A 54,243-nucleotide genomic window follows, 5' to 3' on the forward strand; every position below is an offset into this window, starting at 1 on the left:
TACGGCGTGGCCAAGCACGGCACCCACTTCCTCGGCGTCTTCGTGCCGTCGGGCGTGCCCAAGCCGCTGCTCCTCATCATGGTGCCGATCGAGATCGTGTCGTTCCTGTCGCGTCCGATCAGCCTCTCGGTCCGTCTCTTCGCCAACATCCTGGCCGGCCACATCGCGCTGAAGATCTTCGCCTTCTTCGTGGTCCAGCTCCTGGTTGCCGGCGCCTGGGGCGTGCTCTCGCCCCTGCCGCTCGCGCTCACCATCGCGCTGACGGCCCTCGAGTTCCTCGTCGCGGCCCTCCAGGCTTACGTCTTCGCGACGCTGACGGCGGTCTATCTCGCCGACGCCCTCCACCCCGGCCACTGATCCTTCCCGGCCGGACCCTTCCGCCCTAACGAACCCCGTTCGAACTTCAGGAGTGTTTCATGGATCCCGTCGCTGCGAAGTACATCGGCGCCGGCCTCGCCTGCCTCGGCATGGCGGGCGCCAGCATCGGCCTCGGCAACCTGTTCGGCCAGTTCTACGCGGGCGCCCTGCGCAACCCGTCGGCCGCCGACAGCCAGCGCACCAACCTGCTGCTGGGCTTCGCGCTCACCGAGGCGCTGGGCATCTTCTCGCTGCTCGTCGCCCTGCTGCTCCTCTTCGCCGTCTGACGTTTCCGGGGGAGCGCGGGCCGGCCCAGGGTTTTTCGCCCACCGGGTCCGCCTCGCGCTCCCCCGCTCGTTGATCCGGCCGCTCCGCCCGCGGAGCCGGCCTTCCGACGTCACCGGACAGGGCCATGGCCGAGCAGAAGAATCCCCTCACGACTCCCTCTCCGAACGCGGACACGACGATCGTTCCGCCCGGAAGCCCCCATACCCATACCGAGCAGCCCTCCGGCGGCCACGGCGGTGCCTTCCCGCCCTTCGAGAGCCACACCTTCCTCTCGCAGCTGATCTGGCTCGCGCTGGCCTTCGGCCTGCTCTACTACCTCATGTCCAAGGTCGCGCTGCCGCGCATCGAGGCGATCCTCGGTGAGCGCTCCAACCGCCTCTCGTCCGATCTCGGCGAGGCGCAGCGCATGAAGACCGAGGCCGATGCCGCGGGCGCCGCCTACGAGCAATCGCTGCGCGAGGCCCAGGCCAAGGCGCAGGGCATCGCCCAGGACACCCGGAACGCGCTCTCCGCGGAAGCCGACGCCAAGCGCAAGGCCCTCGAGGCCGAGCTGAACCAGCGCCTGGCTGCTTCCGACGCGACGCTTCGTGCCCGCACGACCGAGGCCATGGGCAATGTCCGCTCGATCGCCGGCGAGACCGCCTCCGCGATCGTCGAGCGCCTGACCGGTCAGGCGCCCGATCAGGCGACCCTGAACCGCGCCCTCGACGCGATGCCCGCGACCCACTGATCCGGCGGGCCGGCCCCGCGCCGGCCCCGCTCTTCCGTTCCGACCCCGTCCCGGCATGCCGGGCGCAAGGCCGACCAAGGGTTTGAGACCGACATGTTGTTGACCGCCGAATTCTGGGTCGCCGTCGCCTTCGTGGCGTTCCTGGTCATCGTCTGGCGGGTCGGTGGCTTCTCGATGATGACCAACGGGCTCGACAACCGCGCCAAGCGCGTGCGCCACGAGCTCGACGAGGCGCGCCGCCTGCGTGAGGAGGCCGCCGCCGTCCTCGCCGACTACAAGCGCCGCCGCACCGAGGCCGAGCGCGAGGCCGAGGCCATCGTCGCGGGCGCCCGTCAGGACGCCGAGCGGGCCGCTGCCGAGGGCCAGACCCGCCTCAACGAGTTCGTGGCCCGTCGCACCAGGTCCGCCGAGGCCAAGATCGCCCAGGCCGAAGCGACCGCCACCGCGCAGGTGCGCGCCGCCGCCGCCGACGCTGCCGTCAAGGTTTCCGAGACGATCCTGCGGGAGCGCCTTCAGGGTGCCGCCGCCCAGGATCTCGTCCGCGCCAGCCTCGGCGACGTGAAGAGCCGCCTGCAGGCCTGACCGGCGGAAGCTCGAGCCGATCCTTGCCGCCTTTGCGCAAGGATCGGGCGCGAACGCACAAGCCTCGTCCGGCCTTCCGCCTAAGCTCGGTCGAGCGGGGCGCGGCCGACGATCCGCCGACTTGATCGGCACTGCGACACCCGGTCCCATACCGGGTGTTTTCGTTTGTTGAAGATCTTGCGGGCGTTCTTGACCTGCCTGCGCCGCAGCAGATCGGGTTCGTATCTTCAAAAATTTTGAAGGGCGGCAAAAAAATGCCTGTGCTTGGCCTGTCCTTCCGCGGCGTGTAGTAATCCTGCCTGAAAAACACCCCCGTGTACGTCAGCGGGAGAACGGGTGGGTTTGCCCGTAAACAACGAAAAGAGGCTACGCTCATGAGCGCCGGAACCGCGTCCGACACCACCGACCTCGACACCTTCTTCTCCGCTCACCTCGCCGAGACGGATCCCGAGATCGCCCGTGCCATCTCGCAGGAGCTGGGCCGCCAGCAGCACGAGATCGAGCTGATCGCCTCCGAGAACATCGTCTCGCGCGCGGTGCTCGAGGCTCAGGGCTCGGTGCTGACCAACAAGTACGCGGAAGGCTATCCGGGCCGGCGCTACTACGGCGGCTGCCAGTTCGTGGACATCGCCGAGGAACTCGCCATCGACCGGGCCAAGCGCCTGTTCGGCTGCGGCTTCGCCAACGTGCAGCCCAATTCCGGCTCCCAGGCGAACCAGGGCGTGTTCATGGCCCTGATGCAGCCGGGCGACACCTTCCTCGGCCTCGACCTCGCCGCGGGCGGCCACCTCACTCACGGCGCGCCTCCGAACGTCTCGGGCAAGTGGTTCAAGCCGGTCTCCTACACCGTGCGCCGCGAAGACCAGCGCATCGACATGGAGCAGGTCGAGCGCCTCGCCCAGGAGCATAAGCCGAAGGTGATCATCGCCGGCGGCTCGGGCTACCCGCGCCACTGGGACTTCGCCAAGTTCCGCGAGATCGCCGATTCCGTGGGCGCCTTCTTCTTCGTCGACATGGCCCACTTCGCCGGCCTCGTCGCCGCGGGTCTGCACCCCTCGCCGTTCCCGCACGCGCACGTGGCCACCACCACGACGCACAAGACCCTGCGCGGCCCGCGCGGCGGCATGATCCTGACGAACGACGAGGCCCTGGCCAAGAAGTTCAACTCGGCGATCTTCCCCGGCCTCCAGGGCGGCCCGCTGATGCACGTCATCGCCGCCAAGGCGGTGGCCTTCGGCGAGGCGCTCAAGCCCGAGTTCAAGATCTACGCCAAGCAGGTGATCGACAACGCCAAGGCGCTGGCCGACACCATCATCTCGGGCGGCTACGACATCACCTCGGGCGGCACCGACAACCACCTGATGCTGGTCGATCTCCAGCGGAAGGGCCTCACCGGCAAGGCGGCCGAGGCGGCGCTCTCGCGGGCCGACATCACCTGCAACAAGAACGGCGTGCCGTTCGACCCGCAGAAGCCCACCGTCACCTCCGGCATCCGCCTCGGCACCCCGGCCAGCACCACCCGCGGCTTCGGCGTCGCCGAGTTCAAGCAGGTCGGCTCGCTGATCGTGGAAGTGCTCGATGGCGTCGCCGAGAAGGGCGAGGGCGGCGATGCGGCCGTCGAGGCCGCGGTCAAGGAAAAGGTCCACGCCCTGACCGACCGCTTCCCGATCTACAGCTAAGCCTCACCACGACGTTCACCGGCCCGGATACGGGCCGGTGCGGCCGCGGATCCTCGGGATCCGCGGCCTTTTCTTTGTCAGCAATCGGCTCGCGGGTCGCCATCGGCGCCGCCTCCGGCCGAGCCCGGAGCGGTCGCCCGGTTGCGGCGGAGCCGGCCCGACCGTCCGGCGCCGCTCGCCCTCGCCGGACGGCTCGCCCGTTCTGGCATTTGATCGCCGGCTGGGGCAGAGGAGAGGCGAAGCGGCCCGGCCGGGCCTTCGGGACGAGGTGGTGAGCGCGCGATGCGGTGTCCGTTCTGCGGGGGGCCCGACACGCAGGTGAAGGATTCGCGGCCGAGCGAGGATTCCGCCGCGATCCGCCGCCGCCGCGTCTGCCCGGATTGCGGGGGACGCTTCACCACCTTCGAGCGGGTGCAGCTGCGCGAACTCGTCGTGCTCAAGCGCTCGGGCAAGCGCGTACCCTTCGACCGCGACAAGCTGCAGCGCTCCGTCGACGTGGCCCTGCGCAAGCGCCCGGTCGACCCCGAGCGGATCGACCGGCTGGTCAGCGGCGTCACCCGCCGGCTCGAGAGCGGCGGCGAGGGCGAGGTCACCAGCGAGGCCATCGGCGAGGCGGTGATGGAGGGCCTCAAAGGCCTCGACGACGTGGCCTATGTCCGCTTCGCCTCCGTCTACAAGAATTTCCGCGAGGCGCAGGACTTCCAGGATCTGCTCGGCACTCTCGGCGGCCGGCTCGACGGCGAGGTCGCATCGATCGGGGAACCGGAGGCCGCGCCCCCTCCCCCCGAGGAGGCCGTGAAGCCGCGCCGCAGGCCGGCCCGGCCCCGCACGTGACGGGCGCAGCCGTGGACGCCGCCGCGCAGGCCGCGCTCGACCGACGCGCCATGCGCCTCGCCCTGGCGCTGGGCCGGCGCAATCTCGGCCGGACTTGGCCGAACCCGAGCGTCGGCGCCGTGGTGGTGGCGCAAGGCCGCGTCGTCGGTCAGGCGGTGACCGCACCGGGCGGGCGCCCGCATGCGGAGCCGCTGGCGCTGGCCATGGCCGGTGCGGCGGCCCGCGGCGCGACCCTCTACGTCACCCTGGAACCCTGCTCGCATCACGGCCACACCCCGCCCTGCACCGATGCGACGGTCGCCGCCGGCGTCAGCCGCGTGGTCACTGCCATCGAGGATCTCGACCCGCGTGTGGCCGGGCGCGGCCATGCGCAGCTCCGTGCGGCCGGCATCACCGTGGAGACCGGCCTCCTGCGCGAGGAGGCGGCCCGCGACCATCGCGGCCATTTCACCCGCATGAAGCGGGGGCGCCCGAGCCTGCATCTCAAGCTCGCCCGGACCCGCGACGGCTTCGCCGCCCCCGCGACCGGCGAGCGCCTGAAGATCACGGGGGAGATCGCGGACGGGGCGGTGCATCTCTGGCGCGCGCATGCCGACGCCATCATGGTCGGCATCGGCACCGCCCGGGCGGACGACCCCTCGCTGACGGTGCGGCTGCCGGGGCTCGCCGAGCGCTCGCCGGTTCGGATCGTCCTCGACTCGACGCTGCGCCTCAACCCTGCCAGCCACCTCGTGCGAGGCGCCCGCGACCTGCCGACCCTGGTGCTAACCGGGCGCGGCGCGCCCGCCCATGCCCGGCGGATGCTCGCCTCCTTCGGCGTCGAGGTCGCCGCCGTTCCCACCGACGGGCAGGGCCGGATCGATCTGCCCGCCGCCCTCGCGGCGCTCGCCGAGCGCGGGCTGACCCGGATCTGCAGCGAGGGCGGCCCGGCGCTTGCCGATGCGCTCGCCGCGCACGATCTCATCGATGCCTGCACGCTCATCACCGGCCCGGCCGTCCTGGGCGAGGCGGGCGGGCTGCCCGCGGTCGGGCCGAACCTCGCCCGCCGCCTGGCCGACGGCACCCTGGCCGAGATCGAGGCGCGGCCGCTCGGCCCCGACACGATGCTTACCTACGAGAGGATCTGACATGTTCACCGGGCTCGTCACCGATGTCGGCCGGGTCGTCTCGATCGAGGGCGGCGAGCGCCTGCGCCGGATCGTCATCGAGAGCGCCTACGATCCCGCCGGGATCGCGCTCGGCGCCTCGATCGCCTGCTCCGGCCCCTGCCTCACCGCCGTCGCAGTCGAGCCGCACGGCACGGGCTGCCGCTTCGCCGTGGACGCCGCCGCCGAGACGCTGGCCCGTACCACGGTCGGCGACTGGCGCGAGGGCTCGCGGGTCAACCTCGAACGCTCGCTGAAGATCGGCGACGAACTCGGCGGCCACCTCGTCACCGGCCATGTCGACGGCGTCGCCGAGATCCTCGCCCGCGAGACGATGACGGGGGAGGACAATCCCTGGGGCGCGAGCGAGCGCTTCACCCTGCGGGCCCCGGCCGCTCTGGCCGGCTTCATCGCCGAGAAAGGCTCGGTCTGCCTCGACGGCACCTCGCTGACCGTCAATTCGGTCTCCGGGGCCGATTTCTCGGTGCTGCTGATCCCGCACAGCCTCTCGGCGACGACCTGGGAGGAGCGCCGCGCGGGCGACCGGATCAACCTCGAAGTCGATCTGCTGGCCCGCTACGCCGCGCGCCTCGCCGAGGCGCGCGGGTTGATGCAGGGCTGAAGTGCGAAACGCCTACCTGCCGTCGTAGGAAGCGGCGAGGCTGTTCAGAATCGCGTTCGTCTGCGCATCGTAGGTCTTGTCGCCCGCGGGCGAGGCCCAGTAGCTCACGAGCAGGGAGCGCAAGCCATCGGCCTTGGGCACGACCGAGAGGTAGCGTAGCACGGTCGGCTTGCCCTCGTAGGTCGCGGGATACTCGGTGACCTTGAGGACGTAGGTCGGGAAGTCGACCTCCTTCGACTGCCCTTCGCCCGTCACCTTCACGCCCTGTTCCTTGAAATAGGCGTTGTGCTCGCCGAGCAGGGCCGTGAACTGCGCGGGCTTGTAGCTCTCGAACCAAAGATAGACTTCGTCGTCGGCCGTCCGTGCCTGGATGCCGCGATCGATCGTGGTGACCTTCCACGAGGCCGGGATGTCGACCGCGATCGGCCGATCCCCGGGCACGACGGTGACCTTCTTGGCCAGGGCGGCACTGCCGGTCATCAGCAGGAGTGCGAGCGCTGCACCGGCCAGGATTCTGGGCGAACAGGTCGTCATGACGGTCTCCACATGCCCGCTCATCGAGACGGCCGCCGCCAGCTTTGCTGTCACGCCTGCGGTCCGGCAATGAGCGACCGTCCCAGATCAATCGAAAGGCGCGGGACGAGCCGATGAACAGCGCCGAAATCCGATTTTCGCGTCTTCCTGCGGGTCGCAGGGCGGCCCTCGATCGCCTCGGGAGACACCTGCGCGTCCGCCACGCGTGCGATGTGGGGGGCGTCCAATCATGACATCCGCCGCGATTCGTGGCCGGTTCGTCGATCAAGAGCGACCGGCAGGACGCCCGGCGACGGCGGGGCTGCGCGTGGTGCTTGTGGAGCCCGCGGCACTTGGGCTAACCCTCCGGCCCGCCCCAACATCCGCGCACTCGCTCCGGAACGGCACAGGCATGGTATCCCAGAACCGGAACGCGGACGCGCCGAAGAGCATCCTGGAGAGCCTCGCCGGCACGCGCGTGCTGGTGGTGGAGGCGCGCTACTACGACGACATCGCCGACGAATTGCTCGCGGGTGCCCGCGCGGCGATCGAAGCGGTCGGCGCCGAGGCGCGGGTCTTCACGGTGCCGGGCGCCCTGGAGATTCCCGCGGCCATCGCCATCCTGATGGAAGCCGGACGCAAGGCCGGCGGCCCCTACGACGCGGTGGTGGCGCTCGGCTGCGTCATCCGCGGCGAGACGGGGCATTACGACATCGTCGCGGGCGAGAGCGCCCGCGCGCTGATGGATCTCTCCGTCGCCGAGCACCTGCCGCTCGGCAACGGCATCCTCACCGTCGAGACCATGGAGCAGGCGCAGGCCCGCGCCCGGGTCTCCAAGATGAACAAGGGTGGCGGTGCGGCGGAGGCGGCGCTCAGCCTCCTCGCCATCAAGCGCGCCGCCAAGCTGGAACCCGCCCGATGAGCGAGCCCGCCGCCACACCGGCCAACACGCCGGCCCAATCGAAGCCGAACACCCGCACCGGGGCGCGTCTCGCCGTGGTGCAGGCGCTCTACGAGATGGAGATCTCGGACAAGGGCGTGATCGAGGCGCTGGCCGAGTTCGAGGCGCACTGGATCGGCCAGGAGATCGACGGCGTCGTCCACCCGCCGGCCGAGACCGCCTTCTTCCGCGACGTGCTGCGCGGCGCGGTCGAGGAGCAGCGCGCCATCGACCCGAAGCTCGACGCGGCGCTGGCCAAGGGCTGGCCGCTGCGCCGCCTGGAGGCCGTGCTGCGGGCGATCCTGCGCGCGGGCGCCTACGAGCTGATGTTCCGCCGCGACGTGCCGGCCCGCGCCGCGATCTCGCAATACGTCGATGTCGCCCACAGCTTCTACGGCGGCGACGAGCCCGGCATGGTCAACGCCGTGCTCGACCGGGTCGGCCGCGAGGTACGCTCCACCGAGTTCGGCATCCCGGCCGCGCCCCCGAAGAAGGGCTGAGGAGCATGGCGCGCGCGGGCGAGGAGGCGCTGATCGCGCGCTACTTCGCGCCGCTCGCCGGACCCGGCGCCGAGGGCCTGCGCGACGACGCCGCGAGCCTGACGCCGACGCCCGGCCATGACCTCGTGGTGACCGCCGACGCGATCGTGGCCGGCGTGCACTATTTCCCCGACGACCCGCCGGGCTCCATCGCCGTGAAGGCGCTCGGCGTGAACCTCTCGGATCTCGCCGCCAAGGGGGCGAGCCCGCGCGGCTTCCTGCTGACGCTGGCTCTTCCGGACGACTGGACCGAGGATTGGCTGGCCGCCTTCGCCGAAGGGCTCGGTGGGGCGAGCCGCGCCCATGGCTGCCCGCTCCTCGGCGGCGACACCGTGCGCTCCGGCGGCCCGGCGCTGATCGGCGTGACCGCCTTCGGCGAGGTGCCGGCGGGTGCGATGCTGCGACGGCAGGCGGCACGGGCCGGCGACCGGCTCTGCGTCAGCGGCAGCATCGGCGACGCCGCCCTCGGGCTCGCCCTGCATCTGACGCCCGACCCGGCGCTGGATCCCGTCCATGGCGGCGCCTTGCGCGAGCGCTACCTGCATCCGCGTCCGCGCCTGGCGCTCGTGCCCGCCCTGCGGCGGCACGCTCGCGCGGCCATGGACGTGTCGGACGGGCTCGCGGGCGACCTGGCAAAGATGTTCGCCGGCACCGGCCTGACCGCCCGGGTCGAGGCCGGCGCGGTGCCGCTCTCGCAGGCCGCGCGGGCGGCCGTCACCCTTGCGCCCGAACGCCTCGCCACGGCCCTGACCGGCGGGGACGATTACGAAATCCTCTGCGCGGTGGCGCCGGAACACCTCCCCGCCTTCATCGCCGAAGCGCGGGCGGCGGGCGTGCCGGCGGCGGAGATCGGCAGCGTCGAGGCGGGCGACGACCCGCCGCTCTTCCTCGACGGCGAGGGATGCGCCATGGATTTCGCACGGACCTCGTTCAGCCACTTCTGACGCCGGTTCCGGTTGATCGCTTCCGGATTTCGCCGCACTCCGTCATCGCGAGCGGATGGAAGCGATCCAGGACGCGGCCTCTCCGGAGGGTGCGGAGCCCTGGATTGCCACGGCTTCGCCTCGCAATGACGGCGAAGTCGGCCGCGTCATCATGCGCAGGCCGTACGGGACGCTTCGCGAGATCGCTCCCCAGGTGGAGCGGACGCGATCGGGCGCCGCCCTCCCGGCGATGGCGGCACGCCGACTAGACGCCCTCCGCCTCGATCCCGACCTGCCGCCGGCTCAGGGTCCAGACCCGCTCCTGCAGGGCCTCGTCCCGGCTGAGGGCGGAGGACGGCGTCTCGCGGCATTTCGCGAAGTAGCGCCCGCTCACGCCCTCCACTTCCGGCGCGGTGGCCACGTGGAGGGAGGTCTTGGCTCCGTCCTCCGGCGAGATCAGGAAGGGGCGGATCAGTCCCCAGGCGAAGCCGAGGACGCCGCTCGTGTTCTTGGCGAAGTCGCTCGCCACCACGCCCGGATGCACCGCGTTGACGGTGATGCCGCTGCCCGCGAGGCGCCGGGCCAGGGCGTAGGTGAAGAGGACGTTGCCGAGCTTGGCTTGGGCATAGGCCTTCATCGCGGCGTAGCGCCGCTCGCCCCCGAGATCGTCGAAGTCGATCCTGCCGCGCGTATGGGCGGCCGAGGCGAGGTTGACGATGCGGGCGCGGGGCGCGAGCCCCGCGTGCAATTCGTGCGTCAGCAGAACGTAGGCGAGGTGGTCGAGCGCCCAGGTCCGCTCGATCCCGTCCACCGTCGGGCTGCGCTCGCTGAAGATCGCGCCCGCATTGTTCACGAGGATGTCGAGCCTGGGGTAGCTTGCCCCTACCTCGCCCGCGAGGCGGCGGATCTCGGCCTGCGAGGAGAGGTCGGCGACGAAGACATCCGCCGCGCCGCCGGTTTCCCGGCGGATGCGCGCGGCGGAGGCCTCGGTCCGGCCAGGATCGCGCCCGACGAGGCCGACCCGCGCCCCGAGCCGCGCGAGCCCCAGGGCCGTCTCGGCGCCGATCCCGGAGGAGGCACCGGTGACGAGGGCGGTGCGGCCGTCGAGGCGCACCGGCTCAGAAGACCGCTTGGCCGACGGCGAGCGCGATCACCACGATGACGATGGCAAGCACGAGGAACAGGCCGAACAGGATGCGGGCGATGGAGCTCGCGCCGGAAGCGATGCCGGTGAAGCCGAGGGCACCCGCGACGAGCGAGATGACGAAGGCGATGGCGGCCCATTTGAGAAGCGTCATGACAGTTCACTCCGAAACGAAAGCGGAGCAATAACCACCCAGGGGCGGCGGCGTTCCGCCGCGGCCCATGGTTCAGGCGCCGGGCTCGGCCGCGCGGCGCACGAGCACCTCCGCCAAGGTGTGGTAGAGGCCGCCGCGGCAGACGGCCTTCGAGACCGCGTCCGCGATCAGCGCGGCCAGCATCAGCGGAATCATCATGGCGTGGTCCTGAGTCATCTCGGTGACGATGACGAAGGAGGTGAGCGGCGCCTGGAGCACCCCGGCGAGATAGGCCACCATGCCGATCAGCACGAGCGCGCCGACCGGAACGTGGGGCAGCAACAGGCTCGCCTCCGCCCCGAGGCCGGCGCCGACGGCGAGCGAGGGGGCGAACAGGCCGCCGGGGATGCCGCTGATCGAGGAGAGCACCGTGGCGAGGAATTTCAGCGGAGCGAAGTCCCAGCGCGGCGCCTCCGCGCCGTGGAGGATCGCCCGGGCCTCCTCGTAGCCGGTCCCGTAGACGGTGCCGCTGGAGGCGAGCCCGCACAGGGCGAGACCGAGGCCGCACAGCGCGGCGAAGAGGACGGCGTGACGGCCGACGAGGCGGCCCGCCCGGCCCGGCAGCCCCCGCGCGAAGACGATGACGATGCGGCTGAACAGCCCACCCGCGAGGCCTCCGGCGAGGCCGAGCACCGGCACCGCCAGCCAACCGGCGGTGAGGGTCAGCCGGGCATCGGTGGTGCCGAAATAGCTGTAGTCGCCGAGGATCGCGAGCGAGGTCAGGCCGGCCGCGACGATGGCGGCGACGATGAGCGCGCTTCCCCGGCTGTCATAGGCCCGCCCCAGCTCCTCGATGCCGAACACGATGCCGGCCAGCGGCGTGTTGAAGGCGGCGGCGACGCCGGCCGCGCCGCCCGCGAGCAGCAGGCCCCGCATCCGCTCGGGGCTGAGGCGGCCGAAGGCGGCCATGATCGCCGCGCCGACCTGCACGGTCGGGCCCTCGCGCCCGATCGAGGCCCCGCAGAGCAGGCCGAGGCACATCACGACGATCTTGCCCGCCGCGACCTTCAGGGAGATCAGGGCGTGCCGCGCCCCCGGATCGTCGAGGGCGCGGGCCGCGATGACCTGCGGGATGCCCGAGCCCTGCGCGTTCGGGAAGACGGTCCGGGCGAGCCATGCCGCCAGCGCGAACCCGGCCGGGCAGAGCAGCAGCGCCAGGGCCGGTGAGACGTGAAGCGCGTGGCGAAAGCCCTCCTGCGCCGCATCCGCCGCCTTGGCCATGAGGACCGCCGCCAAGCCGACGCAGACGCCGCCCGCCAGGAACAGGGTCCGTCGGCGCCAGGTGGTCCAGGCATCGGCGGAGGCGCCGCGCAGCCGGCGCAGGGCGGGTCTCGGGTCCGAGGGACGAAGCGGCATGGAGTCGGTGAGCTCGTGCGGACCGGGTGAGCGCATCCTGCCGGTCCGGCTCGGCAAGAGCCATGCCTGGGCGGGCGATGTCCCCGCGCCATTCGCCCTTCCCATGCCCGCTCCTGGCCGCACTGCAACAAATGGTCCCGGTTGCGAGACCATGGCGGATCTGCGCGTTTAGAAGGCTCCACGGCAACGCCGCCGGCCGGCCGCCTTCGGGCCTTCCGGAGGCGTTGCGACCGAGTGATGTCGATCCGGCGGATCGAGCGGGGAGACGGCATGGGGCGGCTGAGCACGGTTCCCGCGAGCGCGGTGGTTCTCGGCATCGCGGGGCTGATCCCGTTCGTGGGCTTCGCCGCCCTGTCGGTCAGCGGGTCCGATGGCGGGCTCGGCACGATCGGCCTGTCGCCCCGCACCATCCTCTCGGCCTACGGCGCGGTGATCGCCTCCTTCCTCGGCGGGATTCGCTGGGGGGCGGCGGCGGCACGGGAGGCGGGCTGGCGCGATTACGGGCTCGCGATCGTGCCCTCGCTGCTGGCCTGGGCGGCGCTCGCCGCCCCGCCGCCCTGGGATCTCTGGATCCTCGGCGCGCTCGTGCTGCTGTGGGGCATCGTCGATCAGGACCTTCCCCGCCGCGGCATGGTCCCGGTCTGGATGGGCCGGCTGCGGCTGGCCTTGTCGGGGATCGCCGGCCTCGCCCTGCTGGTCGCGGCGTAGCGGCGTCCCGCTCACGTCCGGCGGGCGATGACTTCCATGCAGGCGCGGTAGCGCTCGCTGACCCCGTACTCGCAAGGTTCGAAGCCGGTTTCCCGCAGGAGGTCGTAGAGGCGCCTGCGGCCGAAGTTGTGATAGTGCTCGATCTCTCCGTGATAGGGATTGGCCGCCATTCCGCGCCAGACGAAGGCGTCGGCGTTCGGCATCGAGACCAGCAGGGCGCCGCCCCGGCGCAGCAGACGCCGCGCCGCGGTCAGACCCGTGTTGGGGAACGGCATGTGCTCCAGCACGTCGGCGAGGCTGAGGACGTCGAACGGTTCGCTCGTCTCGAAATCTTCCATGAGCCTGCAATGGGCTTCGAAGCCGAGGCGTCTCAGCGTCGCCACCTCCTGCTCGCGCAGGTCGAGCCCCACGGCCTCGTAGCCGAACTCGTCGGCGGTAAGGACCAGGGCGGCGTTTCCGAACCCGACATCGAGCCAGCACCCCTCGCCGACATGGCGGGCGACCCGTTGAACCATCCGCGCGGCGATCCAGCGCGCCTGCTCGTAGCCCTCGCCGACTTGCTGGCCGGCATTCGATTCGCTGAAGATCAGCGCCAGGGCCGCGTCGTCGAAGTAGCCCTCGGCGAATTCGCGGCCGCAGACCGTGCATGCCATCCAGATCAGCTCGGCGGGCAACCCCGGCTTGTAGCGCGGATGCGCTGCGACGCTCGCGGCCCTGACCGGCTGAAACGCGGTGGACTCGCAGAGCGGACAGCCGGAATACTTCGTCCGCGAATGCTGAAGCATGTCCAACTGCCTCTCGACTGAAATGTCGTTCTGAAAAAAGTCACGTCGCCGAAGTCGGGCCGCCCGGAAGCGGGCGCCCGTCGTCCCACGCATCATACCGGAGATTGCACCCGGACGGATGCGTGGGGCGGCGTCGACGGCGATTTCTCGACGGTCCGGCTGTGCGTTCTGGGACGGTGCCGGTCGCAGCGCCCGCGGACGCGCCCGACGGGGTCAGTCCTTGCCCAGCATCGTCCGGCCGATGGCGAAGACGCGACCGTCGCCGAGCAGGTAGGCGGTGAAGCCCTTCGGAAAGAGCGGCTCGAAGGCGGCGTCCCGCACGTTAAGGCCGCCGGTATAGGCGCCGAAGGCCGGCATCACGAGGCGGCGGCCGTCACTCACGAAGCAGCGGCGGCGCACGGAGCGGCCGCGCATGCTGACCTTGCCGCACGGGTGCAGGTGGCCGGCGATCTCGCCTTCGCCGGCGCCCGCCAGGGGCTCGTGGCGCAGGGTGAGGCCGCCGAGGTCAAGCGTCTCGCAGTAGCGGCCGCCGACGCCCTCGCTCACCGCCGCGTCGTGGTTGCCGGCGATCCAGACCCAGTCGCGCCCCTCCTGCAACGCGGCGATCATGGCCCGGTCGCCGGGCTCCATGCGCTCGGGGCCGCGGGCATCGTGGAAGGAATCGCCCAGCGCGACCACGCGGGCCGGGTCGAGCCGCTGGATCACCTCGTGCAGAAGGCTCAGCGTCTCGCGGGTGTCGTAGGGCGGCAGGAACTGGCCGGAGCGGGCGGCAAAGGACGAACCCTTTTCCAAGTGGAGGTCCGACACCACCAGGGTGTGGTGCTCGGGCAGCCAGAGCGCGCCGCTGCGGTCGAGGCTCAGGGCCTCTCCGGCGAGCGCAAGGTCGGTGCCCTTCACGGTCTTCTCGAGTCTCTGGCCGAGTGCCAAGGTCGCATCCTCAAAACATCGCGGAGGAGGCGGCACGCCGCGTCAGCCGAGCGCCTCAAGCTAAGGCTTCTTGCAGCAGCTCGGCTTCGGCCTCGGCCAGGATCTCGTCGGCCCCCTCCCCGTAGACCCGCTCGCGCCCGATTTCGAGCATGACGGACACGGAGAGCGGCGAGACGCGGTCGAGCGCCCTGTGGGTGATTCGCCCCCGGATGCGCTTCAGCATCATGCCGAGGCGGGTCACGTCGAGGAGTCCGGTTGCCGCATCCTGGCGCGCGGCGCGCAGGAGCAGGTGGTCCGGCTGGTGGCGGCGCAGCACGTCGTAGATCAGGTCGGTCGAGATCGTGACCTGCCGGCCGGTCTTCTTATGGCCGGGAAAGCGCCGCTCGATCAGCCCGGCGATGACCGCGCATTGGCGGAAGGTGCGCTTCATCATCGCCGACTCGTCGAGCCACGCTTCGAGATCGTCGCCGAGCATGTCCTCGTCGAACAGCGCCTCCATGAAGCCGGGCGAGAGCGCGGCGCGCTCGCTGACATCCCGCGTGCACCAGATGGCGATGCCGTAATCGTTGGCGGCGAATCCCAGGGGGCGCATGCCGGCACGCTCCAGGCGCCGGGTCAGCAGCATCCCGAGCGTCTGGTGGGCAAGCCGCCCCTCGAAGGGGAATGCCGTCAGGTAATGGCGCCCCGCGCGCGGAAACGTCTCGACCAGGAGGTCGCGTTCGCCGGGCAGCGCCGAGTGCCGGCGCTGCTGGGCGAGGTAGTCCGAGAGCTGGCGCGGCAGCCGGTCCCACTCGAACGGGTCGGCGATGATCGCCCGCACCCGCGCGGCGAGGAAGGTCGAGAGCGGGAACTTCGAGCCGGCGTAGGAGGGAATGGCCGGATCGGTGCCGGGGCCGGCCCGCGTGACGAGGCATTCGTCCTCGGAGAGCCCTTCGAAGCGCAGCACCTCACCCGCGAACAGGAAGGTGTCGCCGGTCGTCAGCGTCTCGGCGAAATCCTCCTCGATCTCGCCGAGGGTGCGGCCGCCTTTGGGGAGCACGGTGCCGGGCTTGGCGCGCAGGCTGCGGGCCATGCGCACCTTGATATGCGTGGATTCGACGATGGTGCCGATGTTCATGCGGTATTGCTGCGCCACCCGGGCGTCGCGCACCCGCCACCTGCCGTCGGGCCCACGCAGGATCTTGGCGAAGCGCTCGTAGGCGCGGAGCGCATAGCCGCCGGTGGCGACGTAATCGACCACCGCCTCGAAATCTTCCCAGGACAGGCTCGCGTAGGGCGCGGCCGAGATGATCTCCTCGTAGAGTTCGAGCGGATCGAAGGCGTCGGCGCAGGCCATGCCGAGCACGTGCTGGGCGAGCACGTCGGGCGCGCCGAGGCGGGCGTCGGGCGTGTCCTGCGCGGCCTCCTCCACCGCGTCGAGGGCGGCGCGGCATTCCAGCATCTCGAAGCGGTTGCCGGGCACGAGATAGGCCTTGGACGGCTCGTCCATGCGGTGGTTGGCCCGGCCGATCCGCTGCATGATCCGGCTCGCGCCCTTCGGCGCGCCGAGATTGACGACGAGATCGACGTCGCCCCAGTCGATGCCGAGATCGAGCGTGGCGGTGCAGACGATGGCGCGGAGTTGCCCCGCCGCCATCGCCGCCTCGACTCGGCGGCGCTGCGTGGCGTCGAGCGAGCCGTGGTGCAGAGCGATGGGCAGGGTGTCGTCGTTGATGCGCCAAAGCTCCTGGAAGGTGTACTCCGCCTGGAGCCGGGTGTTGACGAAGACGAGCACCATGCGGTGCCCGCGGATCAGGTCGTAGATCGCCGGCATGGCGTGCCGGGCGGTGTGGCCGGAGAGCGGAAGCGTGCGCCCGATCTCGAGCATGTGCAGGTCGGGCTTGGCCCCGCCCCTCACCACGACGAGTTCGGCCATGGGCGCGACGTCGATCCCTTTGCCCTTCGCGGGAGCGAGCGGCTGAGGGGCCGGCTCCGCATCGTCCGGAAGCGGCTCTCCTCTCTCCGGACCCTTGCTCACGCGAGGGCTACCCTCCCCCGCAGAGGGGGGAGGGTTTTGTGACACGAGGTATTTTCGCAATTCGTCCGGCTCGCGCACCGTGGCCGAGAGACCGATGGCGCGGGCCTCCGGCGCCAGCCGCCGCAGCCGGGCGAGCGCGAGCGAGAGGAGATCGCCGCGCTTCGAGGTGACGAGCGCGTGCAGCTCATCCAGCACGATCGTCTTCAGCCCGGCGAAGAACGTCTCCGCCTCGCGGTGGGCGAGCAGCAGCGACAGCTGCTCGGGCGTGGTGAGCAGGATGTCCGGCGGGCGCTGGATCTGGCGGGCGCGCTTGTGCGCCGGGGTGTCGCCGGTGCGGGTCTCGACTGTCACCGGCAGAGCCATGCCGGCGACCGGCGCATCGAGATTGCGGGCGATGTCGACCGCGAGCGCCTTGAGCGGCGAGACGTAGAGGGTGTGAAGCCCCTTCGCCCTGCCTTTCCCACCGCCCGTCCGCTCGCTCAGCTCGACCAGGCTCGGCAGGAAGCCCGCCAACGTCTTGCCCGCCCCCGTGGGGGCGACGAGCAGCGCCGAGCGCCCGGCCCGTACGGTCGCGAGCAGTTCGAGCTGGTGCGGGCGGGGCGACCAGCCGCGCTCGGCGAACCACGCGGAGAAAGCCGGCGGGAGGTCTGGGGGCGGTGGCACCGGGATTAGCTAGGGCTTCGGCCGCCCGGCGTCACCGCGTCACGCCAGCGCCATCAGGAAGCGGTCGATCAGCTCCAGGGCCCGCTCGGTCAGTGCGCTGGGGTAGCGCACGAAGACGTGGCAGCCGCCCGCATAGACCGCGGTGTGGCCGCCGTTGTTGGCCGCCGCCCAGCGGGCCGACATGTAGAGCGTATCGTCGAGCAGCGGATCGGCGGTGCCGACGGTGAAGAGCGCGGGCGGCAGGCCCTTCAGGTCGGCGTAGAGCGGCGAGACGTCGGGGCGGCGCCGGTCGATGCCCTCGCGCACGTAGCCGTCGGCGAAGCGCTTGAGGTCGGTGGTGTTGATGACGAGGCGTTCCTCGCCCCACAGCCGCACGCTCGGCGTCAGGCCGAGATCGAAGAAACCGGCATTGAGGTTGGCGCCGCGGAAGGCGCGGGGAAGGCCGTGCCGGTCGCGCAGGCGCAGGAGCGTCATCACCGCGAGATGGGCGCCGACCGACTCGCCGCCGATGGTCAGCGCATGCACCCCGAGTTCCGCCTTGCCGGGGCCGGCGAGCCAGAGGGCGGCCGCCTCGCAATCCTCCAGCGCCGCCGGGTAGGGATGCTCCGGCGCCAGCCGGTACTCGACCGAGAGGCAGACGAAGTTGCAGGCGTCGGCGATGCGTTCCAGCCAGGGGTCCTGCTCGTCGGCCGCGCCCCAGACCCAGCCGCCGCGGTGGATGTGCAGGTAGGCGCCCCGCGGCTTGCCGTTGGGCCGGATCACGCGCAGCGCCAGCGGGCCGCCGGGACCCTCGATCACGAGCGTCTCGGCGCGGATGCTGCGCGGCATGGCCGGCGAGGCCTTCGTGCCCGCCCGGCGGCGCGCCCGCACCTCCTCGATCGGCAGCGTCCAGGGGTCGGCCTGCGCGGCGTGGGCGGCCACGATCTCCGCGTTGAGCGCTTTCGTCTCGGCATCGATCGTCGCCGGGTCGAACAGAGCGTGATCGATCATGGCCCTTCTCAGGTCGCGTGCGGTGAATGAAGGATGGTGAGGCGGAGCCCGTTGCAGCCCGCCATCTTGAGTGGAACGCCCGGGGATGCCATCTGGCTGCCATCCCGAACGGGTCGAATGCCGCCGATCGCGGGCGGTTTCGCACGAGTGTGGCCGGCAGGCAACGCCGTTGCGGTGCGGCCACGACGTCTTGAGCGCTCGGCCGGAATTGGCGAGGACACCGACGAAGATGATCGGCGATCACGACAGGCAACGCCGCGCCGCGCCCGACCACGGCGCCTATCCGGTCGAGCCGCGCTACGGCGAGCGCCGGCCCCGCTCCGGACTCAACCGCTTCCTCGGCGGCTCGCCGATGGCAGTGTTGGTGAAGCTCCTCTTCCTCTCCGTGCTCGTCGGGGCGGTGATGGCGATGTTCGGCCTCACGCCGGGCCTGCTGTTCTGGCAGTTCTACGATCTGACCCGCTCGCTGATTGACCTCGGGCTCGACACCTTCCACGATTTCGGCCGCTGGATCCTCGCCGGCGCGGCGGTGGTCGTGCCGATCTGGTTCATCGCCCGCCTGCTCACCGTCTCCCGCGACCGTTGAGGCGAAGCCGGGCCGGTGCCCGACGGAGGTGAGGCGCGACAAAGCGGCAGCTTAGAACCGTTCCCGATTGCCCCATCCTCGGGAACGGTTCTAAGACGATCCAAGAAAGAAGAAACCGCACCGAGGCGTGTCGTGCAGACCAACTTCGCTCCCGCGCAGCTCGCCGATCCCGCCATGGCGGCATCCGAGAAGATCCTGCGCACCTGCGTGCATTGCGGCTTCTGCACCGCGACCTGCCCGACCTACCTCCTGCTCGGCGACGAACTCGATTCACCGCGCGGCCGCATCTACCTGATCAAGGACATGCTGGAGGGCGGCAAGCCGGCCAGCCGCGAGGTGGTCAAGCACGTCGACCGCTGTCTCTCCTGCCTGTCCTGCATGACGACCTGCCCCTCGGGCGTGCACTACATGCACCTCGTCGATCACGCCCGCACCCATATCGAGAAGACCTACGAGCGGCCCCTCTCCGACCGGCTGCTGCGCGCGGTGCTGGCCCTCGTCCTGCCCTATCCGAACCGCTTCCGGCTGGCGCTGCTCGCGGCCAAGCTCGGCGCACCGTTCCGTCCGCTGGTCGCGCGGTTGCCGCGCGTCGGCAACCGACTCGCGGCGATGCTCGACCTCGCCCCCGCCCAGCTGCCGAACCGCAACCGCACCGACCGGCCCGGCACCTTCCCCGCCGACACCTCGGCGCAGGAAATTAGCGACCTGTTCCAGACCGGCGACGACGCCGCGCCGGCAAGAAAGCGCGGCCGGGTCGCGCTGCTGCGCGGCTGCGCCCAGAGCGTGCTGCGGCCGGATTTCAACGAGGCGGCGATCCGCCTGCTCAACCGTCACGGGGTCGAGGTGGTCCTGCCCAAGGGCGAGGGCTGCTGCGGCGCACTGACCCACCACATGGGCAAGGAAGAGAACGCCCACGGCCACGCCAAGCGCACGATCGACGCCTGGATCGCCGAGATGGACGGGCCGGGCCTCGACGCCATCGTCGTCACCGCCTCGGGCTGCGGCACGACGATCAAGGATTACGGTTTCATGTTCCGCGACGACCCGGCCTATGCCGAGAAGGCGGCGCGTGTCTCGGGCATCGCGCGGGACGTGACGGAGTACATGGCCGAGATCGGCCTGCTGCCGCCGGTGGAGGACACCGACCTCGTGGTCGCCTACCACTCCGCCTGCTCGATGCAGCACGGGCAGGCCATCCGCACCGAGCCCAAGAACCTCCTCAAGAAGGCCGGCTTCACGGTGAAGGATGTGCCCGAAGGTCACATCTGCTGCGGCTCGGCCGGAACCTACAACATCCTCCAGCCGGAGATCGCCGCCCGCCTGCGCGACCGCAAGGTGGCCAATATCGAGCGCGTGCGGCCCGACCTCATCGCCACCGGCAATATCGGCTGTGCCACCCAGATTGGGAAGGGAACCGACATCCCGATCGTGCATACGGTCGAGCTGCTGGATTGGGCGACCGGCGGCCCGCGGCCGGAGGCTTTGGCGAGCCTGCCGGCCAAAGCCGGCCCTGTCCCGGCACACGTTTAAGGTCAAGCTCGTTCTCGCCGCCATGCACAATTGTGTTGCGGCCCTTCCTTGACCTCGCTGCAGGTGCGAATTAGGCCCGCAACCAGCGTCGGCCCGAGATCGTTTGCAGCTTCATGACAGAGAACCCCGCAGATCAGCCCGTCGTCCTCTTGGTCGAAGATGACGGTCTGCTGCTGATGGAAGCGTCCGATACCCTGGCCGAGGCCGGGTTCAACGTCCTCGAAGCGCACCACGCCGACAAGGCGCTCACGGTGCTGGAAGGCCGCCCCGATGTCGGGGTGCTGATGACCGACGTCGACATGCCCATGGGCTCGATGGACGGCTTCGCCCTGGCCCGGCTCGTCGCCCATCGCTGGCCCGAAATCCCGGTGCTGATCGTCTCGGGCATGGGCACGCCCGGCCCCGGCGACATGCCGGAGGGCGCCCGCTTCATTCCCAAGCCCTACGCGCCGACCATGCTGGTGCGCACCCTGAAAGCCTGCCTCAAGCGCGCCGCCTGAGTTTCCTCTTCAGACCCTCAGCGCATGGCGGTCGTGCCTGCGAAAGGAACGGATCGCGGGTTTCGCCGCCGCCCGTTTCGCGGCAGAAGGCGGTGAAGGACGCGTCCCGCGACGCGCGAGCCCAGACCGATCAGTTCAGGTCCTGCCATGACCGCCGACCCCAAGCCCTATCGCCTCGCCACCCAGGCGGTCCATGCGGGCGCCGCGCCCGACCCCGCCACCGGCGCGCGGGCGCAGCCGATCTACTTCACCAACGGCTTCGTCTTCGATTCGACGGAGCAGGCGGCCGACATCTTCGCGATGCGCAAGACCGGCTTTTCCTACTCGCGCGGCTCGAACCCGACGGTCGCCGCGCTGGAGCGCCGGATCGCCGCGCTGGAGGGCGCCAAGGCGGCGGTGGCGGTCTCCTCCGGTCAGTCGGCGGTGCTGCTGGTGATGATGACGCTGATGCAGACGGGCGACGCCTACGTCGCCTCGCCGCGCCTGTTCGGCGGCTCGCTCGGCCTGATGCGCCGGCTCGAAGGCCGCTACGACCTCACCCCGCAATTCGCCGCCGACCTGACGCCGGAAGCCTTCGAGGCGGCCATCACGCCGCAGACCAAGGCGATCATCTGCGAGTCGATCGTCAACCCCTGCGCCACCGTGATGGACCTGGAGGGCATCTCCGCGGTCGCCAAGCGCCACGGCCTGCCGCTCGTCATCGACAACACGCTTGCCTCGCCCGCCCTGATCCGGCCGATCGAGTACGGCGCCGACATCGTCGTGCACTCGACCTCGAAGTTCCTGGGCGGCTCGGGCCAAGTGATCGGCGGCATGATCTGCGATGCCGGCACCTTCGACTGGAAGAGCCGCGGCTCGCGCTACAATCTCATCAACGATCCCTGGCCGGACTATGACGGCCTGATCGTCAGCGAGCGTTTTCCCGAGATCAGCTTCGCGGTGGCCTGCCGCCTGTTCGGCCTGCGCGACCTCGGCCCCGGCCTCTCGCCGATGAACGCCTTCCTCACCCTCACCGGCATCGAGACCCTGCCCCTGCGCATGGCGCGCCACTGTGCCAACGCCAAGGCGGTCGCCGCCTTCCTGAAGGACCACCCGGCGGTGGCGTGGGTGAGCTATCCGGCCCTGCCCGGCCAGAAGGGCGAGGCGCTGGCCCGTCGCTACGTGCCGCAGGGGCCGGGCTCGATCTTCACCTTCGCGCTCAAGGGCGGCGAGCCGGCCGCACTTCAGTTCATCACGAACCTGGAGCTGATCTCCCACCTCGTGAACATCGGCGAGATCAAGTCGCTGGCGATCCACCCGGCCACCACGACCCACCGCCAACTCCGCCCCGAGGACCGTGCGGCGGCCTGCGTCGGCCCCGAGACGGTGCGTCTCTCGATCGGCTTGGAGGATCCCGAGGATCTGATCGCCGACATCGAGCAGGCGCTGGCCAAGATCGGCTGAGGCCGATGCGGCGGCGGCACTGGGCTCTCTTCGTCGGCGCCGTCCTCCTCGTCGGCGTCGGCACGCTGGCCCTGGTCGATTTCCTCCAGATCGGCCGCACCGAGCCGCCGCTGCGTCCCGAGGCCGAGCGGGCCGACCGCATCCTCGTGGAGAAAGCGGCCCGCCGCCTCACCCTGCTGCGCGAGGGGCGCGTGCTCGCGACCTATCCGATCTCGCTCGGCTTCGCGCCCGAGGGCCACAAGGCCCGCGAAGGCGACGGGCGCACGCCCGAGGGCCGCTACGCCATCGCCTTCCGCAACTCGCGCAGCGTCGCGCATCTCTCGCTCAAGGTGTCCTACCCCTCCCCCGCCGACGAGGCGGCGGCGCGGGCCGGCGGTTACCCGCCCGGCGGCGACATCATGATCCACGGCCTGATGAACGGCTTCTCGTGGTTCGGCCGCCTGCACCGGCTGATGGACTGGACGCAGGGCTGCGTCGGCGTCACCAACGCCGAGATGCGGGAGATCTACGCCCGCGTGGATCTCGGCACGCCCATCGAGATCACACCCTGAAGGCTTCGTCGCGGCCGCTCGGTGGACGGAATGCCGCGGCGGTTTCCGCTCCCTTCGAGGTCTCTCGAGAGGAAGGTGGACGGCACATCCGCATCGGCCTGACGAGGCTCGAAAAAATCGCATTCGAGACGACGCGATGTCGCATCGAAGCACAGTCGAAGACGAGAAAAACACGCCGGAACGCAGAGACAGGTACAGGGTTGTTGGGTCAGCGATCACGATCGATCGTCGGACAAGTCAAAGGATCTTCTAATGACTCAGCCGAACCAGCACACGAAGAGCAACAACTCGCGCAATGCTGATCAAGATGGATCGAAGAACTCTGGGCAGGCGCATAAGGGCTCGGTCCAGCACTCGGACGACGGCCGCTTGAAGGAGAACCGCGATCAGGGCGTCCACCGCGGCGACAAGGAGTGATCCGGCCGCAATCGGTCCTGAACCGGTTTCCGGGATCGTGAGGAAGAGGTCGCCTTCGGGCGACCTCTTTCCATATCCGCTCCCATACGCACCCGACCTCACCGCGACGGGAGACTGCCATGCGCGCCTACGAGATGTCCGCAGCCGATGGCCTCGACAGCTGGAGAAGCGCCGAGCGGCCGACGCCCGAGCTGGGTCGCGGGCAGGTGCTGGTGCGGCTGCGCGCCGCCTCCCTGAACTACCGCGACCTGCTGATCTGCGAGGGACGCTATCCCTTCGCGATCAATCTCGATCGGATGATCCCGGTCTCCGACGGGGCGGGCGAAGTCGTGGCGCTCGGCGAGGGCGTCCGCCGCTTCCGGGGCGGCGAGCGCGTCGCCGGAATCTTCTCGCAGAGCTGGCTCGGCGGCGCTCAGGTCGCCGACATGTGGCAGACGGCGCTCGGCGGCGCCGTCGACGGCGTGCTGGCCGAGTACCGGGTCTTCGACGAGGACGGGCTCGTGACGCTGCCCGGGAGCCTGAGCTTCGAGGAGGGGGCGACCTTGCCCTGCGCGGCGGTGACGGCCTGGAACGCGCTCTACGGCCTCAAGCCCCTGCGGGCCGGCGAGACGGTGCTGACGCTGGGCACCGGCGGCGTCTCGATCTTCGCGATCCAACTCGCCCGGGCGGCGGGCGCGCGAGTCATCGCCACGTCGTCGAGCGACGCCAAGCTGGAGCGGGCGAAGGCGCTCGGGGCGCACGACACGATCAATTACCGCAACCATCCCGACTGGCAGCACGAGGTGCGCCGTCTGACGGACGATGCGGGCGTCGATCACGTGGTCGAGGTCGGCGGCACGGGCACCCTGCCCCGCTCCATCGCCTCGACTCGTCCCGGCGGCCATATCGGCCTGATCGGACTGCTCGCACAGGGCGAAGCGATCGACCCGCTGGCGATCCTCGGCGCGAGTTGCATCGTGCGCGGCGTCGCCGTGGGCTCGCGGGAGATGTTCGAGGATATGAACCGCTCGATCGCCCTGCACCGGATCGAGCCGGTGATCGACCGGGTCTACGCCTTCGACGAGGCGCCCGCCGCCCTCGCCGACTTGGCCAAGGCGACGCATGTCGGCAAGATCGTGATCCGGATCGATTGACGGGCCGGACGGTCGAAGGGGCAGAGGATGCGCTGGGTCGCGGGGTGGACACTTCTTCCGGCGCTGCTCCTGCCGGCGGCGGCGATCGCTCAGGACGTCACGACGGTGCGAACCGAGTCCTTCCCCCGGCCGCCCTATTCCGGTGCGACCTACTATGTCTACGAGCGGGCGGGCCGGACGATCTGCACCAAGCTTTCGGTCTGCAACAAGTTCGACCAGTGCGAGACGCGCTACGTCGAAGGCGCCTTCCGCGCGCCCGAGGACACCGCGACCGGCGAGCCCTACGGCACGACGCCGGCGGTGCCGATCGCGCCGGGCTCGCTCGCCAAGCATGTCTGCCTCACGCGCTTCGGGCTCGTGCGGCGGTAGCGCGCCCTTCGCCTCGACCCTGACGGAAGACGCTCGGCCCGATGCCGGGTGCGGTCCTACGCCTCGTCCGCCTTCCCGCGGCGGTTCAGCGCCCGCAAGGCTCCGCGGAAGGTGCGCACGTCCTGCTCCGTCATCGCCATGCGATGGAGCATGTCGCGCATGTTGCGGGCGATGATCTCGCGCTTCTCCGGCGGATAGAAGCCGGCTCCGGCCAGGGTCGCCTCCAGGCTCGCGAACAGAGAGAGCAGCGCCTCGCGGGTCGCGGGCGGTGAGAGCATCTCGCCCGCGAAACGCAGCGTCGCGAGGCCGGCGGCGCGGCGCCAGGCGTAGCCCATCAGCAGCACGGCCTGGGCGAGGTTGAGCGAGGGAAACTCGTCCGTGACCGGGAAGGTGACGATGGCGTCGGCCAGCGACACCTCGTCGTTGCTCAAGCCCACCCGCTCGCGCCCGAACATCAGCCCGACCCGCTCGCCCCGCCCGATCCGCTCGGCGCTGCCCGCCATCGCGGCCTCGGGGTCCATCACCCGCTTCATCTGTCCGCGCTCGCGGGCCGTGGTGGCGAGCAGATACTGCAGGTCGGCGATCGCTTCCGGCACCGTGGCGTAGACCTTCGCCCCATCGAGTACGTGCGTGGCACCGGAGGCGGCCTCCCGCACGCCCTTCTTCGGCCAGCCGTTCTTCGGGGCCACGAGGCGCAGCTCGGAGAGCCCGAAATTCGCCATGGCGCGGGCGGTCATGCCGATGTTCTCGGCCAGCTGCGGCTCGACCAGGATGACGACGGGGGTGCTCATTTCTTCCGACACGCGACGCAAGGGAGCCGCGCCGCCAGCAAAGCCGGCGGCGCGGGTTTAGAAGTTCTCAGATCTTACCGTCGAGGCCCATCTGGTAGTATTTGTGGACGATCTTGTCCTGGTTCTCGAGGAGCCAATCGATCGAGGGCTCGTTGGTCATGGCCTTGCGGATCGCCTCGGTCATGCCCTTGCGCTGGATCTCGAACAGCGCCTTGTGATCGACGCTCTCGGCCTGGATCACGCCGGGGCTGAGCCAGACTGAGCAGATGATGCCCAGATCGTTGGCCTTTTCCTTGGGGATGTAGCCGGCGCGTACCGCGTCGAGCACGCCGTTGGCGATGGCGTACTGCACCGTGCCCATCAGGATCGACGTGTACTTGTTCTCGGTCACGCTGACCTTGGAGACGCAGAGCGTCACCGGGCGGACCATGATGTCGGTGTTGAGCAGCGCGAAGACGCGGCTGTGGCCGACGACCTGATCGCCGGTGAGGGTGGCCAGCGCGGTGCCGACCGGGCCGTCCAGCTCACCGATGATCACTTCCGGCTCGGAGGCGGTGTTGGGCGGGCCGCCCGCGACGAGGGCCTCGCCGGCACGCAGGATGATGCGGTCGCTCATGGTGTCTCCGTCCTCTTGCTCTTCGTTGATGCGCGGGTGGTCGCAGTGCCGCCCGCGTTTGTCCAGGCCGCTTAGCGCCGGGCCGGCGTGCACTCTTTCGCTGGAGCGACATTCGCTTTGGCCGAGCCTCTCAGAATGGGACCGGCTTCGCCCGCGCTTCCGTCCGTTTGGTCAGGCTCGGTAACAGAATCGCTTGTCCGAAACGGGCGGTCCGGCCCCGGCTTTGTCGCGTTGCTGCGCTGCGTTATAGGGGCGGCGACAAGGTTCCGGGAAGACGCGCGAAGGGCAATCGGCCGGCCGCGCGGCACCGGGCATGCGAGGGACCGACATGGCGAAGATCAAGGTGGCCAATCCGGTCGTCGAGCTCGACGGCGACGAGATGACCCGGATCATCTGGGCGGACATTAAGAACAAGCTCATCCACCCCTACCTCGATCTCGACCTGGACTATTACGACCTCGGCGTCGAGCACCGCGACGCGACCAACGACCAGGTGACGGTCGATGCGGCGGAGGCGATCAAGCGCCACGGCGTCGGCGTGAAATGCGCCACCATCACGCCGGATGAGGCCCGCGTCGAAGAGTTCAAGCTCAAGGAGATGTGGCGCTCGCCCAACGGCACGATCCGCAACATCCTCGGCGGCGTCATCTTCCGCGAGCCGATCATCTGCTCGAACGTCCCGCGCCTCGTGCCGGGCTGGACCCAGCCGTTCGTGATCGGCCGCCACGCCTACGGCGACCAGTACCGCGCCACCGATTTCAAGGTGCCGGGCAAGGGCCGTCTGACCATCAAGTTCGAGGGCGACGACGGCACCGTCATCGAGCGGGAGGTGTTCAAGTTCCCGGACGCCGGCGTCGCGATGTCGATGTACAATCTCGACCAGTCGATCATCGACTTTGCCCGGGCCTCGTTCAACTACGGTCTCGCTCGCAAGTACCCGGTCTATCTCTCGACCAAGAACACCATCCTCAAGGTCTATGACGGGCGCTTCAAGGACCTGTTCCAGAAGGTCTTCGACGAGGAGTTCAAGTCGAAGTTCCAGTCCCTCGGTCTCGTCTACGAGCACCGCCTGATCGACGACATGGTCGCCTCGTGCCTCAAGTGGTCGGGCGGCTATGTCTGGGCCTGCAAGAACTACGACGGCGACGTGCAGTCCGACACGGCGGCGCAGGGATTCGGCTCGCTCGGCCTGATGACCTCGGTGCTGATGACGCCGGACGGCCAGACCGTGGAGGCCGAGGCCGCCCACGGCACCGTGACGCGCCACTACCGCGAGCACCAGAAGGGCAAGGCGACCTCGACCAACTCGATCGCCTCGATCTTCGCCTGGACCCGCGGCCTCGCCCACCGGGCCAAGCTCGACGGCAACGCCGATCTCGCGAAGTTCGCCTCGACCCTGGAGAAGGTCTGCGTCGACACGGTCGAGTCCGGCCACATGACCAAGGACCTCGCCCTCCTCGTCGGCCCGGACCAGAAGTGGCTCACCACCGACGGCTTCCTCGACAAGGTCGACGAGAACCTGAAGGCGGCGATGGCCGGGTAAGGAGCAGGTCAGCCCCTGCGCGAATTGCCCGTCGCGGCGCTTCGCGCAGGGGCCGCACAATCTCGTCCGACCGGGCGCGAAACGGTCGGCTTCGATTCATCGCTGCGGGTTTCGTCCCCTCCCGTGATCGCGAGCGTCCGCGAAGCGACCCAAGGCACCGCGTTGCTCGGAACCGTCGCGCGCCGGATTCTCCTTCGGCCTCGCTCCCTTCGAAGGGTGAAACCGAAGCGATCGACCGGGGTCACTTGTTCGGAAACCGGCCGCCTGCGGTTGCCGCGCTGAGCGGGGTCGGGCCGGGCATCACATCGTTTCTCAACAGGATCAGCGCGACAATCGGGTCAAGTTGATCGTCGGGCAGGGTACCGGGCGCGTTCGGCGGCATATTCGCTCTGATCCAGTCCCGAAGTTCGGCGACCGGCTTGCCGGCCCAGGTCCGCCGGAACGCGGTGCCGACGAGGGCGGGACCGAGTGCGCCGGTCAGATCCGGACGGTGGCACTCCGCGCAGTGATCGTTGTAGACCGCCTGCCCGCTCTCCGCCTGCCGCTGAGTGAACGGACCGGCTGTCGATGGCACTGACGTCACCAGAAATGCCGACAGCATGACGATCGGGACGAGCGCGCCACGGCACGTAGTTCCGGTCGACGCGATCGCGCAGCACATGCCCGTCCCTCCGGCACGATGGGGAAAGGTTCGGGAACGACACCTGCGATCGCGAGCCCTGTCGGTGCGATTTGGACGGTTCCGGGACGAAAAAAGCAACGGAGATCAGTTCCGTGCGGGCGATGCCGATCAGCGCGTTCGACTTCGCGTCTATCCCACCTTCTTCGCCGCATTCCGCTTGCGCGTTTCGGCCGCCTTCTTCGCGGATGCGGAACGCTGCTCCTTCGTGCGGGAGGCCGACGCCGTGCCGCCACTACGGCCGCCCTTGTGCGCCGCTGGATGATCCGTCGCCTTTCCGCGGCCCGAGCCGCCGGGATGTTTGCCGCCGCCATCGTCCTTGTTGACGGTCGCCCAGGCGCGGGACTCCGCTTCCTTTTCCGGCACGCCGCGGGATTCGTAGGATTCCGCGATGTGCTCCGCCTTGCGGATCTGCTTGTCTGTGTATTTCGATTTGTCGCCGCGGGCCATGGGACCTCCGAGGGGAACCGGCGGCGCGTCGCGCTAGCCGCCTGCGCTGTCGAGCGCCGCCCGCACCCGCCGGATCAGCTCGGCGCGGCGGTACGGCTTGTTCAGGATATCGAACTCCGGACGCTCCAGTCCGGTTCGCTCCAGGCTCGCCTCGGCGTAGCCGGTGGTGAGCAGAACCTTGAGATCGGGATGGCGCCGCCGCGCCTCGCGGGCGAGCGACAGGCCGTCCATGCCGCCGGGCATGATCAGGTCGGAGAAGAGCAGATCGATCTCCGGGTGGTCGCCCAAGATCTCCAGGGCCTCGCGGCCGTGGCGGGCCATGAGGGTGACGTAGCCGTAATCGCGCAGGATCGCCCGGGCGAGTTCGGCCACGTCGGGGCGGTCGTCCACGATCAGGATCGTCTCGGTACCCGCCCGCTCCTCGGCGACGGCGGCCGGCGGGCTCTCCTCGCTCGCGGCCTCGTCGGTCGCCGGGAAGCACAGGCTGACCGTTGTGCCCTCCCCCACCACCGACTCGATCTGGACGGAGCCGCCCGACTGCTTGGCGAAACCGTAGACCATGGAGAGGCCGAGGCCGGTGCCCTTGCCCTCCTCCTTGGTGGTGAAGAACGGGTCCATCACCCGCGCCAGCACCTCGGACGGCATGCCGGCGCCCGTATCGGTGACGCGGACGCAGACGGAGCGGCCCGAGCGGCCGGCCTCCTCGTTGCGCGTGGCGATGGTGACGCGCCCGCCCTCGGGCATCGCGTCCCGGGCGTTGATGAGCACGTTGAGCAGCGCGACTTCGGCCTGGGTCGGATCGATCCGGCAGGTCTTGAGATCGGGGGCGAGATCGGTCTCGATCGTCACGGCCTCGCCCAGCGTGCGCCCGGCCAGCTCCTGCATCCCCGCGACGAGATCGTTGAGGTTGATGGTGCGGTCGTCGAGGCGCTGCTTGCGGGCGAAGGCGAGCAGTTGCTGCGTCAGCGTCGAGGCGCGCTCGGCCGCGTCGCGGATATTGCCGACGGCCCGGCTCATCCGCCCCTTGTCGGCGTCCGGCCGGTCCAGGTTGCTCGCGAGCGAGTCGGCGTAGCCGAGGATGACCTGGAGCAGGTTGTTGAAGTCGTGGGCGATGCCGCCCGTGAGCTGGCCGAGCGCCTCCATCTTCTGGGCCTGATGCAGCGCATCCTCCGCGATGCGGCGGCGGGTGATGTCGAGCTGCGAGCCGAAGAAATAGAGCAGCTTGCCGGCCGGGTCGAAGACCGGGCTCACGAAGAGCGCGTTCCAGAAGCTGGACCCGTCCTTGCGGTAATTCAGGATCTCGACGGCCACGTCCCGCCGCTGCCGAACGGCTTCCGCCACCTCGGCCCGGGTCGCGGGGTCGGTCTCGGGACCTTGCAGGAAGCGGCAGTTGCGGCCGACCACTTCCTCCCGCGCGTAGCCCGTCATGGTCAGGAAGGCCGGGTTCACGAAGACGATCGGATCGTCGTCCTGATGCGGATCGACCACGACCATCGGCATACGCGTCATCTCGACGGCGGCAAAGAAGATGCCGCTGCCGGCCTCGAATTCCCGGCCGGCGGCCGCCGCCTCGACGCTGCGATGGGTGCCGTGTGGGCGTTTCTCGGGGATGTCGTCGGTCATGCGAACCCGCGGCGTGGCGTTACGTCCGAACCGTCGGCACCCGCGCCGCGGCATCCTCGACACGAGGGACGAGCCACCCGTCGCGGAACGTCGATTCCGAAACGCGTGGCTCGGTCCTCGCTTTCGCATCGCCGTTTCCCTCCCGAAAGCCCTAAAAGCGGCTTTCGGGACGATGCGGTCGCTGTGCCTGAGGCGGGTGCGGTCAGCCTTCCTCGTCGATGCCGAAGCTGACGCTCTCGACATTCGCCCGCTCGAAGGCCTGCATCACGTACTGGTAGGAACGCTCCATGTCTGTGTGCTCCTCGCCCTCGTTCTCGACCGGCTTGAGCACGAACATCAGCATCGAGCGGCCGGTGACCGAGTAGCTCTCGCCGACCGCGAAGCTCTCCACCTCCTGGCTGTCGGGCAGGTTGGTATCGAGCAGCCGCGTCCAGGCGGTGCCGCCGGGCGCCTCGGGGAAGGTGAAGTCCACCACGTCGTGATAGGCGTTGTAGAACAGGAGCAGGGTGGCATCGCCCCCGCGCCGATGGATGCCGCTCGCCTGGGCGCGCCCGTCGAGCAGGACGGCCAGCGTGCGCGAGTTGCCGTCGTTCCAGTTCTCCGGGCTCATCTCGATGCCGGTCGGGGTGAGCCAGGTCACGTCCTTGACGCCGAACTCCTCGTCGTAGGCCCCCGTCACGAAGCGGCCCCGCGACAGCATGGGAAGCGAATTGCGCAGCAGGATCAGGCGCTGCGTGAACTCGGCGAGATCCCGCTCCTCCTCGCCGATGGCGCCCCAATCGACCCAGGACACCTCGTTGTCCTGGCAATAGGCATTGTTGTTGCCCTGCTGCGTGCGGGCGAACTCGTCGCCGGCCAAGAGCATCGGCGTGCCCTTCGACAGGAAGAGGGTGGCGAGCAGGTTGCGCATCTGGCGCAACCGCACCGAACGGATCTCGGGATCGTCGGTCGGGCCCTCGACGCCGTAATTGTAGGAGAGATTGTGGCCGTGCCCGTCGCGGTTGCCCTCGCCGTTCGCCTCGTTGTGCTTCTCGTTGTACGAGACCGTGTCGTTGAGCGTGAAGCCGTCATGGGCGGTGATGAAATTCACCGAAGCCCAGGGGCGGCGCCCGCGCTTGTTGAATTTGTCGGCCGAGGCCGTGATGCGCGAGGCGAGTCCCGGCAGCAGCCCGGAATCGCCCTTCCAGTAGCCGCGCACGTCGTCGCGGAACCGGTCGTTCCACTCGGCCCAGCCCGGCGGGAAGCCGCCGACCTGATAGCCGCCGGGACCGCAATCCCACGGCTCGGCGATGAGCTTCACGTCGTTGAGCACGGGGTCCTGGCGGCAGGTATCGAGGAAGCCGCCGCCCTCGTCGAAGCCGTAGGGCTCGCGGCCGAGGATGGTGGCCAGATCGAAGCGGAAGCCGTCGACCCGCATCTCCGTCGCCCAGTAGCGCAAGCTGTCGGTGACGAGCTGCAGCACCCGCGGATGCGAGAGGTTGAAGGTGTTACCCGTGCCGGTATCGTTGATGTAGTAGCGCGGCTGGTTCGGCAGCAGCCGGTAGTAGGAGGCGTTGTCGACGCCCTTGAAGGACAGCGTCGGACCCTTCTCGTTGCCCTCGGCCGTGTGGTTGTAGACCACGTCGAGGATCACCTCGAGGCCGGCGCCGTGCATGCGGGCCACCATCTCCTTGAACTCGGAGAAGGCGAAGTCCGGTACCGCCGCGTAGCGCCGGGCGGGGGTGAAGAACGAGATCGTGTTGTAGCCCCAGTAATTGATCAGGCCCTTCTGCTGCAGGTAGTCGTCCTGCACGAAGGAATGCACCGGCAAGAGCTCGACCGAGGTGATGCCCAGGCTCTTGATGTAGTCGAGCACGGCGGGGTGGCCCATGCCGGCATAGGTGCCGCGCAGCTTCTCCGGCACCGCCGGGTGCAGCTTGGTGAAGCCCTTGACGTGGGTCTCGTAGACGATGGTGCGCTCCCACGGCACGCGGGGCTTGGCGTCGCGGCCCCAGGTGAAGGCCGGGTCGATCACCCGCGAGCGGCGGGTGTAGGGGGCCGAGTCGCGCTCGTCGAAGGTGAGGTCGTCGCCGGTCTCCATCTTGTAGCCGAACAGAGCCGGGTTCCACTCGATCGTGCCTACCAGTCCCTTGGCGTAGGGGTCGATCAGGAGCTTGTTCGGGTTGAAGCGGTGACCGGCCTCCGGCTCGTAGGGGCCGTGGACGCGGTAGCCGTAGATCGTGCCGGGCCGCGCGTCCGGCAGATAGCCGTGCCAGACCTCGTCGGTGTATTCCGGCAGCTCGATCCGCTCGATCTCGTTCTTGCCCTCGTCGTCGAACAGGCACAGCTCGACCTTGGTGGCGTGGGCCGAGAACAGCGCGAAGTTGACGCCCCGCCCGTCCCACGTCGCGCCGCGCGGATGGGGCGAGCCCTCGCGGATACGCGTGCGCGAGGTGCGCGGCTTCGGCATCGCGGTCCTGTCGGTATCGGCCATCGTCGTCCCATTCTCGTTTTGGTGGTGCCCCGCCTCGGGCCCGGCCGGACTCAGAACGTGCGCGGAACGGCGAAGCTCCGTGCCGACTGACGCGATGCAGCAAATTTTTCTGATCGCCGGAGCGCGCCGACGCGGATGTGCTAGGCCAAGGACGAAACTCGCGGTGCGGGCTCGCGTTTCAATGCGGCCACGGTCAGCCGCGCCGCGTTCGAGCAGGGAAGCGCCCATGATCGAAGAACCCGAGCATCGGCCCGGTGGCCTCCAGGCCCTGGCCGACCGTCACGGCGTGAGCCTGGAGGCGGTGCGCCACCTGCTGCGAGCCCTTCAATCGGGACAGGGCAACATGGCCCAGTTCGATCATCCCGATCTGGGCGGATTCGGCCAATGGTCGCGGGGCGGCATGGTCATGGTCGGGCGCATGAACGATCACGCCCTGAAGGCTCGGGTCGATGCCCTGTGCACCGAACTCGCCGCCGCCCTCCCCCTCTCCGGCTTTCGCGAGGAGGCCGCCTCGGGCAATTGGTGGCCGGCGGAGCTGGGTCAGCCGTCGAGCGCGGGCGCGCAGAACGGGACGCGCTACGCGTTCTTCCCCGCCGCGCAGCGGTTGGCCGTCGAGACGGAGGGTCGGCTCGCCCTCTACGACACCGGCGACCGGGTCGTCACCGGCACCTCGCAGCAGCAGGGCGGGACCGCCTCGTTCCGCTTCAGCGGACCGCAGGGGAGCTTTTCCCTGGAGGATCTGACGCCGGTCGAGCGGGACGCGGCGGCCCACCCGTCGGCGCCGACGAGCGGCGCAACGTCCGTGTCGTCAGCAGTCGCGGCTCGCCCGACCTCGCCCGAGGCCGCCGCCTCTCCGCAGCGTCCCGCTGCATCGGGTGCGGGTTCCGCCGACATCCTCTCGGTTCTCGAACGGCTGGCCGAACTGCACCGGAAGGGCGTGCTGACCGACGCCGAATTCTCGGCCAAGAAAGCGGAGCTGCTCGCGCGGCTCTAAACGTCCTCGGTGCCACGGCGAAGCGAGGCGAAAGCCATCCGGGGCGGTGTCCGCCGGCCCATGAGGGGACGGCCTGTCGCCGCAGGACCCGCCGGAGAGCCGGGACCGCCCTAGATCCCGGCCATGGCCCGGCGCGACCTCATCGACATCGACCGCATCTTCCACGAGGCCGCGGTCGCCGATTATCCGCGCGGTCGCGAGGTTTTTTCGAGGTTTCCCAACGCCGAGCGGATCGAGGTGCCCTCGCACTGGAACATCCCGGCACTCCACGGCAACGAGGGTTCGGTCGAGGACTGGCTGCACATCAAGCGCTCGACGCTGGTGCTCGGCGTGAAGAAGGGGCTCTCGATGCGCCCCAACGGTCGATCCGCCCACTTCATCGCGCCGTCCACCTCCAACGGCTGCGCCATGGCCTGCGCCTATTGCTACGTGCCGCGCCGAAAGGGTTTCTCCAACCCGATCTCGCTGTTCGTGAACGTCGACGCGGTCGGCGCGGCGATCACCCGCCACGCGGCCAAGCAGGGTTCGCTGCCCGAGCCCGACCAGATCGACGAGGCGGCCTGGGTCTACGATCTCGGCGAGAACGGCGACCTCTCGGTCGATGCGATGATCTGCGACAACGTCCGCGATCTCGTGGCGCTGTTCCGCGGGTTGCCCAACGCCAAGGGCTCCTTCGCCACCAAGGCGGTCAACCGCGACCTGCTCGCCTACGATCCGCAGGGACGCACCCGCATCCGCTTCTCGCTGATGCCCGCGCGGATCGCCCGGGTGGTCGACGTGCGCACCGCGCCGATGCCTGAACGGATCGCGGCGATCGACGACTTCCTGGCGGCGGGCTACGAGGTCCACGTCAATTTCTCCCCCGTGATCCTCTACGAGGGCTGGGAGGCGGATTGGGCGGCCCTGTTCGACGAGATCGACGGGACGATCTCGCAGGCGGCCAAAGCCCAGCTCAAATGCGAGATCATCATGCTGACCCACAATGCCGGGCTGCACGACGTGAATCTCGGCTGGCACCCCAAAGCCGAGGACCTGCTCTGGCGGCCGGACATCCAAGAGGCCAAGCGCTCCGAGGGCGGCGGCGACAACCTGCGCTACCGCACGGGCTGGAAGGGGAAATGGCTCACCCGCTTCAAGGCGCTGCTCGCCGAGCGGATGCCCTATTGCCGGGTGCGCTACGCGTTCTGACGAAAGGAGACGAGATGCCGGATCACGAGAGCTACCTGCGCGAGGCGACCGAACTCGCGCTGGCCAACGTCGCCGAAGGTGGCAGCCCCTACGGCGCGGTCATCGTGGCCGAGGGCCGGGTCGTCGCACGGGCGGCCAACCGCATCCACGCCACCAACGACCCCACCGACCATGCCGAGATGGTGGCCTTGCGCGCGGCAAGCCAAAGCCTCGGCCGGCCCAAGCTCGCGGATTGCATCGTCTACGCCAGCGGGCGGCCTTGCCCGATGTGCCACGCGGCGATGCGGTTCGCCGGGATCGAGCAGGGCTACTTCGCCTTCACGGCCGAGGAGGCGGAGGCCGAAGGGCTCGTCAGCGCCGGCATCTACGCCGAACTCTGCCGGCCGCTGGACGAGCAGCCGATGCAGGTGCGCCATTACCCGCTGACGGGCGAGCCCAGCCCCTACCGCGCTTGGGCGGAGCGGAAGGGGCGCTGAGCCGGTCTCGCGTCGAGGCGAGGCTTCAATGCGTCCAGGGCGCGGTGCGGTTGAACTTGAAATTGTCGGAGTAGGACAGGCCCCGGCGCGGCAGCGGGGGCTTGGTCTCCTCGACCTGGAAGGCGATGCCGGCCGCTTTGGCGTAGGCCACCGCTTCCTCGGACGTATCGAATTCCAGCCGCACCTGCTGGAGCATGTCGGACGAGCTGGTCCAGCCCATCAGCGGATCGATCTCGCGCGGGCTGGTCCGGTCGAATTCCAGCACCCACTGCTTGGTGCGGGCGAGCCCCGACTGCGTGGGATCCTTGGTGGGACGATAGATGCGGGCGCTCGACATCGGACGTCTGCCGTCTCCGGGCTTGAAGCATGGTCGGGGCGATAGGATTCGAACCTACGACCCTCTGCTCCCAAAGCAGATGCGCTACCAGACTGCGCTACACCCCGACACCCCCTCTCAAGGGCCTGACGGAGATACCGCCTCGGCCCCGCCGCGGCAAGGCGGACGGATGCACGCATGGGTGTTCGCGCGGCCCAAAATCTCCCTCAGACGAGAATATCGAGGACGCGCTTCTCGGATTCGATCGAGGATTTCAGCACCGCCGTGTTCACCGCCACGCCGAGAGAGGCCGAGACGACGTCGGTGACCGCCGCGGTGGGCTCGGCCGCCGCCTGGGGCGAGGCGACGCGAGTCGCCGCCCCGTCGAAGCGCTGGAGGGCGGCGGCGAGACCCGCCGAACTTGTCGAGACCGCCGAGACCATCGTCCACTCCCTTCACCGACGCACCATCGCAGCACGGAAGCAGTGAAGGCTTCGTTGAAAGAATGCGCTCAAGGCGCGGGACACATGGCGATCACGCGGAGCGAAGGTTCGAGCCCGCCGACGAGGGCGCCGACGACCGAGGCCGGCAAAAAACCAGGATGATCGCTCTCAAGCGATCACCCTGGGATCGAAAATAAATCAGCTCGACCTTGCGAGAGTCGGGATGTCCGACAATTCGACGTTGCTTGCAGCAAGAAAACTTCAAAAATGGCTACGCTTGGCAATTGCTCGCCCGACTGCCCAAAGCAGGTTTTCAACGGCTTGCTGCAACGCTGGTCGCTCATGCTCGGCTGTTTCATCAATCACGCGCCGTGCTTGAAGCGCATAGGTCGCGAGACGATCAAGCGGAGGCTCATCCCTTCTCGGCAGAACAAAGAGGGCGCAATCTTCCGCTTGCCCATTTTTCTTGATCTCGGAAATGTCAACGACAATGCCTCGCCCGATAACTTCTCCGGTGTTATTATCGCGTTTGTAGTGACCTCGCGCCAACAGCCAACGCACCCCGCTCGCTGCCGAGCGCACGCGATACTCGGCGACCAACAATCCTCCATGCTCACACACGCGATTGATGTTGGTGGAAAACTCTTCCCGGTCAGCTGGAAAGATAGCTTGCACATAAGCAGCCAGCGGCAATCCCCTCGCGGCTTGCGCGGGGTCGAGGCCGAACAAGGCGGCGGTGGTGGCATCCGCAACGGTGCGGTCGTTTTCGAAATCCGTCTCCCAAATGCCGACTTGGGAGGCGGTCAATGCATCGGGCAAAAATTCCAGCCAGTATCGACTTGCAACATACGGCATGCCCAAACACCCAACCCGATGCTAAAATAGGCAGTCGCCTAAAGGAGTTGCTTCCATCAGGTTCGCTGCCAAAGGTCTTGGGCGTGTAGGGAAGTCGAACGACATGAGCTCTATCCTGCCTTCGGACTGGAAGAGGCCGAATTCCACATCAGAAACAAATCGTCTGCGTGAACTCGCGGAATCGCTTGGCGTTCCGATCGATGCATTCCGAGAGTCGAAAGAGACCCAGCATCTGAGTGTAGATGAAGATGGCACGCAATGGTTCTTGACGCTCGACGTCCAAGGCAGGCCTGTCGTGCGGCGGGTTGGTGAGGGTGCAAGTCAGAACACAACAGAAGAGACCATTGCCTCGTTTTTGCGGCGCGGCGAAGGAAGCCGGCAGCGTGAGGCACTCATCGCTCTCATCGATCGGCTTTTCGTGATGCATCTTACGGATTGATGCCGTCCTCCTACGACCACAAGATACTTCTCATGATGGCGCATTGATTGGGTTCGGACCCCAGCGCGGAAGCACGCCCAGCTTGATCGCAGGGTGGGGCGATGCCACCTCGCCGCAGAACCGGCGCCGCCGCCCGCGCGCCCCGGAATCGAGGCACACGATGATCGACCTCCACTACTGGCCGACCCCGAACGGTCACAAGGTGACGATGTTCCTGGAGGAGGCCGGGCTCCCCTACACGATCCACCCGGTGGACATCGGCAAGGGCGCCCAGTTCGACCCGGCCTTCCTCAAGATTGCGCCCAACAACCGCATGCCTGCCATCGTCGACCGGGCGCCCGCCGATGGCGGCGCGCCGGTCTCGCTGTTCGAGTCGGGGGCGATCCTGCTCTACCTTGCGGAGAAGACCGGGCGCTTCCTGCTCGCCGACCTGCGCGGCCGGGCCGAGACCCTGCAATGGCTGTTCTGGCAGATGGGCGGCCTCGGACCGATGCTCGGTCAGAACCACCATTTCTCGCAATACGCCCCGGAGAAGGTCCCCTACGCCATCGACCGCTACGTGAACGAGACGAACCGCCTCTACGGCGTGCTCGACCGGCGGCTCTCAGACCGCGCCTTCGTCGCGGGGGCGGACTACACCATCGCCGACATGGCGGCCTATCCCTGGATCGTGCCGTGGGAGAAGCAGGGTCAGCGCCTCGACGACCACCCGCATCTCAAGCGCTGGTTCGAGGCGATTGCCGCGCGCCCCGCGACCCAGGCCGCCTATGCCCGCGCCGCCGAGGTCAACCCGAACTATGGTCAGCCCATGAACGAGGACGCCAAGAAGGTAATGTTCGGTCAGACCGCGGTCAACACCAAGCGGTAGGGGCGCGAGCCGGACGGCCGCCGCTCGCCCGGCGGCCGTCTCCCTCCGGCGCGGTATCAGACCCGAACGAAGGCCGGAGCCGTCCCCGGAAACCCGGCGGGAAGGATCTCGGACCTCATCCTGCCGCCGAGCAGGCCTGCCAGGACGGCCGTCATAGGGCTGTCGAACCTGTCGTGGTCCGGCCCGCGCGACGCGTAGAGGAGGACGGGCCACCGATCGGGCGGCGACGAGGTTACCCAGTAGAACGTGTCGCCGTTGTCGGTGACGGCGAACGGCATGAGCCCGCCTGTCTTCGGGAAGCGGTCGAGCGGGTAGTGATCGGGGTGGCTCGCCTTCAGGAGCGCCATCCCCTCCGGGTCGTGCAGGGCGTGATCGATCAGGTCGATACGCGGGTTCGCCGTGAACGGGTTGAGCGCGACGAGGAAGTCGCCGATCCGGCCGCTGCCGTAGGTCTCGATGAAGCGCTCGTAGTCCGGCGGCAGGGCGGACCCGATCCGATGCTCGACCTCCGGCCACGGCGCGCCGCCGGTCTCCCGCGGATGGGACGGCGGCGCGAGGACGGCCCGCAGGTCGCTCAGGGACATCGAGCGGTTCAGCGCCCGCTGCGCCGGGCGGCCACCGTCGCGAGGCCGGCGAAATCCTTGTCGCCGTCGCCGTGGGCGATGGCGTCGAGGAGGTTGTCGCGCAGCACGCTGGCGAACGGCATCGGCACGTTGACCGCCTCGCCCGCGGCCAGTGCGAGCCGCACGTCCTTGAGACCGAGCCGGATGGTGAAGCCCGGCGGCTCGTAGCGACCTTCCATGATCATGGCGCCGTAATTCTTGTAGACCGGAGAGGCGAAGAGCGTGCTGGTGAGCATCTCCAGCACGTCGGCGCCGGCGATGCCGTGCCCCTCCGCGAAGGCCGCCGCCTCGCCCATCGCCTCGATGGCCGAAACCAGCATGAAATTGCCCGCGAGCTTGACGGCGTTGGCCCGCTCCGGCTCCGCGCCGAAGCGCCAGGTCTTCTGGCCCATGGCGTCGAAGAGCGGCTGCACCCGGGCGATGGCGGCGTCGTCGCCCGCGGCGATGATGTGGAGGGCGCCGCTCGAAGCCGCGTCCGGCCGGCCGAAGACGGGGGCGGAGACGTAGGCCACGCCCGCCCGTTCGTGGATCGCCGCCAACTCCTGGGCGAGCGCCACCGAGATCGTGGACATGCCGACATGTACGCCCGGCCGCTGCCCGGAATCGAGCAGCCCACCCTCGACCGTGACGGCGCGCAGGGCCGCGTCGTCGGCGAGCATGGTGAACGCGGCATCACCGGCAAAGGCTTCGGCGGCGCTCGCCACGGGTTCGGCGCCCTCGACCGCGCGGGCCGCCTCGGGCGAGCGGTTCCAGACCCGCACCCGGTGGCCCGCTGCGACGAGCCGCGCCGCCATGGCCCGGCCCATCCGTCCGAGCCCGATGAAGCCGACATCCATCGTCCGTCTCCCGATCTTCCGTTGCGAAGGGCCGGCACGATGCGCCCGGCTCAGTGCGTGTTGAGGAACTCGAGCGTCAGCGCGTTGAACATCTCGGTCGCCTCCATGTGGACGAGGTGGCCGACATTGTTGATGACCTCCGCCTTTCCGTTGGGCATCCGGTTGGCGAGCGCCCGGGCGTGGCCGGTATTGTCGCCCATCCCGGAGCGCAGTTCCGTCGGCGCGAAGCCCTTGCCCGGCGCGTTGCGGTCGTTGGCGCCCATCACGAACAGGGTCGGCGCCTTGACGAGCGGGATCTCGTGGACGACCGGCTGGCCCCAGATCATCTGGTAGGAGTTCACGAAGGATTTGAGCCAGCGCGGAAACTCGCCCGAGCCCTTCACCCGCTCGCGGATCGACACGAACGGCTCGATCGCCGAGGCCGGGATCGAGAGCGCGTAGCTTGTCATCAGCTGCTTGCGGTAGGCCTCCGCGCTCAGGTCGCCCTCGCGGGCCATCAGCGTCTCGTCGGAGACGGGCGGCACGCTGTAGCGGTAATCCTCGAGACCGATCGGCGCCTCCAGCACCAGGGAATTGACCCGCTGCGGGTAGCTGCGGGCGATGCGCACCGCGAGCATGCCGCCCATGGAATGGGCCACGATGTCGAAGCGCGGGATCTTGAGGCTGTCGGCGAGCGCCACCGTGTCGGCGGCCATGCGGTCGAAGGTGAAGGCGCCGATCGGCTTCGAGGACTTGCCGAAGCCGAGCTGGTCGGGGACCACGACGCGGAAGCCCGCATTCGTGAGGGCGCGGATCACCGGCTCCCAGTAGCTCGAAGGGAAGTTGCGTCCGTGCAGCAGAAGCACCGTGCGGCCGTTGGCGTTGTCGGTGGGGGCCACGTCCATGTAGGCGAGGCGCTGGGCCTCGCCGTCGCGGGTCAGCGGCAGGAAGCGCACCGGGAAGGGATAGGCGAAGCCTTCGAGCCCGATGCCGAGCGGCACGGGGGGCGGCGTCTCCTCGGCAGGCGCCGGGGCGGATGTCAGCGCCAGAAGCGGCGCGAGGCACAGCGCGAGGATCGGGAGGGCACGCATGGAAGCTCCGTCTCGGCCTGTCGGCCAGCTGTTGGCTCGGTGTCGTCCGGTGACGGACAGATAGGGCGGATGGGCCGCCTGCAAGCTCCGGAAGGTGACAGAGTGAGCGCGCAGACGATCACGGGGGGAAGCGGCACGGACGGGCTGCCGCCGCTCGAGCGCTGGCTGGCGCTCGGCGCGATCGCGCTCGCCATGACCATGGCGGTGCTCGACGGGGCGATCGTCAACGTCGCCCTGCCCGTGATCGCTCGCGATCTCGCCGTGCCCCCCTCCGAAGCCATCTTCGTCGTCAGCGCCTACCAGATCGCGGTCACCGCCGCGTTGCTGCCGCTCGCGAGCCTGGGCGAAATCCTGGGCTATCGCCGGATCTATCTCGGCGGGCTCGCCGTCTTCACCCTCGCCTCGCTCGCCTGCGCGCTCGCGCCGGACCTGACCAGCCTCACCGCCGCGCGGGTGGCGCAGGGCCTGGGCGCGGCCGGGATCATGAGCGTCAACATCGCGCTCGTTCGCTTCATCTATCCCCACCGCCTGATCGGGCGCGGGGTCGGAAACGTGGCGCTCATCGTGGCGGTCGCCTCCGCCGCGGGGCCGACGATCGCCGCCGCGATCCTCTCGGTGGCGACATGGCCCTGGCTGTTCCTCGTCAACCTGCCGGTCGGGGCCGTGGCTCTGGCGGTGGGCTCGCGCACCCTGCCGCTCACGCCCCGCTCCGCCCGCCGCTTCGACATCGGCAGCGCATGCCTCAACGCGCTGACCATCGGCCTCCTGATCGTCGGTGTCGACGGACTCGCCGATCCGAACACGCGTCCGCTCGCCTATGCGGAGATCGTCGCCGCCGTCGTCGTCGGCTTCGTCTTCGTGCGCGTGCAGCTGCGACGGGCCGTGCCGCTCCTGCCCCTCGACCTGCTGCGAATCCCGGCCTTCGCCCTCTCGATGGTGGCCTCGATCTGCTCGTTCTCGGCGCAGATGACCGCCTACGTCGCCCTGCCCTTCTACTTCCAGGAGGGCCTGGGCTTCTCGGAGGCGCGCACCGGCCTGCTGATGACGCCCTGGCCGCTCGCCATCGCCGCGGTGGCGCCGCTCTCGGGCCGGCTCGCCGACCGCTACCCGCCGGGCCTCCTGGGCAGCCTCGGCCTCGTCCTGCTGGCGGTGGGCCTCATCGGGCTCGCGCTGCTGCCCCCGGCACCGACGACCTTCGATGTGGTCTGGCGCCTCACCCTCTGCGGACTCGGCTTCGGACTGTTCCAGTCGCCCAACAACAAGATCATCATCACCAGCGCCCCGCGGGAGCGCAGCGGCGGGGCGAGCGGGATGCAGTCGAGCGCCCGCCTCGTCGGCCAATCCCTTGGGGCGGCGCTGGTGGCGGTGCTGTTCGGCATTGCCGCCGACGGGCCGGCAGGCGCCTTCGCCCTCACGCTATGGTTCGCCGTGGCCCTGTCGCTGGCCGGGGCGGTGGCGAGCGGCCTGCGCCGGACGGGACCCTGATCGCCGCTCCCGCGACGCACCAATTTCGGGCTCGCGCGTTGTGGCCATGAAAGCGTCCGCTGGGCGCGGGCGCCTAGGGCGGGATGGGCGATGGACATCGATCTGAAGGGGCGCAGCGCCCTCGTGACGGGCTCGACCGGCGGCATCGGCTACGCCGTCGCCCGCGCTCTCGGACAACTCGGCGCCTACGTCGCCGTCAACGGCCGCACCGCCGAGCGGGTCGATGCGGCGATCGAGCGGCTGCGTGGCGAGGTGCCCGAGGGCGAGTTCATCGCCGGCATCGGCGATGTCGGCACCGAGGAGGGCACGGCCGAACTCGTCGCAGCGCTGCCGCGGGTCGACATCCTCGTCAACAATGCCGGGATCTTCGAGCCGCAGCCCTTCTTCGAGATCCCGGATGCCGAGTGGCGCCGCTTCTTCGAGGTGAACGTGATGAGCGGCATCCGCCTGTCACGGGCCTACGGCCCCGGCATGGTGGAGCGCGGCTGGGGACGGATCGTCTTCATCGCCAGCGAGTCGGGGATCAACATCCCCGTCGAGATGGTCCATTACGGTGTGACGAAGACGGCGCAGCTCGCCGTCTCCCGCGGTCTCGCCGAAACGGTGGGAGGCAGCGGCGTCACCGTCAACAGCGTCCTGCCCGGCCCGACGCTCACCGAAGGCGTCGCCGATTTCCTCGAATCGATGGGCGGGGGCGAGGGCGACCTCGAAGCCAAGGGTCGCGCCTTCATCGCCGAGAACCGCCCGACCTCGCTCCTGAAGCGCCTCGCGCAGCCGGAGGAGGTGGCCAGCATGGTGGCCTATCTCTGCACGCCCGCCGCGAGCGCCACCACGGGGGCGGCCCTGCGGGTCGATGGCGGGGTGCTGCGCGGGATCGCCTGAGGCGTCACGAGGGTCTGCCATCCGGGAAGACGGGCCGGCCTGGGACAGGCCGGCACCGCTCCGGAGGGACGGTCCGCGAACGTCTCAGGTCGCGATCAGGACTTCAGGTGCGCGGCGAGGTGCTTGTTCATCTCGAACATCGAGCACTTATCCTTGCCGAAGATCTTCTTCAGCTTGTCGTCGGCGACGATCTCGCGCTTGTTCTCCGGGTTCTGGAGATTGTGCTTCTTGATGTGCTCCCACACCTTGCTGACGACTTCGCCGCGCGGCAGGGGCTTGTCGCCGACGATGGCGGCGAGTTCGGGAGACGGCTTCAGGGGCTGCTGAAGGGCGTTGGGCTTCGTGCCGGAGGCGGCCTTGGTGGCGGTCTCCTTCTTCGGGGCGCTCTTGGGCGCAGCCGCCTTCTTCTCCGTCGTCTTGGTAGCCATGGTTTCCCTCCGTCCTGCGGTCCGGCAGATAGGTGACACGAGCCCGGGGGTCTCGGGGCACTAAGGTCCAACAACTAAGCGGTGCCGCGCCCGTTCCAAGGGGAGAACGGTGTCGGACCCTCGTCCATCCACAGATCAGCGGAGCTTATCCGCAGCGAGGCGGGCCGTTCACGCGGGCGGAGCGGATATCCGGCCCCGCGAATCGCGCACCGTGATCGGTCGCGGAACCGTGACGGGTGCGCCGCATTCAAGCAAGACCCCGCACGGGGACAGCGTGGAGATGCCGATGCCGACGGACCTGCCCGAGGAGCGAAGCTACCGGAAGCCGGGAAGCCTGGAGCTGGACCCGAGCTCCGGCGAGGGCGTGGCGACCTCCGAGACGCCCCGGCTGATCGCCTCCGACAAGGTCGAGGGTACGCCGGTCTATGACGGGACCGGCCGCCATCTCGGCAGCGTTCACAATTTCATGGTCGACAAGGTCTCGGGACAGGTCGCCTACGCCGTCCTGTCCTTCGGCGGCTTCCTCGGCTTCGGCGAGGCCTACCATCCGCTGCCGTGGAAAGCCCTGACCTACTCGGTCGAACTCGGCGGCTACGTGGTCGATATCGATCCCGCCGAGCTGGAGGGCGCGCCGACTCACGGGCCCGGCGAGGATCCCTTCTCCGATCCGGGCTATGGCGGCCGCCTCGACGATCACTACGGAGGCCGCAAGGCGCCGACCGCGTAGCGCGGCCGGCCCTTCTCAGAACTTGCCGCCGAGGCCGACGCTGCCGCCCGCCCCCATCTGGGGTGCGAGGCCGCCGGAGCTGCTCCGCGCCGTCGGCTCGCCGTCGATCTCCTCGCGCCGGATGCGGCGCGGGCCGGTATCGGCGGTGCGGGTCTCGCCGCGGACGTTCTTGGGCAGTTCGAGCGAGCGCGTCGGCCGGGTCGCGATCGGGGCGCCGTCGTCGTCGACCTGGGCGCTGCGGGTCGCGCGGTTCGGCAGGCTCCCGCGCATGGAGGGGGGCGGCCCGAGTTCGGTTTCCGGCATCACGCCGCCACCGCCGCCCAGGGCTTGGCAGCCGCCGAGGCTCGCCGCGAGGAGCGCCGCAGCGCAAAGTCTGGACGGGTGGGGCATTGGCAGTCCTGTCCTCGTGCCGGACACCCCGAACCTCAGGGTGTCCTGTCGTGTCTTCTCGAACACCGCTCTAGGACAGGGATTTGGCGAAAACCAGACGGCGGGCGACGGTGTCCACGCCACCTGCCCCTTCCCCGGCGGCCCGGAAGCCGGCGAGCCTCACGGCTGCGGCGTGGCCGACCCATCCACAACTTCGCCCTTGTTGCCGGGCATGGACGATGCGTCCGCCTGCACCATACCGTCCGGGTGCGACCGATCCGTCGGACCCGGCGCGCGAATAACCAGACTGTCGAGAGGTACTGGGGTGGTCAGACTGCTACGGACGATCGTGACACCGGCGATCGCCCTCCTCGCCACGGCGGCCGTGGCCGCAGAGGGAACATCTGGGGGCGTATCGGGCGCATCCGGCGAGGCTTCGCCCCCCGCGTCCACCATGACGCCTCCCCCCGCGGCCTCGCCGCCTCAGCCGACGCCTGCTCCGCCGGTGCCGCCCGTGCCTCAGCCGCCGCCCGCCCAGAACGGCGCCGCGGTGCCATCCCAAGGCGGGGGCACGCCCGCCGTGGTGCTCGACACCCAGGATTACGAGAGCCTGCTCGGCAAGAGCGTGCGCGCCATGAACGGCGACGACCTCGGCCGGATCATCGACGTCATCGTCGACCGCGACGGGCGCCCCCGCGCCGCGGTGATCGATTTCGGCGGCTTCCTCGGGGTCGGCTCCCGCAAGATCGCCGTGGACTGGCGCGTCCTGAAGTTCACGACCGAGGGCAAGGTCGGCCGCCTCACGCTCCAGCTCAACCGGAATCAGGTCCGCGTCTCGCCCGAGTACAAGTCCGGGGAGCCCATCGTGGTGCTCGGCGCCACCAGCCCGAACCCGCCGCCTGAGAGCGACGCCTCCGCCGCGCCCGCCGCCGAGAAGGCCGCCGCGCCCTCCGACAAGGCCGCCGACCGGCCGCAGGAGAAGACGCCGGACAGATGACGGCCAGCCCGGTGACGGAGAGGCGCGCGGTTCCCTCGCGCGAACGCGACATTCCCCGCAGCGATCCCCGCGACCGCGCCGGCGCGCGGCCGGGCCGCCGCCCGGGTCGTCCGAGCGAGCCCGCGCACGGCCCCACCGGGCCGTCGCGCCGGGCCACCTACGGCCTGGACGCGTTCACCTTCTTCATCGCCAACCTTCAGACCAGCTTCGGGCCCTTCGTCGCCGTCTACTTCACCCAGCAGAAATGGACGCAGGCCGATATCGGGCTCGCCCTGACCGTCGGCAGCCTCGTGAGCCTGCTCGGGCAGATGCCCGGCGGCGCCTTCGTCGACGCCTCCCGCTCGAAGCGCTTCGCGGCCGCCTTCTCCGCCTTCTGGGTCGGGGCGAGCGCCGTGATGCTCGCGGCCTTCCCCACCTATCTCTCCGTCATGCTCGCCATGGCGCTGCATTCGGCGGCGAGCTGCGTGCTGACGCCGTCCATCGCCGCGATCTCCATCGGCCTCGTCGGCCATGCCCGTGCCGGCGAGCGGCTGGGACGCAACGCCAGCTTCTCGGCGATCGGCAACGCGCTCGGCGCCGCCGGCATGGGGGCGATCGGCTACTACTTCTCGAACGACGCGGTGTTCTACCTCGCCGGCCTTCTCGTGATCCCGGCCCTGGTCTCGCTCTCCTTCATTCCGTCGGGCCGCAATCCCGAGCCGGGCAAGGGTCGGAGCGCGCCACCCCGCGAGCCCGAGACGAGGGAGGCCGGCGGCCTCGGCGCGCTCCTGAAGAATCGGGCGCTGCTGTGCTTTGCCGCCTGCATGGTGCTGTTCTTCCTTGCCAACGCCGCGATGCTGCCGCTGGTCGGCAGCGTCATGACCCTGCGGGCCAGCGAGACCGCCACGGCCCTGGTAGCCGCCTGCATCATGGTCCCGCAGGCGGTGCTGGCGCTGACCGCCCCCTTCGTCGGCCGGCTCGCCCAGCGCTGGGGCCGCAAGCCCCTTCTGCTGATCGGCTTCGCCGCCCTGCCGATCCGCGGGCTGCTCTTCGCCCTCGTGAGCGACCCCTACTGGATGGTGGCGATCCAGGTCTTCGACGGCATCTCCGCCTCGGTGCTCGGGGTGATGGTGCCGCTGATCGTCTCCGACGTGACCCGGGGGACGGGCCGCTTCAACACCGCGCTCGGCGCGGTCGGGACCGGCATGGGCATCGGCGCGGCCCTCTCCACGGCGCTCGCCGGCTTCATGGCGGACGAACTCGGCAGCCAAGCGGCCTTCCTCGGCCTCGCCGTGGTCGGGGCGGCTGGCCTCGCCCTGGTGCTTCTCATCATGCCGGAGACCCGCCGTACGGATGGGGACGAGGCGGCGTGAGGGGTGGGAGCTTCCGTGGGGAGCCTTGACCTGCGCGGCGCGACGCGCTTGGAATCGTTGTGCGCCGCATCCACGCTCAAAGTCGGTTCAGCTTCGCCGCCTTATCGGGTGGAAAGCTGCATGCGCGCGAAACATAAGGCGACGCTTCGCGTTGCGGTTAACGGGTGCTCTGCGCGCCCTTCGGCCACAATCGGCGCCCAGCGGGTCTGATCGAATCGGGACTGACGATCGCGATGGAAGATCTCTGCCAATACGCCAACAGGCCGGGGGCCTTCGTCGGGCGCTATCTCAAGCGCCGGATCATCCCCCACCTGGTGATTCTGTTCGCCGTTCTCGGCGCCGTGACCTTCTCGGTCTCGACGGACTACGCCCTGAAGGGCGTGGTGGACGCCCTCGGCAAGGGGCCGAGCACCGGGCAGGTCTGGTCGGCGTTGGCCTTGCTGATCGCCTTCATCGCCGCCGACAACCTGCTCTGGCGCGTCGCGGCGCTGGTCGGCGCCTTCACCTTCGTGGGCGTGACCGGCGACATCCGCCGCGATCTCTTCCGCCACATGACGGGCCACGCCCCGTCCTTCTTCGCGGACCGCCAGCCGGGCACGCTCGCCTCGCGCATCACCGCGACCTCGAACGCGATCTTCACCGTCGAGAACATGTTCACGTTCAACGTGATGCCGCCCTGCGTCGCGGCCACGCTGTCGATCATCTACATCGGCACCGTGAACCTCACGATGGCGCTCGTTCTCGCCGGCATCTTCGCCGCGGTCGTGCTCCTGATGTTCAAGATGGCCTCCGCCGGCAAGCCGCTGCACCATGACTTCGCGGCGAAAGCCGCCAGCGTCGACGGCGAGATGGTCGATCTCGTCGGCAACATGCCGCTCGTTCGCGCCTTCTCGGCCTTCAACCGTGAGATCGTTCGCTTCGACGGCACCATCGGCTCGGAGATGCGGGCGCGCCGCTCGTCGCTGCTCTATCTCGAGAAGCTGCGCATCACCCACGCCATCCTCACCGTCATCTCGATCCTCGGCCTGCTCTACTGGTCGATCAAGATGTGGGAGGCGGGCCAAGCCACCACCGGTCAGGTCGTGCTGGTCTGCACGCTGGGCATCCGCATCCTGGCCGCGACCCGCGACCTCGCCGTGGCGCTGGTGGACGCGACCCAGCACACCGCCCGCCTCTCCGAGGCGCTGCACACCCTGCTGCAGCCGCACGAACTCGTCGATCACCCCGAGGCGGAAACCCTCGTCGGCCAGACCGGCGCGGAGATGCATTTCGACCACGTGGCCTTCAGCTACCCCGATGGGCGCACCGTCTTCTCCGACTTCGATCTCCTGATCCCCCCGGGTCAGACGGTCGGCCTCGTGGGCAAGTCGGGCGGCGGCAAGTCGACCCTGTTCTCGCTGATCCAGCGCTTCTACGAGGTGCAGGGCGGCCGCATCCTGATCAACGGTCAGGACATCAACCGGGTCACGCAGGAATCGCTTCGCGAGGCGATCACGGTGGTGCCGCAGGACGTGTCGATGTTCCACCGCTCCTTGCGCGAGAACATCCGCTACGGCCGCCCCGACGCGACCGACGAGGAGGTCTGGAAGGCGGCCGAGGCGGCGCACTGCACCGACTTCATCCAGGCCCTGCCGGAAGGCTTCGACACCATCGTCGGCGACCGCGGCGTGAAGCTCTCCGGCGGCCAGCGCCAGCGCATCGCCATCGCCCGGGCGATCCTGAAGGATTCGCCGATCCTGCTCCTCGACGAGGCGACCTCAGCGCTCGATGCCGAATCCGAGGAGGCGATCCGCGCCGCTCTGGCCAACCTGATGATGGGCCGCACGGTGATCGCCATCGCCCACCGCCTCTCGACGCTGAAGGATTTCGACCGGATCGTCGTGCTGGAGGGCGGCAAGATCGTCCAGGACGGCTCGCCGGAGAAGCTCACCCATCTCGACGGCTTCTACCGCGAGCTGATGAAGAAGGAATCGATGTCGATGTCGCTCGCCGCCGCCTGAGGGCGTGCGACGCAGCCACCGACACGGAGCGGTTGCCGGGAGACCCCGTGGCCGCCTAATCTTCGAAGGATCGGGCCGGACGACCGCGATGTCGTCCGGCCCGTTCTTTTCGTCGAGCAGTCTGGGACGCGCCGTGGCCGAGCAGCAATTCGCCAGCGACAACTATGCCGGGATCTGCCCGGAAGCCCTCGCCGCGATGCAGGCGGCCAATGCGGGCCACGCGCCGGCCTACGGCGCCGACAGCTGGACCCAGGCCGCCGCGGACGGCTTTCGGCGGCTGTTCGAGACGCAGTGCGAGGTCTTCTTCGTCTTCAACGGCACGGCGGCCAACTCCCTGGCGCTCGCCTCGCTCTGCCAGTCCTTCCACAGCGTGATCTGTGCCGACTCCGCGCATATCGAGACCGACGAGTGCGGGGCGCCGGAATTCTTCTCCAACGGCTCGAAGCTGCTCACGGCCCCCACGGAGGACGGCAAGCTGAACCCCGACCTCGTGCGGGCCATCGCGGGCAAGCGCAGCGACATCCATTTCCCCAAGCCGCGGGCGGTGACGCTGACCCAGGCGACGGAGACGGGGCGGGTCTACACGGTGGCGGAGATCGCCGGCATCGCCGAGCTCTGCCGCTCGCTCGGCCTGCGGCTGCACATGGACGGCGCGCGCTTCGCCAATGCCTGCGCCTCGCTCGACGCTTCGCCGGCCGAGCTGACATGGAAGGCGGGGGTCGACGTGCTGTGCTTCGGCGGCACGAAGAACGGCATGGCGGTGGGCGAGGCCGTGATCTTCTTCGATCCGCGTCTGGCGCAGGATTTCGATTATCGCTGCAAGCAGGCCGGGCAGCTCGCCTCGAAGATGCGCTACCTCTCGGCGCCCTGGGTCGGAATGCTGGAGAGCGAAGCTTGGTTGAGCAATGCCCGGCACGCGAACGACTGCGCCCAGCGTCTCGTCCGGGGAATCGCTGACCTGCCCGGCGTCTCGCTCGCCGCGCCGGTCGAGGCCAACGGGGTGTTCCTGAACCTGCCGCTCCCGGTGCAGGAGGGTCTGCGCGCTCGCGGCTGGCAGTTCTACGGCTTCATCGGCGGAGCGGCCCGCTTCATGTTTGCTTGGGATTCAGACCCGGCCCGGGTCGACGCGCTGGCGCGCGATATCCGCCACTGCGCCCTGCCCGCGGCGGCGTGAGGACGCCGCCCGCGACCGGCTCCGCGCTCAGACGAGATAGGTGATCGTGGCGGCAAGCGCCGTCGCCACCGTGGCGATGGCGAAACCCGACGAGGAGAGCAGCATGGAGGAACGGGCGCTTGCCGGCTCCTGCTCCTCGGCATAACCAAAGGCCTGACCGGCGGCCTGTTCCAGACGAAGGAGCGAGGTGTGACGCGCTTGGGCGGCAGCGGGGGTCATCGTCGTGGCTCCCTACGGTCAAGCTAGGCTTACGAATGAAACGTCCGGCGGACGGTGTTTGTTCCCGTCGCCACCCTCGGCTGCGTCCCGCAAACGTTCTGCCCTCCGCCAGCAGATGCTAGGGAGGCGGCGGCCGCGAATGATCGTGGCACGGGATCGTGACAGACGCTTAACCATCCGCCCGCATCACTGGGGCGTGTCTGACGCCAAGTCGACGCCGAGTCTGGGCCCGAGCGCGAGTGTGACCGAGCGTGACCATGAGCGGCGTGGGCAAACGCTGCGACCGGCGGAAGCGGATAGGAGGCTTTTTGTTTCCTGTTTGTTCTAGTACAACGAGGGTATGAAGAGCCATGCAGCCCGCCTCCGACCCGATTCGAGGAGCCGTCGCGTGAGCGATCCGGCACGCGACCTGTTCGGACCCGGTGCCAAGCCGCCCGCCGCGGAGGCCGAGCGGCGGCGACGCCTGACGCCCGTGGCGGCGGCGCAGCCTGCACCCGCGCCGGAGCCGGCCGAGGCCGGCTACGACGCCTCGGCCATCGAGGTGCTGGAGGGGCTGGAGCCGGTGCGGCGCCGGCCCGGCATGTATATCGGCGGCACCGACGAGCGGGCCTTGCACCACCTCTTCGCCGAGGTGATCGACAATTCCATGGACGAGGCGGTCGCGGGCCACGCGAGCTTCATCGAGGTGGAGCTGGAGGAGTCGGGCTCCCTCGTCGTGACCGATAACGGCCGCGGCATCCCGGTCGATCCCCACCCGAAATTTCCGGGCAAGTCCGCGCTCGAGGTCATCATGACCACGCTGCACGCGGGCGGAAAATTCGACTCCAAGGTCTACGAGACCTCCGGCGGCCTGCACGGCGTCGGCATCTCGGTCGTCAACGCGCTCTCAGACGTGCTGGAGGTCGAGGTCGCCCGCAACCAGACCCTCTACCGACAGACCTTTTCCCGCGGTCATGCGCAGGGCGCGCTTGAGACGATCGGGCGGGTGCAGAACCGCCGCGGCACGCGCGTGCGCTTCCATCCCGACGCGCAGATCTTCGGCTCGCTCAAGTTCGATCCGCGCCGCCTGTTCAAGATGGCCCGCTCCAAGGCCTACCTGTTCGGCGGCGTCGAGATCCGCTGGCGCTGCGCGCCCGCCCTGCTCGAAGGGCTCGACGACGTGCCGGCCGAGGCCGTGCACCGCTTCCCAGGCGGTCTGTCGGACTATCTCGCCCGGGACATCGAGGGGAAAGAGCTCGTCCTCGATACGATCTTCTCGGGCAAGGTGACCAAGCCCGGCTCGCACGGCTCGCTCGAATGGGCCGTGGCCTGGACGGTCGCCGATGACGGCGTCTCGCATTCCTACTGCAACACGATCCCGACGCCGGAGGGCGGCACCCACGAATCCGGCCTGCGCGTCGCCCTTCTGCGGGCCCTGCGCGAGCATGCCGAGCGCGTGAACCAGGCCAAGCGCATGACGGCGGTGACCACCGACGACGTGATGGCGACCTGCGCCTCGATGCTCTCGGTCTTCATTCGCGAGCCGGAATTCCAGGGTCAGACCAAGGACAAGCTCGCGACGGTGGAGGCTTCCCGGATCGTCGAGACGGCGGTGCGCGACGCCTTCGACCACTGGCTCGCGGCCTCGCCCGCCCAGGCCAATAAGCTGCTCGACTGGGTGATCGACCGCGCGGAGGAGCGCCTGCGCCGCCGCCAGGAGAAGGAAGTCGCCCGCAAGTCGGCGACCCGCAAGCTGCGCCTGCCGGGCAAGCTGGCCGATTGCTCGGCCGCCGGCACCGCGGGCTCGGAAATCTTCATCGTCGAGGGCGACTCGGCCGGCGGCTCCGCCAAGCAGGCCCGCGACCGCGCCACGCAGGCCGTGCTGCCGTTGCGGGGAAAGATTCTGAACGTGGCCTCGGCCAGCCGCGACAAGCTCGGGGCCAACCAGCTCATCTCGGACCTGACGCTGGCGCTCGGCTGCGGCACCGGCGCCAATTTCCGCGAGGGGGATCTTCGCTACGACCGGGTCATCATCATGACCGACGCGGACGTGGACGGCGCGCACATCGCCTCGCTGCTGATCACCTTCTTCTACCGGCAGATGCCCAAGCTCATCGACAAGGGGCACCTCTATCTCGCGATCCCGCCGCTCTACCGGATCAGCCAAGGCGCCAAGTCGGCCTATGCCCGCGACGACGCGGACAAGGAGCGGGTCATCAAGACCGTTTTCAAGAACGGCAAGGTCGAGATCGGCCGCTTCAAGGGCCTCGGCGAGATGATGCCGGCGCAGCTCAAGGAGACGACGATGGACCCGAAGAAGCGCACGCTCCTGCGCGTCGCCATCCTCGACGAGGCACGGGAATCGACCGGCGATACGGTGGAGCGCTTGATGGGCAACAAGCCGGAGGCGCGCTTCGCGTTCATCACCGAGCGGGCGGCGTTCGCGGATGGGACGGAGCTGGATATCTGATCGTCTGCCCGGCCTCTGCAGGTTCGTCGGAGTCGTTCAGGACGGCGTGCTGTCAGATGTGATGGTGCCGCTCGGGTAGGGTGCTTCACGACTCGCGAAGAATGCCGCCGCTTCGCTGCCATTGTCCGCCGGGACGAAGCGCGCCCGCCTTCCGACAAGGCGATGCGTCTCACCCCTTCCCGACGCTCACCACCGGCGTCGCCTCGCGATCGCCCACGATCATGATGAGCATGTTCTGCGCCATACTCGCCCGCCCCTGATCGTCGAAGGCGATGCCGGGGCGGCCATCCTCGGGCTGCTCCAGCCGGGCGATCGTGTCGCGCACGATGGCGACCGCGCCCTCCACGATCTGGCGGCGGGCCGCGATGATGGCGCCGGCTTGCTGGCGCTTGAGCATCGCACCCGCGATCTCCGGCGCGTAAGCCAGATGGGTGATCCGCACATCCTCGACCACGACGCCCGCCACCGCGACGCGCTGGCCGAGCTCCGCGATCAGGTCGCCGTGGATCGCGTCCCGGTCGGCCCGGAGCGAGGCGACGCGGGTGGCCTTCTCCGCGAGCCGGCGCTTGGCGTCGCCCGCCTCGTCGCCGACGTTTTCCGCCTCCTCGTGGTCGTAGGGCCGGGTCGAGGCGATGTTGCGCAGCGCCGCCTCCGCCTGGAGCGAGACGAAATCGTGATAGCTGCCGACGTCGAAGGTGGCGCGCGCTGCGTCCTGCACCCGCCAGATCGCGGCGGCCGCGATGGTGATCGGGTTGCCCATCAGGTCGTTGACCGTGATGATCTTGGTCTCCTGCGCCTCCGTCGCCAGTGAGACCTTGGCCACGGCCGTGAGCGGGTTGCGCCACCAGAAGCCGTCGCGGGCGATGGTGCCGTGATAGCGCCCGAACAGGGTCAGCACGGCGGCCTGCCGGGGCTTCAGGGTGAGGAGCCCGGCGAGCAGCACGATGCCGGAGACGAGCGCCACCGCCGCCACGGCCAGAAAGGCGGGGCCGGCGCTGCCGCGGCCGAGCACCAGCACGCCGCCGCCGAGGAAGGCGAGAGCGCCCAGGCCGAGGCAGGGCACGGCGAGAAGGAGCGCCAGCCAGCCGTTGAGCCCCCGATAGGGCTCGTCCCGCGTCGCGCGCGCCTCCTCTGCCGGTCCCGCCATGCCGTCTCTCCCAAAAGGCCGTGATCGCACGGATGTTGTGCGGGAGGGGCGGCGTCGGGCGCAAGCCGTGTAGGGCCGGCGGTTGTGCTGGGCGCAGGCCCCGCGGCATACCGAGGCTTCGAGCGACCGCATCGCCTGGAGAGCCTCGTGAGCGAGCCCCGCAGACACCTCCATCTCGGTGCCTTCATGCGCCCGATCGGCATCCACACGGCGTGGTGGCGCTATCCCGGCGGCTTCCCGGACGCGAACTTCAACCTCGACCATCTC

General features: G+C 69.5%; 59 protein-coding genes and 1 tRNA gene (2 of these 60 running past the window's edge). 35 read left to right on the plus strand and 25 right to left on the minus strand.

Annotated features, from left to right (window positions below; genetic code table 11):
* The 8 genes from BY998_RS00515 to BY998_RS00550 form a co-directional block, all read left to right on the plus strand.
* Positions 1–357, plus strand: the 3' end of a protein-coding gene (locus tag BY998_RS00515) for a F0F1 ATP synthase subunit A (RefSeq protein WP_017486420.1). It extends 399 nt beyond the left edge of the window; 357 of the gene's 756 nt are visible here — the last part of the coding sequence; the start codon falls outside the window, past its left edge; its stop codon occupies positions 355–357.
* Between the two features lie 59 nt (positions 358–416).
* Positions 417–644: a F0F1 ATP synthase subunit C gene (locus tag BY998_RS00520; protein WP_003601125.1), complete on the plus strand. Its 228-nt coding sequence runs from the start codon at positions 417–419 to the stop codon at positions 642–644.
* Between the two features lie 125 nt (positions 645–769).
* The gene (locus BY998_RS00525; protein ID WP_110349672.1) at positions 770–1,375 is read left to right on the plus strand and encodes a F0F1 ATP synthase subunit B'; all 606 of its coding nucleotides are present in this window, start codon (positions 770–772) and stop codon (positions 1,373–1,375) included.
* 96 nt (positions 1,376–1,471) lie between these two features.
* A complete protein-coding gene (locus BY998_RS00530) occupies positions 1,472–1,957 on the plus strand; it encodes an ATP F0F1 synthase subunit B (protein ID WP_181425413.1) in 486 nt (161 codons plus the stop codon).
* Positions 1,958–2,331: 374 nt separating this feature from the next.
* Complete coding sequence (gene glyA / locus BY998_RS00535; protein ID WP_110349674.1) at positions 2,332–3,636, plus strand: serine hydroxymethyltransferase; 1,305 nt, start codon at positions 2,332–2,334, stop codon at positions 3,634–3,636.
* 282 nt (positions 3,637–3,918) lie between these two features.
* Positions 3,919–4,470: a transcriptional regulator NrdR gene (nrdR, locus tag BY998_RS00540; protein WP_110349675.1), complete on the plus strand. Its 552-nt coding sequence runs from the start codon at positions 3,919–3,921 to the stop codon at positions 4,468–4,470.
* A gap of 50 nt (positions 4,471–4,520) precedes the next feature.
* Complete coding sequence (ribD, locus tag BY998_RS00545; RefSeq protein ID WP_181425414.1) at positions 4,521–5,597, plus strand: bifunctional diaminohydroxyphosphoribosylaminopyrimidine deaminase/5-amino-6-(5-phosphoribosylamino)uracil reductase RibD; 1,077 nt, start codon at positions 4,521–4,523, stop codon at positions 5,595–5,597.
* Position 5,598: 1 nt separating this feature from the next.
* Entirely contained in the window at positions 5,599–6,237 is a 639-nt protein-coding gene (locus tag BY998_RS00550; protein ID WP_110349677.1) for a riboflavin synthase, read from the plus strand.
* Between the two features lie 12 nt (positions 6,238–6,249).
* Here BY998_RS00550 and BY998_RS00555 read toward each other — a convergent pair whose 3' ends face one another.
* Complete coding sequence (locus BY998_RS00555) at positions 6,250–6,825, minus strand: hypothetical protein (protein WP_245421431.1); 576 nt, start codon at positions 6,823–6,825, stop codon at positions 6,250–6,252.
* A gap of 337 nt (positions 6,826–7,162) precedes the next feature.
* Between BY998_RS00555 and ribH the strand changes: the two genes are divergently transcribed.
* Genes ribH through thiL form a run of 3 tightly spaced genes read left to right on the plus strand, consistent with a single transcriptional unit; the run spans position 7,163 to position 9,173 of the window.
* A complete protein-coding gene (gene ribH / locus BY998_RS00560; RefSeq protein WP_110349678.1) occupies positions 7,163–7,672 on the plus strand; it encodes a 6,7-dimethyl-8-ribityllumazine synthase in 510 nt (169 codons plus the stop codon).
* On the plus strand, positions 7,669–8,190 hold the full coding sequence (nusB, locus tag BY998_RS00565) for a transcription antitermination factor NusB (protein WP_110349679.1): 522 nt from the start codon (positions 7,669–7,671) through the stop codon (positions 8,188–8,190). Before ribH ends, nusB begins: the two co-directional genes overlap by 4 nt.
* Positions 8,191–8,195: 5 nt before the next feature.
* Positions 8,196–9,173 carry a thiamine-phosphate kinase gene (gene thiL, locus BY998_RS00570; RefSeq protein ID WP_110349680.1) on the plus strand — a complete coding sequence of 326 codons (978 nt, stop codon included), beginning with the start codon at positions 8,196–8,198 and terminating at the stop codon, positions 9,171–9,173.
* A gap of 244 nt (positions 9,174–9,417) precedes the next feature.
* Here the strand turns inward: thiL and BY998_RS00575 are convergent, their stop codons facing one another.
* The 3 genes from BY998_RS00575 to BY998_RS00585 all read right to left on the minus strand — a co-directional run bounded on the left by BY998_RS00575 (position 9,418) and on the right by BY998_RS00585 (position 11,845).
* A complete protein-coding gene (locus tag BY998_RS00575) occupies positions 9,418–10,266 on the minus strand; it encodes an SDR family oxidoreductase (RefSeq protein ID WP_110349681.1) in 849 nt (282 codons plus the stop codon).
* A gap of 4 nt (positions 10,267–10,270) precedes the next feature.
* Complete coding sequence (locus BY998_RS00580; RefSeq protein ID WP_009866949.1) at positions 10,271–10,450, minus strand: DUF1328 domain-containing protein; 180 nt, start codon at positions 10,448–10,450, stop codon at positions 10,271–10,273.
* Between the two features lie 72 nt (positions 10,451–10,522).
* Positions 10,523–11,845, minus strand: coding sequence for a chloride channel protein (locus tag BY998_RS00585; RefSeq protein WP_110350225.1), 1,323 nt, complete (start codon positions 11,843–11,845; stop codon positions 10,523–10,525).
* A gap of 270 nt (positions 11,846–12,115) precedes the next feature.
* On the opposite strand from BY998_RS00585, the gene BY998_RS00590 reads away from it, so the two are divergent.
* A complete protein-coding gene (locus BY998_RS00590) occupies positions 12,116–12,553 on the plus strand; it encodes a DUF3429 domain-containing protein (RefSeq protein ID WP_110350226.1) in 438 nt (145 codons plus the stop codon).
* An 11-nt stretch (positions 12,554–12,564) separates the two neighbouring features.
* Here BY998_RS00590 and BY998_RS00595 read toward each other — a convergent pair whose 3' ends face one another.
* The 4 genes from BY998_RS00595 to BY998_RS00610 form a co-directional block, all read right to left on the minus strand.
* The gene (locus BY998_RS00595) at positions 12,565–13,338 is read right to left on the minus strand and encodes a class I SAM-dependent methyltransferase (protein ID WP_210205493.1); all 774 of its coding nucleotides are present in this window, start codon (positions 13,336–13,338) and stop codon (positions 12,565–12,567) included.
* Positions 13,339–13,551: 213 nt separating this feature from the next.
* Positions 13,552–14,265: a ligase-associated DNA damage response endonuclease PdeM gene (gene pdeM, locus BY998_RS00600; RefSeq protein WP_110349682.1), complete on the minus strand. Its 714-nt coding sequence runs from the start codon at positions 14,263–14,265 to the stop codon at positions 13,552–13,554.
* 55 nt (positions 14,266–14,320) lie between these two features.
* Positions 14,321–16,945 (minus strand): ligase-associated DNA damage response DEXH box helicase, encoded by a 2,625-nt coding sequence (locus tag BY998_RS00605; RefSeq protein WP_110349683.1) that lies wholly within the window; start codon positions 16,943–16,945, stop codon positions 14,321–14,323.
* Positions 16,946–16,984: 39 nt separating this feature from the next.
* The gene (locus BY998_RS00610; RefSeq protein WP_110349684.1) at positions 16,985–17,935 is read right to left on the minus strand and encodes an alpha/beta hydrolase; all 951 of its coding nucleotides are present in this window, start codon (positions 17,933–17,935) and stop codon (positions 16,985–16,987) included.
* 229 nt (positions 17,936–18,164) lie between these two features.
* Between BY998_RS00610 and BY998_RS00615 the strand changes: the two genes are divergently transcribed.
* The 8 genes from BY998_RS00615 (at position 18,165) to BY998_RS00645 (ending at position 24,464) form a co-directional block, all read left to right on the plus strand.
* Positions 18,165–18,521, plus strand: coding sequence for a DUF6460 domain-containing protein (locus BY998_RS00615; RefSeq protein ID WP_110349685.1), 357 nt, complete (start codon positions 18,165–18,167; stop codon positions 18,519–18,521).
* A 132-nt stretch (positions 18,522–18,653) separates the two neighbouring features.
* Positions 18,654–20,051 (plus strand): heterodisulfide reductase-related iron-sulfur binding cluster, encoded by a 1,398-nt coding sequence (locus BY998_RS00620; RefSeq protein ID WP_110349686.1) that lies wholly within the window; start codon positions 18,654–18,656, stop codon positions 20,049–20,051.
* Between the two features lie 113 nt (positions 20,052–20,164).
* Entirely contained in the window at positions 20,165–20,551 is a 387-nt protein-coding gene (locus tag BY998_RS00625) for a response regulator (RefSeq protein WP_110349687.1), read from the plus strand.
* A 147-nt stretch (positions 20,552–20,698) separates the two neighbouring features.
* Entirely contained in the window at positions 20,699–21,994 is a 1,296-nt protein-coding gene (locus BY998_RS00630) for an aminotransferase class I/II-fold pyridoxal phosphate-dependent enzyme (RefSeq protein WP_110349688.1), read from the plus strand.
* A 5-nt stretch (positions 21,995–21,999) separates the two neighbouring features.
* Entirely contained in the window at positions 22,000–22,545 is a 546-nt protein-coding gene (locus BY998_RS00635) for a L,D-transpeptidase family protein (protein ID WP_110349689.1), read from the plus strand.
* A gap of 252 nt (positions 22,546–22,797) precedes the next feature.
* Positions 22,798–22,962, plus strand: a complete 165-nt coding sequence (locus tag BY998_RS24185) for a hypothetical protein (RefSeq protein WP_181425398.1) — start codon at positions 22,798–22,800, stop codon at positions 22,960–22,962.
* 119 nt (positions 22,963–23,081) lie between these two features.
* Complete coding sequence (locus BY998_RS00640; protein ID WP_110349690.1) at positions 23,082–24,095, plus strand: NAD(P)-dependent alcohol dehydrogenase; 1,014 nt, start codon at positions 23,082–23,084, stop codon at positions 24,093–24,095.
* Positions 24,096–24,122: 27 nt separating this feature from the next.
* The gene (locus BY998_RS00645; RefSeq protein WP_110349691.1) at positions 24,123–24,464 is read left to right on the plus strand and encodes a hypothetical protein; all 342 of its coding nucleotides are present in this window, start codon (positions 24,123–24,125) and stop codon (positions 24,462–24,464) included.
* Between the two features lie 56 nt (positions 24,465–24,520).
* Here the strand turns inward: BY998_RS00645 and BY998_RS00650 are convergent, their stop codons facing one another.
* A complete protein-coding gene (locus BY998_RS00650; protein ID WP_110349692.1) occupies positions 24,521–25,255 on the minus strand; it encodes an RNA methyltransferase in 735 nt (244 codons plus the stop codon).
* A 67-nt stretch (positions 25,256–25,322) separates the two neighbouring features.
* Positions 25,323–25,871, minus strand: a complete 549-nt coding sequence (locus BY998_RS00655) for a formaldehyde-activating enzyme (RefSeq protein WP_003597938.1) — start codon at positions 25,869–25,871, stop codon at positions 25,323–25,325.
* 328 nt (positions 25,872–26,199) lie between these two features.
* Here BY998_RS00655 and BY998_RS00660 point away from each other — a divergent pair, with 328 nt between their 5' ends.
* On the plus strand, positions 26,200–27,414 hold the full coding sequence (locus tag BY998_RS00660) for an NADP-dependent isocitrate dehydrogenase (RefSeq protein WP_110349693.1): 1,215 nt from the start codon (positions 26,200–26,202) through the stop codon (positions 27,412–27,414).
* A 241-nt stretch (positions 27,415–27,655) separates the two neighbouring features.
* Here the strand turns inward: BY998_RS00660 and BY998_RS00665 are convergent, their stop codons facing one another.
* The 4 genes from BY998_RS00665 to glgX form a co-directional block, all read right to left on the minus strand.
* The gene (locus BY998_RS00665) at positions 27,656–28,075 is read right to left on the minus strand and encodes a cytochrome c (RefSeq protein ID WP_110349694.1); all 420 of its coding nucleotides are present in this window, start codon (positions 28,073–28,075) and stop codon (positions 27,656–27,658) included.
* Positions 28,076–28,225: 150 nt separating this feature from the next.
* Positions 28,226–28,543: a plasmid stabilization protein gene (locus BY998_RS00670; RefSeq protein WP_110349695.1), complete on the minus strand. Its 318-nt coding sequence runs from the start codon at positions 28,541–28,543 to the stop codon at positions 28,226–28,228.
* A 33-nt stretch (positions 28,544–28,576) separates the two neighbouring features.
* Positions 28,577–30,166, minus strand: a complete 1,590-nt coding sequence (locus BY998_RS00675) for a histidine kinase famiy protein (protein ID WP_110349696.1) — start codon at positions 30,164–30,166, stop codon at positions 28,577–28,579.
* 202 nt (positions 30,167–30,368) lie between these two features.
* Positions 30,369–32,639 carry a glycogen debranching protein GlgX gene (gene glgX / locus BY998_RS00680; RefSeq protein WP_110349697.1) on the minus strand — a complete coding sequence of 757 codons (2,271 nt, stop codon included), beginning with the start codon at positions 32,637–32,639 and terminating at the stop codon, positions 30,369–30,371.
* A 226-nt stretch (positions 32,640–32,865) separates the two neighbouring features.
* On the opposite strand from glgX, the gene BY998_RS00685 reads away from it, so the two are divergent.
* From BY998_RS00685 to BY998_RS00695, 3 genes are all read left to right on the plus strand, one after another.
* Positions 32,866–33,633: an SHOCT domain-containing protein gene (locus BY998_RS00685; RefSeq protein ID WP_110349698.1), complete on the plus strand. Its 768-nt coding sequence runs from the start codon at positions 32,866–32,868 to the stop codon at positions 33,631–33,633.
* A 123-nt stretch (positions 33,634–33,756) separates the two neighbouring features.
* On the plus strand, positions 33,757–34,821 hold the full coding sequence (locus BY998_RS00690) for a spore photoproduct lyase family protein (protein WP_110349699.1): 1,065 nt from the start codon (positions 33,757–33,759) through the stop codon (positions 34,819–34,821).
* Between the two features lie 14 nt (positions 34,822–34,835).
* Entirely contained in the window at positions 34,836–35,297 is a 462-nt protein-coding gene (locus tag BY998_RS00695; protein ID WP_110349700.1) for a nucleoside deaminase, read from the plus strand.
* Positions 35,298–35,322: 25 nt separating this feature from the next.
* Here BY998_RS00695 and BY998_RS00700 read toward each other — a convergent pair whose 3' ends face one another.
* The 4 genes from BY998_RS00700 to BY998_RS00715 all read right to left on the minus strand — a co-directional run bounded on the left by BY998_RS00700 (position 35,323) and on the right by BY998_RS00715 (position 36,911).
* Positions 35,323–35,634, minus strand: coding sequence for an ETC complex I subunit (locus BY998_RS00700; RefSeq protein WP_110349701.1), 312 nt, complete (start codon positions 35,632–35,634; stop codon positions 35,323–35,325).
* A 30-nt stretch (positions 35,635–35,664) separates the two neighbouring features.
* Positions 35,665–35,741: transfer RNA gene (locus tag BY998_RS00705), tRNA-Pro, on the minus strand.
* 99 nt (positions 35,742–35,840) lie between these two features.
* On the minus strand, positions 35,841–36,056 hold the full coding sequence (locus BY998_RS00710; protein WP_110349702.1) for a hypothetical protein: 216 nt from the start codon (positions 36,054–36,056) through the stop codon (positions 35,841–35,843).
* Positions 36,057–36,317: 261 nt separating this feature from the next.
* Entirely contained in the window at positions 36,318–36,911 is a 594-nt protein-coding gene (locus BY998_RS00715; RefSeq protein WP_110349703.1) for a PAS domain-containing protein, read from the minus strand.
* Positions 36,912–37,014: 103 nt separating this feature from the next.
* On the opposite strand from BY998_RS00715, the gene BY998_RS23860 reads away from it, so the two are divergent.
* Both BY998_RS23860 and BY998_RS00720 read left to right on the plus strand, forming a co-directional pair.
* Complete coding sequence (locus BY998_RS23860) at positions 37,015–37,350, plus strand: hypothetical protein (protein WP_146221737.1); 336 nt, start codon at positions 37,015–37,017, stop codon at positions 37,348–37,350.
* 160 nt (positions 37,351–37,510) lie between these two features.
* Positions 37,511–38,218 (plus strand): glutathione binding-like protein, encoded by a 708-nt coding sequence (locus BY998_RS00720; protein WP_110349704.1) that lies wholly within the window; start codon positions 37,511–37,513, stop codon positions 38,216–38,218.
* A gap of 56 nt (positions 38,219–38,274) precedes the next feature.
* On the opposite strand, the gene BY998_RS00725 is transcribed toward BY998_RS00720, so the two are convergent.
* From BY998_RS00725 to BY998_RS00735, 3 genes are read right to left on the minus strand one after another with little or no spacing between them, the layout of a single operon-like run.
* Entirely contained in the window at positions 38,275–38,802 is a 528-nt protein-coding gene (locus BY998_RS00725; protein WP_110349705.1) for an SMI1/KNR4 family protein, read from the minus strand.
* Positions 38,803–38,810: 8 nt separating this feature from the next.
* On the minus strand, positions 38,811–39,731 hold the full coding sequence (locus BY998_RS00730) for an NAD(P)-dependent oxidoreductase (protein WP_331289046.1): 921 nt from the start codon (positions 39,729–39,731) through the stop codon (positions 38,811–38,813).
* Entirely contained in the window at positions 39,728–40,747 is a 1,020-nt protein-coding gene (locus BY998_RS00735) for an alpha/beta hydrolase (protein WP_110349707.1), read from the minus strand. The genes BY998_RS00730 and BY998_RS00735 overlap by 4 nt, the downstream gene beginning before the upstream one ends.
* A gap of 102 nt (positions 40,748–40,849) precedes the next feature.
* Here BY998_RS00735 and BY998_RS00740 point away from each other — a divergent pair, with 102 nt between their 5' ends.
* A complete protein-coding gene (locus BY998_RS00740) occupies positions 40,850–42,232 on the plus strand; it encodes an MFS transporter (RefSeq protein ID WP_245421432.1) in 1,383 nt (460 codons plus the stop codon).
* A 90-nt stretch (positions 42,233–42,322) separates the two neighbouring features.
* Complete coding sequence (locus BY998_RS00745) at positions 42,323–43,114, plus strand: SDR family oxidoreductase (protein WP_110349709.1); 792 nt, start codon at positions 42,323–42,325, stop codon at positions 43,112–43,114.
* A gap of 95 nt (positions 43,115–43,209) precedes the next feature.
* Here the strand turns inward: BY998_RS00745 and BY998_RS00750 are convergent, their stop codons facing one another.
* The gene (locus tag BY998_RS00750; protein WP_017486375.1) at positions 43,210–43,542 is read right to left on the minus strand and encodes an SWIB/MDM2 domain-containing protein; all 333 of its coding nucleotides are present in this window, start codon (positions 43,540–43,542) and stop codon (positions 43,210–43,212) included.
* 286 nt (positions 43,543–43,828) lie between these two features.
* Between BY998_RS00750 and BY998_RS00755 the strand changes: the two genes are divergently transcribed.
* Positions 43,829–44,269, plus strand: a complete 441-nt coding sequence (locus BY998_RS00755; RefSeq protein ID WP_110350228.1) for a PRC-barrel domain-containing protein — start codon at positions 43,829–43,831, stop codon at positions 44,267–44,269.
* A 15-nt stretch (positions 44,270–44,284) separates the two neighbouring features.
* Here the strand turns inward: BY998_RS00755 and BY998_RS00760 are convergent, their stop codons facing one another.
* Positions 44,285–44,659, minus strand: a complete 375-nt coding sequence (locus tag BY998_RS00760) for a hypothetical protein (protein ID WP_110349710.1) — start codon at positions 44,657–44,659, stop codon at positions 44,285–44,287.
* Positions 44,660–44,963: 304 nt separating this feature from the next.
* Between BY998_RS00760 and BY998_RS00765 the strand changes: the two genes are divergently transcribed.
* The 4 genes from BY998_RS00765 (at position 44,964) to BY998_RS00780 (ending at position 50,161) form a co-directional block, all read left to right on the plus strand.
* The gene (locus tag BY998_RS00765) at positions 44,964–45,635 is read left to right on the plus strand and encodes a PRC-barrel domain-containing protein (RefSeq protein WP_110349711.1); all 672 of its coding nucleotides are present in this window, start codon (positions 44,964–44,966) and stop codon (positions 45,633–45,635) included.
* Positions 45,632–46,987, plus strand: coding sequence for an MFS transporter (locus tag BY998_RS00770; protein WP_110349712.1), 1,356 nt, complete (start codon positions 45,632–45,634; stop codon positions 46,985–46,987). The genes BY998_RS00765 and BY998_RS00770 overlap by 4 nt, the downstream gene beginning before the upstream one ends.
* 233 nt (positions 46,988–47,220) lie before the next feature.
* The gene (locus tag BY998_RS00775) at positions 47,221–48,987 is read left to right on the plus strand and encodes an ABC transporter ATP-binding protein (RefSeq protein WP_110350229.1); all 1,767 of its coding nucleotides are present in this window, start codon (positions 47,221–47,223) and stop codon (positions 48,985–48,987) included.
* A 133-nt stretch (positions 48,988–49,120) separates the two neighbouring features.
* Complete coding sequence (locus tag BY998_RS00780) at positions 49,121–50,161, plus strand: low specificity L-threonine aldolase (protein WP_110349713.1); 1,041 nt, start codon at positions 49,121–49,123, stop codon at positions 50,159–50,161.
* A 27-nt stretch (positions 50,162–50,188) separates the two neighbouring features.
* Here the strand turns inward: BY998_RS00780 and BY998_RS00785 are convergent, their stop codons facing one another.
* Entirely contained in the window at positions 50,189–50,380 is a 192-nt protein-coding gene (locus BY998_RS00785) for a hypothetical protein (protein WP_110349714.1), read from the minus strand.
* 388 nt (positions 50,381–50,768) lie between these two features.
* Here BY998_RS00785 and parE point away from each other — a divergent pair, with 388 nt between their 5' ends.
* Positions 50,769–52,829: a DNA topoisomerase IV subunit B gene (gene parE / locus BY998_RS00790; protein WP_110349715.1), complete on the plus strand. Its 2,061-nt coding sequence runs from the start codon at positions 50,769–50,771 to the stop codon at positions 52,827–52,829.
* Positions 52,830–52,998: 169 nt separating this feature from the next.
* Here the strand turns inward: parE and BY998_RS00795 are convergent, their stop codons facing one another.
* A complete protein-coding gene (locus BY998_RS00795; protein ID WP_110349716.1) occupies positions 52,999–53,976 on the minus strand; it encodes an SPFH domain-containing protein in 978 nt (325 codons plus the stop codon).
* Between the two features lie 147 nt (positions 53,977–54,123).
* Here BY998_RS00795 and BY998_RS00800 point away from each other — a divergent pair, with 147 nt between their 5' ends.
* Positions 54,124–54,243, plus strand: partial view of an LLM class flavin-dependent oxidoreductase gene (locus BY998_RS00800; protein ID WP_110349717.1) — the 5' end (the start) only. It continues 1,215 nt past the right edge of the window; only the first 120 of its 1,335 coding nucleotides appear in the window; its start codon is at positions 54,124–54,126; its stop codon lies beyond the right edge, outside the window.

This window comes from Methylobacterium sp. B4 (genome assembly GCF_003201865.1).
Classification (GTDB): Bacteria; Pseudomonadota; Alphaproteobacteria; order Rhizobiales; family Beijerinckiaceae; genus Methylobacterium.

Bases quoted from the DNA above. Each gene is read 5' to 3' on its own strand.
- nusB (WP_110349679.1), top strand. From the start codon at position 7,669: ATGAGCGAGCCCGCCGCCACACCGGCCAACACGCCGGCCCAATCGAAG.
- BY998_RS00590 (WP_110350226.1), top strand. From the start codon at position 12,116: ATGGGGCGGCTGAGCACGGTTCCCGCGAGCGCGGTGGTTCTCGGCATC.
- BY998_RS00685 (WP_110349698.1), top strand. From the start codon at position 32,866: ATGATCGAAGAACCCGAGCATCGGCCCGGTGGCCTCCAGGCCCTGGCC.
- BY998_RS00695 (WP_110349700.1), top strand. From the start codon at position 34,836: ATGCCGGATCACGAGAGCTACCTGCGCGAGGCGACCGAACTCGCGCTG.
- BY998_RS00760 (WP_110349710.1), bottom strand. From the start codon at position 44,659: ATGCCCCACCCGTCCAGACTTTGCGCTGCGGCGCTCCTCGCGGCGAGC.
- BY998_RS00645 (WP_110349691.1), top strand. From the start codon at position 24,123: ATGCGCTGGGTCGCGGGGTGGACACTTCTTCCGGCGCTGCTCCTGCCG.
- BY998_RS00675 (WP_110349696.1), bottom strand. From the start codon at position 30,166: ATGACCGACGACATCCCCGAGAAACGCCCACACGGCACCCATCGCAGC.
- thiL (WP_110349680.1), top strand. From the start codon at position 8,196: ATGGCGCGCGCGGGCGAGGAGGCGCTGATCGCGCGCTACTTCGCGCCG.
- BY998_RS00755 (WP_110350228.1), top strand. From the start codon at position 43,829: ATGCCGACGGACCTGCCCGAGGAGCGAAGCTACCGGAAGCCGGGAAGC.
- BY998_RS00630 (WP_110349688.1), top strand. From the start codon at position 20,699: ATGACCGCCGACCCCAAGCCCTATCGCCTCGCCACCCAGGCGGTCCAT.
- BY998_RS00625 (WP_110349687.1), top strand. From the start codon at position 20,165: ATGACAGAGAACCCCGCAGATCAGCCCGTCGTCCTCTTGGTCGAAGAT.
- BY998_RS23860 (WP_146221737.1), top strand. From the start codon at position 37,015: ATGAGCTCTATCCTGCCTTCGGACTGGAAGAGGCCGAATTCCACATCA.
- BY998_RS00785 (WP_110349714.1), bottom strand. From the start codon at position 50,380: ATGACCCCCGCTGCCGCCCAAGCGCGTCACACCTCGCTCCTTCGTCTG.
- BY998_RS00795 (WP_110349716.1), bottom strand. From the start codon at position 53,976: ATGGCGGGACCGGCAGAGGAGGCGCGCGCGACGCGGGACGAGCCCTAT.
- BY998_RS00610 (WP_110349684.1), bottom strand. From the start codon at position 17,935: ATGATCGATCACGCTCTGTTCGACCCGGCGACGATCGATGCCGAGACG.
- BY998_RS00770 (WP_110349712.1), top strand. From the start codon at position 45,632: ATGACGGCCAGCCCGGTGACGGAGAGGCGCGCGGTTCCCTCGCGCGAA.
- BY998_RS00670 (WP_110349695.1), bottom strand. From the start codon at position 28,543: ATGGCCCGCGGCGACAAATCGAAATACACAGACAAGCAGATCCGCAAG.
- BY998_RS00715 (WP_110349703.1), bottom strand. From the start codon at position 36,911: ATGCCGTATGTTGCAAGTCGATACTGGCTGGAATTTTTGCCCGATGCA.
- BY998_RS00775 (WP_110350229.1), top strand. From the start codon at position 47,221: ATGGAAGATCTCTGCCAATACGCCAACAGGCCGGGGGCCTTCGTCGGG.
- BY998_RS00700 (WP_110349701.1), bottom strand. From the start codon at position 35,634: ATGTCGAGCGCCCGCATCTATCGTCCCACCAAGGATCCCACGCAGTCG.
- BY998_RS00525 (WP_110349672.1), top strand. From the start codon at position 770: ATGGCCGAGCAGAAGAATCCCCTCACGACTCCCTCTCCGAACGCGGAC.
- BY998_RS00690 (WP_110349699.1), top strand. From the start codon at position 33,757: ATGGCCCGGCGCGACCTCATCGACATCGACCGCATCTTCCACGAGGCC.
- BY998_RS00615 (WP_110349685.1), top strand. From the start codon at position 18,165: ATGATCGGCGATCACGACAGGCAACGCCGCGCCGCGCCCGACCACGGC.
- nrdR (WP_110349675.1), top strand. From the start codon at position 3,919: ATGCGGTGTCCGTTCTGCGGGGGGCCCGACACGCAGGTGAAGGATTCG.
- BY998_RS00595 (WP_210205493.1), bottom strand. From the start codon at position 13,338: ATGCTTCAGCATTCGCGGACGAAGTATTCCGGCTGTCCGCTCTGCGAG.
- BY998_RS00585 (WP_110350225.1), bottom strand. From the start codon at position 11,845: ATGCCGCTTCGTCCCTCGGACCCGAGACCCGCCCTGCGCCGGCTGCGC.
- BY998_RS00660 (WP_110349693.1), top strand. From the start codon at position 26,200: ATGGCGAAGATCAAGGTGGCCAATCCGGTCGTCGAGCTCGACGGCGAC.
- ribD (WP_181425414.1), top strand. From the start codon at position 4,521: ATGCGCCTCGCCCTGGCGCTGGGCCGGCGCAATCTCGGCCGGACTTGG.
- BY998_RS00745 (WP_110349709.1), top strand. From the start codon at position 42,323: ATGGACATCGATCTGAAGGGGCGCAGCGCCCTCGTGACGGGCTCGACC.
- glyA (WP_110349674.1), top strand. From the start codon at position 2,332: ATGAGCGCCGGAACCGCGTCCGACACCACCGACCTCGACACCTTCTTC.
- BY998_RS00640 (WP_110349690.1), top strand. From the start codon at position 23,082: ATGCGCGCCTACGAGATGTCCGCAGCCGATGGCCTCGACAGCTGGAGA.
- BY998_RS00720 (WP_110349704.1), top strand. From the start codon at position 37,511: ATGATCGACCTCCACTACTGGCCGACCCCGAACGGTCACAAGGTGACG.
- BY998_RS00550 (WP_110349677.1), top strand. From the start codon at position 5,599: ATGTTCACCGGGCTCGTCACCGATGTCGGCCGGGTCGTCTCGATCGAG.
- BY998_RS00710 (WP_110349702.1), bottom strand. From the start codon at position 36,056: ATGGTCTCGGCGGTCTCGACAAGTTCGGCGGGTCTCGCCGCCGCCCTC.
- glgX (WP_110349697.1), bottom strand. From the start codon at position 32,639: ATGGCCGATACCGACAGGACCGCGATGCCGAAGCCGCGCACCTCGCGC.
- BY998_RS00725 (WP_110349705.1), bottom strand. From the start codon at position 38,802: ATGTCCCTGAGCGACCTGCGGGCCGTCCTCGCGCCGCCGTCCCATCCG.
- BY998_RS00635 (WP_110349689.1), top strand. From the start codon at position 22,000: ATGCGGCGGCGGCACTGGGCTCTCTTCGTCGGCGCCGTCCTCCTCGTC.
- BY998_RS00520 (WP_003601125.1), top strand. From the start codon at position 417: ATGGATCCCGTCGCTGCGAAGTACATCGGCGCCGGCCTCGCCTGCCTC.
- BY998_RS00735 (WP_110349707.1), bottom strand. From the start codon at position 40,747: ATGCGTGCCCTCCCGATCCTCGCGCTGTGCCTCGCGCCGCTTCTGGCG.
- BY998_RS00580 (WP_009866949.1), bottom strand. From the start codon at position 10,450: ATGACGCTTCTCAAATGGGCCGCCATCGCCTTCGTCATCTCGCTCGTC.
- BY998_RS00650 (WP_110349692.1), bottom strand. From the start codon at position 25,255: ATGAGCACCCCCGTCGTCATCCTGGTCGAGCCGCAGCTGGCCGAGAAC.
- BY998_RS00750 (WP_017486375.1), bottom strand. From the start codon at position 43,542: ATGGCTACCAAGACGACGGAGAAGAAGGCGGCTGCGCCCAAGAGCGCC.
- BY998_RS00665 (WP_110349694.1), bottom strand. From the start codon at position 28,075: ATGTGCTGCGCGATCGCGTCGACCGGAACTACGTGCCGTGGCGCGCTC.
- BY998_RS24185 (WP_181425398.1), top strand. From the start codon at position 22,798: ATGACTCAGCCGAACCAGCACACGAAGAGCAACAACTCGCGCAATGCT.
- BY998_RS00655 (WP_003597938.1), bottom strand. From the start codon at position 25,871: ATGAGCGACCGCATCATCCTGCGTGCCGGCGAGGCCCTCGTCGCGGGC.
- ribH (WP_110349678.1), top strand. From the start codon at position 7,163: ATGGTATCCCAGAACCGGAACGCGGACGCGCCGAAGAGCATCCTGGAG.